Origin of the sequence: Chromohalobacter sarecensis, from assembly GCF_023061135.1 — a bacterium.
GTDB classification, from domain to species: Bacteria; Pseudomonadota; Gammaproteobacteria; order Pseudomonadales; family Halomonadaceae; genus Chromohalobacter; species Chromohalobacter sarecensis.
In genome coordinates, this window is record NZ_JAKGAN010000009.1 from 55336 (window position 1) to 111560 (window position 56225).

The window sequence follows — 56225 nt, forward strand, 5'->3', positions numbered from 1 at the left end:
CATTGGGGTTATTGAAGCGAAAGTAGCGATTGAGCCCTTCGCTGACGTAGTCCACCTCGGTGCCGTCGAGCATGGTCAAGGCCTCCTTGTCGACGAGCACCTTGACGCCATGATCCTCGAAGGGCACGTCGTTGGCGCCCACCTCGTCGGCGATGTCGAGCACGTAACTGTAGCCGGAGCAGCCGCTGGGCTTGACCGCGACGCGCAGGCCGAGGCCATTGCCGCGCTCGGCGAGCACATGCTGGATCTGTTCGGCGGCAGCGGAACTGATACTGATGTTAGCCATATTGACCTCCTTGCTTGGGTCGCGACGCGCGGTACGGCGACCTCGAATCATTTGCGTAGGGCACCGAGTGCGTGGCGCAGCTCGGCGCTTGCGGTGTCGATGTCCGCCTCGGTAGTGAAGCGGCCGAAGCTGAAGCGAATGGATGCCAAGGCGCGGATGCGATCGGTGCCGATGGCCTTCAATACATAGGATGGCTCGACACTGGCCGAGTTGCACGCCGAGCCGGTCGACACCGCCAGCGCACGCAGCGCCATCAGTAGCGATTCGCCGTCGACGTCGTCGAAAGCCAGGTTGACGATCATGGGCACCGAGACGTCGAGCGCCGTGTTGCAGTGCACGCCTTCGCATGCCTCGAGGCCGTTGAGAAAGCGCTTGCGCATGGCTAGGCCATGAGCGTGATCGGCCTCCCGCGCATCGGCGGCCAGGGAGAACGCTTCCCCCATGCCCGCGATCTGATGCGTGGGCAGGGTGCCCGAGCGCATGCCGCGTTCGTGACCGCCGCCATGGATCAGCGCGTCGAGGCGAATATCGGGGCTGCGGCGCACATAGAGCGCGCCGACGCCTTTGGGGCCGTAGGTCTTGTGCGCCGACATCGACATCAGGTCGATGCCCATGGCGTTGACATCCAGCGCGATCTTGCCGGTGGCCTGAGCGGCATCGACATGGAAGACCGCGCCGGCGGCGTGGACGACCTCGGCCAGCGCCGCCAGCTCGTGGATGCTGCCCAGTTCGTTGTTGACGGCCATCAACGACACCAGAACGGTGTCCTCGCGCATGGCATCGTTGAGCTGCGTGGGCGTCACGCGGCCATCTGCGCCGGGCGTCAGCCAGGTCACGTCGAAACCTTCGGCCTCGAGCGCGAGGGCGGTATCGACGACGGCCTTGTGTTCGATACGCGAGGTAACCAAATGCCGACCGCGCGCGCGGTTGGCGCGCATGAAGCCGATCAACGCGAGGTTGTCGGCCTCGGTGGCGCCACTGGTCCAGACGATTTCTCGTGGGTCGGCGGCGATCAGATCGGCAACCTGGCGGCGTGCGCTTTCCACCGCCTGCTCGGCCAGCCATCCCGGCATGTGGCTACGCGAAGCGGGGTTGGCGTAGACGCCATCAAGTGTCAGGTGACGCGCCATTACCTCCGCGACGCGCGGGTCGACGGGGGTAGTGGCGGCATAGTCAAGATACACGGGTGAGGTCATGACGGCTCGTATCGATGATGGCGCTGGCGCCTACTGCCCTGCACGATCATTGCGGGGCAATGCTGATGGTATCGGTGCTGATCGTCTCCGACGTGACGCGCTGCTGACGGGCGGCGATATCGCGAACTTCCTGGCGTTCCACCAGCTCGGCGAGCGTGATGGCATCGAGGAAGCCATGAATCTTGTCCGAGAGATCGCACCACAAATGGTGCGTCAGGCAGGTATCGCCCTGCTGGCAATCCGAGAGCCCTTGACAGCGCGTCGCGTCCACGGACTCGTCCACCGCGCCGATGACCGAAGCTACCGAAATGGCACTAGACGCATGGGCGAGCACGTAACCGCCGCCCGGGCCACGTACGCTATTGACCAGTTCGGCACGCTTGAGCCGCGCGAACAGCTGTTCCAGGTAAGACAGCGAGATCGCCTGGCGTTTGGATATGTCGGCGAGGCTGATGGGGCCGGCATCGGCATGTAGCGCCAGGTCCAGCATCGCGGTGACGGCGTAGCGTCCCTTGGTCGTCAAGCGCATAAGTCGAGGTGATCGGGCGTCGGTGATGAAGCGATTGACCAGGCAAGACATCCAATCCGTATGGAATGTGTGCCTGAAACGTGCCTGTATTATGGGAAAACCCAGTAACGCGGTCAACCATTCCCGTCGTGGCTCTCCTGGCGGGTCAATGCCCGGCTTTGCTTGTTCACGGCCCCGAGGATGCCGCGCAGGATGTTCATCTCCATGCTGTCGATGTGACTACGCATGAAGAGGCGGCGCAGACGCGCCATCAGCTGGCGCGGGTTGTCAGGGTCGTGGAAGTCGATGTCGATCAGCGTTCGCTCGAGATGCTCGAAGAAGCGCTCCAGGTCGTCATGACTGGCCGGCGGGTTGTCCCATTCGACCCCGAACGGCGTATCCGGGGCGTCGTCCGCGCCCAGCGCCGCCAGTCGACATTCATAGGCCAGGACCTGGACCGCGGCGGCCAGGTTGAGCGAGCTGAAGTCGGGATTGGTGGGAATGTGCACATGGGCATGGCAGCGCTGCAGCTCGCCGTTGGTCATGCCGCTGTCCTCGCGCCCGAAGACCAGCGCGGCTTGGGCACCCTCGGGCGCGCACTCTCCGGGGAGACGTTCGCCCAATGCCCGCGGGGTGAGCATTGGCCAGGGCAGATGGCGTACTCGGGCGCTGGCACCGACCACGAAGGTGCAGTCGCCGACGGCCTCCTCGAGCGTGGCATACACCTTGGCATTACTTACCAAGGCATCGGCGCCGGACGCGCGGGCATGGGATTCGGCGCCGTACACCTCGCAGCGTGGCGCGACGAGAGCAAGGTCGGCGAGGCCCATGTTGTGCATGGCGCGGGCGGCGCCGCCAATGTTGCCGGGATGGCTGGTGCCGATGAGAACGATACGTAGTTTGTCGAGCATGATGATAGGGCGCGCGGCTGAGAAACGAACGGCGAGTCTAGCATGGCTTGAGGCCGCGAAACTTCCCGTCGTGGGCGCCTTCTGCTAGGATACGCGGCGTTCTTTAACAGTTTCCGAGATTCAGGCCCGTATCATGCATCCCATGGTTCAATTCGCACTGCGCGCCGCGCGTAGTGCCGCCGAGCAGTTCGTGCGTGCTCGCGACCGTATCGAAGTTGCGCGTGGCGACAAACAGCTCGATAAGCTGCTGGAAGATACTGCGCGTAACGCTGAAACCCTCATCGACGCGCAGTTTCGTCGCAGTTATCCCCAGCATGGCCTTTCCGGGCGCTATACGGCGCACCGTGACGGCGAAGGCGAGGGCGCCGATTTCCACTGGCGCATCGAGCCGTTCCATGGTTATTCCAACCTGGCCGTGGCATCACCCAACTTTGCTATCTCGATCGTCTGCCTGGTCAAGGGCAAGCCTGAGCATGCAGTGATCGTCTGCCCCTTCAACGATGATGAGTATCTCGTCAGCCGTGGGCGTGGCGCGCAGCTCAATGGACGCCGCATTCGCGTGCCCGACCATATTACGGTCGAGGACGCGCGCATCGCCGTTGGCTTGCCGGAGCCATGGCTACGTTCGCGTCATCTGCAGACGTATCTGACCCTGACCCAGGCGCTTGGGTCACAGGTCGAGAACTTCCTCAGCAGTGGTAGCGGCCTCCTGGATCTCGCGCAACTCGCCGCCGGCCGTGCCGATGCCGCCTTCGTGCTGGGCCTCGAGGAGCAGGATCAACTGGTTGGCAGCCTTCTCCTCAAAGAAGCCGGTGCACTGCTGGGCGGGCCGGATGGTAGCCCCTCGGTCAGCACCGAGCAGGATCTCATGGCCGCCACGCCGCGCCTTTACAAGACACTGGTACAGCAGCTCAAGCCACGAATGTAAGTCTTTTTGGCTCGAGCACACGAAATACCCCGCCGATATCGCGCTCGGCGGGGTATTTTTCGTTGTGCGCCCTGTGTTGGTCAGTCCGCCGGGCCGATCAGATGCTTGACCTCGAGATAGGCAGCCAGTCCCCAAGGGCCGAGCTCGCGGCCGATGCCGCTATGCCCGAAACCGCCCCAACTGGCTTCCGGCATGACGATTTGCTCGCTGTTGTACCAAATGTTGCCGGCACGCAGGGCTCTGCCGACGTGCTTGGCGCGTTGAGGGTCGCCACTGATTACCGTGGCGGCCAGGCCGAAGTCGCTGGCATTGGCCAGCGCGATGGCCTCGGCGTCGGAAGCGACACTGCGTGCGCACAGCACCGGGCCGAAGATCTCCTCGCGCCACAAGCGGCTCTCGGTGGGCACATCACGATATAAAGTGGGGGCGATGAAGTAGCCCTGTTCCGGCAGCTGCCGATGGCGGGCATCGCGTACTGCCTGGAGGTCTTCGCGTTCGGCGATGGCCAGGTAATCGCGCACGCGGTCGCGCTGACGCTGGCTGGTCATCGGCCCCATGTCGGTTTCCGTGCCCAGCGGGTTGCCCAGGCGGATCGCGTCGATGCGTGTCGCCAGCGCTTCATAAAGTGCCTCGGTCAGCGATTCATGCACGATCAAGCGCGAAGTCGCCGAGCAAATCTGTCCGCTATTGAAGTAGATGCCGGCCATGACCCAGTCGGCGGCCTGATCGATCTCGGCATCGTCGAGCACCAGGATCGGCGATTTGCCGCCGAGCTCCAGTGACACCCCGCGACTGCCTTCGGCGGCGGCTTGCATCACGCGTTCGCCCACGGCGTTGCTGCCCGTGAAGGAGAGCTTGTCGATACCCGCATGGCGCGTCAGTGGCGCGCCGATGCCGTCGCCATCGCCGTGCAGCAGATTGAGAACGCCGGGCGGTAGCGCGATTTCCAGAGCGATCTCGGCGAGCGCCTGCTCCGGCAGCGGCACCACTTCCGAGGGTTTGAAAACCACTGTGCAGCCCGCGGCCAGGGCCGGGGCGATCTTCCAGGCGCTGGTTACCAGCGGGAAGTTCCACGGCGTGATCAAGCCGATCACCCCAGCAGGATCTTCGTAGCAGTAGGCATCGACGCCTTCAATATCATGCGTGATACGCCGCCCCTGTCGGGCTTCCAGCTCGCGTGCCTGGCGTGCGTAGTAACGATAGCAGGCGATGGCGTCGTCGAGGTCGATGCCGGCCTCGGCGAGCGCCTTGCCGTTGTTGGTCGCGGAAAGCTCCATCAGCGCTTCGCGGCGCGCCGTGAGGGCATCGGCCAGCGCCTCCAGATACGCCCCGCGCACTTCGCCGCCCAGCGCTTGCCAAGCGGGCAGGGCGCGACGTGCGGCGTCAACTGCCGCGTCGACGTCTGCGGTATCGCCGCCCGTGACCTCGGCGATCTGGCGCTCATGGTACGGGTCCATCACCGCCAGGCGCCGCGTGCCTTGGCTAACCACCCAGCGATTGTCGATAAACTGCTGGTCGAGCTGTTGCATGAAGACTCCTTCAAAGGGCGTGACTACGGCGCCACTCATCGATCATGGCGTGCAAGCGTGCCCCGGAAAAGCTAGGAAAATGGCCGCCATGGACGATACGCGCCGGGAGTTCGCGTAGTCGGCGCATACTGGCGGCGTAATCGTCGAGGTTGCTGTGATAGACATCCTCGATCAGCGGCCCGTCATAGATCAGATCGCCCGAGATCAAGGTACCGCTGGCGGCTTCCCATAGCGCGATACCGCCAGGGGAATGCCCCGGCGTGTGGATGACCTCGAAACGGCGGTCGCCGAGATCGATGATTTCGCCATCCTCGAGTGTGACGATGCACGCCGGTGGGGCGATACGGTAGCTATGGTATTCGAAGGGCGCCGGTGGCAGGGCATCGAACATGGCGTCATCGAGAAAGTCGGCGGCCAGGGTGCGCGCGTTGTCCGGGCTGGCCAGGATGTCGGCCTCGGCGGCATGCACATGGCAACACTCGAACTCATGCGCGGCACCAATATGATCGAAGTGCGTGTGGCTCGCCACTGCGATCAGGTCGCGTTCGCTGAGTAGCGGTACCTGCCTGCGCAGCGGCACGGCGCCGAGCCCGAAGTCCACCAGCAAGTCTCGATCCCGACCCCGTACATGCCAGATGTTGCAGCGGTAGAACGGCTTGATGGCGGGCTCGTCGATCCGCGTGATGCCGTCAGCGAGTGCCGTGGTGCGATACCAGGTTGCGGTTTTTCCTCGAGGGAGTAAGAAGCCGCTCATAAGGTGGCCTCCGGTATGGGTCTGAGATCTTTGAGATAGTCCTGATGGGCACGACTCTCGTTGATACGTTCCAGGTCGATGTCCACCACCAGGCTTCCTGCGTCGGCACCGAGACGGCCCAGAACCTCGCCATCCGGCCCTGCTATCAAGCTGTTGCCGCAATAGTGAAGTTCGGCCTCCATCCCTGCCCGGTTGATGCAAGCGACGAAGCATTGATTGTCGAGGGCTCGGGCACGAATCTGCAGCGCTTGACGTTCGGCGTTGGGCACCATGTTGGCGGTGGGTGAAAGAATGATCTGCGCGCCGCTTGTGGCAAGTGCTCTGGCCATCTCGGGAAACTCATTGTCATAGCAGATCATCAGCCCGAGACGGCCGAGACGCGTATCCACCACGCAGCATTCCTCGCCGGCGGTGAAGAAGGCATGTTCGCGATCCCACAGCTGGCGCTTGTGATAGGTGGCGATATGCTCGCCCCGGTCGTCGATCAGCACGGCGGAATTGGTCAGGCGTCCGTCGGCTTGCCGTTCGGCAAGGCCGAAGAGCAAGAACATCTCGTGCTCGGCGGCGAGTTCGGCGGCTCGCTGGGTGATTGGGCCGCCTACCGGCTCGGCGAGTTCCTCCAGTCGCTCGAAGATGTTGTAGCCGCTCAGGGCAAGCTCGGGGAGGACCAGTAGGTCCGCACCGGCTGCTGCTGCCTGCTGGCACTGGCGCGGGAGAGACGCCAGGTTGGCGGCCACGTCGCCACATACGGGGGCGGTTTGCGCCAGCATTAGTCTCATCGGTGTCACTCTCCTGTCGTCTGTGAAGCGTTCGCACGGGACTTGGTCAACAGCATGGCGCCGAGCCAGTAGAGGCCGCCGGTGATGATGAAGACCGGCAGCGAGGCGCCGAAGGCCAGCGGGGCGACCAGCGACCAATAGGCGGCCAGCCCGGCGCCGATCACGTAGGCACCGATGGCCACCGGCGCAGTGGGACGTCCCAGCTGGTGACGCGCCTTGAGTAGCTCGGGACTGTAGCCGTCGCGACCGACCAGGTAGTAATCGACGATGATCACCGAGAAGGCCGGAATGAACAAAGCGCCTATTAATAGCAGGAAGTTTTGGAACTGATCGAGTATGCCGGGAATCAGGGCGCCGAAGACGGTCACGACCCCGATGATCAGCGCCGGTTTCCAGAAGGCCATGCCGGGCGACACGTTCATGCAGGACAGGGTGGCGCTGTAGACGGCCATGACATTGGTAGTCATCACGGAGAAGAAGATGACCAGGGCTGCGGGCAGGCCGAAGCCGAAACCGGAGAGCAGCCGGGTCGGGTCGTAGGTCTGCTCCATGCCATTCAGGACCGAGAGCCCGGAGACTGCGGCGCCCAGGCCCATGGCGATCATGGCGGCCATCACATAGCCAATGTAGGTGCCCCAGACGGCGATGGCGCCGCTCTTGCAGTTGCGGTTGTAATCCGCCGAGGACGAGATCCACGAGAAGGCGGTGGCGATGACGATGTCGAAGGCGATGCCCAGCGTGATGCCGTTACGCGCTTCGACAGGCATGTCCAAGAGCGTCGAGACATCATAGTGAAGATTCAACTGATAGAGGACTAGGGCGGCGAGGCCGACCATGGCCATTGCTGCCCAGCGCTCGACCCGTTCGATGCCCAGGTGGCCACGCAGCACGATGAGCACCACCACGCTTTCGCAGAGGATGGTCATCAAGGGTAGGTTGGAGTAACCGGTGGTGGCCTGGATAGCGTAGTTGAGGCTCATGCCGGCAAGCAGGGCCTGGATCCAGCTCCAGGCGATCAATACCCCCATGTTGACCAGTGAAATCAGCCGACTGCCAAGTGGCCCATAGGCCCTTCGGGTTAGCGCCATGGAGGGCAGACCGGTGCGCTGCCCCATCAGGCCGACTAGCAAGAGAGGAATAGCACCGATCAGCGAGCCGATCAGTACGCTGCCCATGGCGGTCGTGAAGGGCAGGTCGGGCACCAGGAGCATGCCGGTGAGGATGGTGGTGACCACGACGTTGGCGCCGAGCCATAGGGCGACAGTGCCGAATGCCCCGAGGCTCTTGTGCTGGTGGTCGTCGAGGGTGTCCTGACCGAGCAGACGGTGGAAGAAAGCCATGGTGTTGTCCTTGTAATGTTTTGGGAAGCCGTTGTTCTTGAGAAGCCTTTTCGGGACGCGAATGGCGCCTCAGCCGAGTGCCGCTTGCCAGCGTTCGGCATCGATCTCGATCAGCGTGGGTGCGTTACGCGAGACGTTGCTGAGTGCGAGATCGAGAGCGGCGGGAGATTCGATGCGCTGCGAGGTGAGGCCGAAGCCTTCGGCTAAGCGCTGGAAATCGGGTGGTGTGGGGTCGACACCGATGCGCGCGACACCATGCGCGTCCATATAACGGCGGATTTCCTCGTAACCACTGTTGTTCCAGGCCACGATGACCACTGGCAGCTCTTCGTCGACGGCGGTGGCCAGCTCGCTGAGGGTGAACATCAAGCCGCCATCGCCGACCAGGGCCACGACCGGCGTGCCGGGCTTGGCCAGTTGGGCGCCAAGCGCCGCCGGTAGGCCGTAGCCCAAGGTGCCGTAGCCGGTCGAGGCATTGAAGTAACGACGTGGCGCCGCACGTTTGACGAGATGATTGCCGGCGTAGACCGGCGCGGTGGAGTCGCCGACGATGATGGCCTCGGGCAAGGCGTGATCGAGCGCGGCATAAAGCGGCACGAACGTCGCCATGTCCGGACGCGTCGGCAGCGCCAGCGCTTCATGGATAGCGCGGGTGCGCTTCGCACCCTGACGCGCGAGTGGGGCGGGGAAATGCGCCAGCAGAGCCGACAGCGCGATACCGGCGTCGCTGACAAGGCCCAGCGCCGTGGCCTGATTGCGCACCAGTTGCTCCGCTTCCAGGTCGATGCGAATCAAGCGTCCGGTCAGGGTGAAGCCCTCATCGAATACCACATCGTAATCGGTTTCGCCGAGTTCGGTACCCACGGCGAGGATAACGTCGGCGTCGCGAGCCAGCGCACGGACCTCGGGCCAGGTAGCGTTGGCACCCAGGTCGAGTGGGTGCCCGCGTCCAAGTACCCCCTTGGCGTTGGTGGTGGTCACGGTCGGTGCGTCGAGATGTTCGACCAGCGCCCGAGCCGATTTTGATGCGTCCGCACAGCCGCCCCCCAATAACACCAGCGGAGCATGCGCCTCGCGCAGCCACTCGGCGGCAAGTGCTACGCCGTCGGGGTGCGGCGCGGGACGATAGAGCCTTGCCGGTGCGTACTCGGTGGGTAGGGAGATCGGCGCATCGAAAAGATCGATGGGAATTTCGATATGCACCGGCCCTGGCCGCTGGGAACGAAAGACCGCAAAAGCGCGCGCCAGGACTTCGGGCAAAGCGCTCGGGTCAAGCAGGGTATGGCTGAAACGACTCACGCCCGCCAGCACGTTCTGCTGGCTGGGCAACTCGTGGAGTTGCCCCTGGCCGCGTCCCAAGGTGTCGCGGCGGTTGACGCTGGAGATCACCAGCATGGGCACGGAATCGGCCAGTGCCTGGCCCATGGCGGTGGCGATATTGGTCATCCCCGGTCCGGTGATGATGAAGCAGACCCCGGGGTTACCGCTGGCACGGGCGTAGCCGTCCGCCATGAACCCTGCGCCCTGTTCGTGGCGCGGCGTGACATGGCGCAGGCCGCCTGATTCCAGTCCACGATACAGCGGCACGGTATGCACACCGGGAATGCCGAAGACGGTATCCACGGCGTAACTGTCACGCAGCAGGCGAACCAGCGCCTCGGCGCAGCTAATCGAGCGAAGAGAAGGCGAATTCGTTTCGTTGGTCATGGGAAGCACCTTAAGCCACCAGCCAGTGGCCCATCACGACGATGATCGGCAACGTGATGGCGGTACGCAGCAGGAAGATGATGACCAGTTCCCAGAGCTTGAGCGGAATCTTGGACTTGAGCAGCAAGGCGCCGATTTCCGACATGTAGATCAACTGCGTCAACGACAGGCAGGCGATCACGAAGCGGGTAAGTTCGCTCTCGATGTCGCTGGCCAGCACGGCGGGCAGGAACATGTCCGCGAAGCCCACCAGCGTGGCCGGCGCGGCGGCCGCCGCTTCGGGCACGCGCATCCATTCGAGGACTGGCACCATCGGGTACGAAAGCCAGGTGAATAGCGGCGTGAACTCGGCGAAGATCAATGCCACGGTGCCGATGGCGATGACCAGCGGCAGCAGCCCGAAGAAGATGTCGGCGACGTTCAACAGCGCGTGGCGTGCTAGCTGGCGTGGTCCTGGGGCCTTGTCGGCACGTGCCACGGCCATGCCGAGGCTGTAGCGGAACAGGCCTTGGGTGCCGGTGCGTTCCTCGGCGAGGCGGCAACCCACTGGTTCGTAGTAGGTATTCGGCTTGCGCGAGAGCGGCGGCAGGCGCGGCACGATTACCGCAGCCACCAATCCCGCCACAACCACGGTGAGATAGAAGGGCACGAAGAGGTGATTGATGCCGATGAAGCTTGTCACTAGCAGGGCAAAGGCGATCGAGACAATTGAAAAATTAGTGGCGATGGCCGAGGCTTCACGTCGGTTGTAATAGCCCTGCTCGTATTGCTGCGTGGTGATCAGCACGCCCACGGTACCCGAGCCCATCCACGAAGCGGTGGCGTCGATGGCGCTGCGCCCCGGCAGACCGAAAATCTTGCGAAATGGCGTACGCACCAGGCTGCCGATGAATTCCATGAAGCCGAAGTCGACCAGGAATGGCAGCAGAATGGCGGCGAAGAAGAAAAAGGTCAGCAGTACTGGTGCCAGATCGTTGAGCATCACTCCGCCGGTGAACGAAGCGGTCACGAACTCGGGGCCGATCTGGAAGTAGGTCATGAGCGCGAAGGCGGCACCCAGCAGGCGCATCGCCATCCACAGCGGCTCGACGTCGAACAGTTCACCTAAGGCATTCTCGCGGGCCCAGTGGGGTTTGGCGAACTTGACGAGCAGGGTCAGCAGTGCCGAAGCGCATAGCACGGCCATGGCGATGGCTGGCAATGCGTCGCCTAGAAGCGCCTTGAGGCCATCGGCGAGCAGTCCCATGCCGATATTGATGGTATCGCCTGTCGAGAAGGGCACCAGAAACATGCCGATACCGATCAGCGAGGGGATGAGAAACTTGAGTAGTCCGCGCGACGTCAGCCGCGCGTTATCGAGATTGCTACCGCCAGAGGCGGTGGAATCGAGGGGTGCGGACATGATGTCACCACTTGTTGTTGTAGAGCCCCAATGCCGAGGCAGACTTAACGGCGCTTGACGCCGGGTAGCACGCAGAGCATTTCATAGAGTGCCGTGGCGCCCATCAGCGCGGTGTTGCCGCTGGGGTCGTAGGGCGGCGCGACTTCGACCAGGTCGCCGCCGACGATATTCAAGCCCCAGGCGCCACGCACGATCTCGAGGCCTTGCGACATGGTCAGGCCGGCGGCTTCGACGGTGCCGGTGCCGGGCGCTACCGAGGGGTCGAGGGCATCGATGTCGAAGGTGATGTAGACGGGGCGATCGCCCATCTGCTCGCGCACTTCAGCCATCAACGGTTCCAACGACTTGTACCAGCACTGCTCGGCGGTCACGACGCGGAAACCCTGGTCGCGACACCAGTCGAAATCGTCGGCGGCATAGCCGGTACCGCGCAGACCGATCTGGATCACGCGTTGGCTATCCAGCAGGCCTTCTTCCTGAGCGCGGCGAATCGGGCAGCCGTGGGCGACCTCCTCACCGAACATGTGCGGATTGATATCGGCGTGGGCGTCGATGTGAATCAGCCCCACCGGGCCGTGCTTCTCTGCAATCGCTTGCAGTATTGGCCATGTCAGGGTGTGGTCGCCGCCGAGTGTCAGCGGTACGGCGTCGTGGCTGAGCAGCTCACGATAGTGCTGGCGAATGATCTCGACGCTTTTCTTTAGATCGAAGGTGTTGATCGCCACATCGCCGGTGTCCGCTACTTGCAGGCTGTCGAACGGCGCCGCGCGGGTGGCCATGTTGTAGGGGCGCAGCATACGCGACTCGTCGCGGATTTGGCGCGGTCCCAGGCGAGTGCCGGGGCGATTCGAGGTGCCGATGTCCATGGGAATGCCGACGAAGGCAGCGTCGAGACCCTTGGCGCTCGCCTGGGTGGGCAGGCGCATCATGCTCGCGATGCCGCCGAAGCGGGGCATTTCGTTACCGCCCAATGGTTGATTGAAATGCGGGGCGTCGTGATCGCTCATGCTTGGCTCCTGGTGGGAAGCAGTGGATTGTTGTTGGTACTGCTTTATTGCAGGCACGAACCATGCCAAGTTTAGGAATGCCTATAATCAATAACTTAGCGCCATGACTGATGCAAAGATGCATTGCTCGGCGGCGATTGGTGATCCACTATTGTATCTTGATGCAAAAATGAATCGAGAGCGCTATGCAAGAACACGATATTGAAGCGCTAACGCTCGAGGCACTGATTCATACCGGCCACGATCATGTCTTCATCGTCGATGTCGATGGTCAGGTGCTGGATGTCAGCCCGGGCAGTGCCGCCGTCTATGGCATGAGCCGTCAGTCGTTGTGCGCGACCACGGTCTATGAACTGGAGGCACGTGGCGTGCTATCGCCCTCGGTCTCGCTCGAGGTCATCCGCACCGGTCAACCGGCGCAGGTCATGCAGCGCACCGGCACGGGGCGACAGGTGATCGCCGAGGCCTACCCGGTGTACGCCTCCGGGCGCTTGGTACGCGTCATCAGTCGTTCCATGGATATGACCGATCTGCGCTTGCTGCAAGACGAATACGCGCTTCTCCAGCGCCGCTTCAACGAGCACCTCAAGCGTGGCGGTAGTCCGGCCCCGGGGGATGCGTTGGAGTTAGAATCGCTGGAGGTGCGCAGTCAGGTCATGCACGAGGTGGCGCAGCTCATCAAGCGGGTGGCACCGACCGATGCCACGGTGCTGATGCTCGGCGAGTCGGGGGTAGGCAAGACGGCCTTCGCGCGCCAGTTGCACCGCTGGAGCCAGCGTTGCGACGGCGCCTTCGTAGACGTCAATTGCGCGGCGATCCCCGAGTCGCTGTTCGAATCCGAAATGTTCGGCTATCAGCCTGGTGCGTTCAGCGGTGCCGCGCGGATGGGCAAGGCCGGGCTCCTGGAGCAGGCCCACAAGGGCACGCTGTTTCTCGATGAGATCGGCGAGTTGCCCCTGGCGATGCAGAGCAAGCTTTTGAAGGTGATTCAGGACGGTTATCTGACGCGACTGGGCGATACGCGCTCACGGCGAGTCGATTTTCGCCTGGTGGTTGCCACCAATCAGGACCTGGCGCAGCGCGTGGAGGAAGGGCGTTTTCGTCTCGATCTTTACTATCGGCTCAACGTGATTCCCGTCACGCTGCCGCCCTTGCGCGAACGCCGCGAAGATATCCCCGGCCTTGCGGAACGTCAGCTCGCCAGGCTCAACGATCGTTATGGCATGGACAAGGTGTTGCATCCTCGTGTGTGGCCGGAGTTGATGGGCGGCGACTGGCAGGGGAACGTCCGCGAGCTGGAAAACTGGCTCGAACGCGCTTGGCTGTCCGCCGAGGGCGGTGTCATCGGTGCGCCGATGGAGGAGCGTGATGTGGCGTCGGCGCGCGTGAGCACGGCGACCAGTGGAAGCAGTCCGCTGGCGACGCTGGAAGAAGGGCGCTCCTTGCGTGACACGCTGGAGGCTGTCGAGGCCGAAATCCTCGGCGAGTTGGCGGCGCGCTTGTCGAGCACCTACGCCATGGCCGAGCGCCTGGGTATCAGTCAGCCCAGTGTGGTGCGCAAGCTACGCCGTCATGGGTTGAAGATCGTGTCGCGTGATTAAGCGCTCAACGCAATCCACGCTCCAACGCAATACGCCTCCCGAGGGGGAGGCGTATTGGATACTGAACAGCTGCTAAACCGATGATGGCTCAGGGCAGTTCTTCTTCCTCGTCGTTTTCCTTCTTGGGCCGGATCAGGTCCTTGCGCTGCAGCTTGATGGCCAGCAGCAACGCTGCGGCGACGTAGACCGATGAGAAGGTCCCCGCGACGACGCCCAGTATCAAGGCGATCGAGAAGTTGTGGATCATGTCTCCGCCGAGGAAGAACAGTGCCAGGAGTACCAGCAATGTGGTCCCCGAGGTGGCCATGGTGCGCGCCAGGGTCTGGTTGATCGACTCGTTGAATATCTGCGCCATGTCGTCGATTTGCGACTTGCGGATATTCTCGCGTATTCGGTCGTAGACGATGATGGTGTCGTTGAGCGAGTAACCGATCACCGCCAGTATGGCGGCCAACACCGTCAAATCGAAGTCCAGTCCGAACAGCGCGAAGATGCCGAGTATTATCAACACGTCATGGCCGAGGGAAATCAGGGCACCGAGCGCGAACTTGTACTGGAAGCGGAAAGCCACGTACACCATGACCACCGCCAGAGCCAGCAGCATGCCCATACCGCTCTGATCGCGCAGCTGATCGCCGACCTGTGCGCCGACAAACTCGGCGCGGACCAGATCCACCGGATTTGCGTCGCTGTCCAGAATGCCCACGACGCGTTGCCCGACATCATTGTCGAAGGTCTGCTGCAGCCGCACGAGGATATCGTTGGAGGTGCCGAAGGTTTGCACCTGGGCATCCTCGAAGCCCTCGTCGCCTAACTGGCTGCGTAGTTCGTCAAGCGCCGGGGCTTGTTCGTAGCGGACTTCCACCAGCGTGCCGCCGGTGAAGTCCAGGCCCAGGTTGAGGCCTTTGAACGCCAGGGCACCGATCGCAATGACCGCGAGCAGCACGGAAACGGCGAAGGCTATGCGGCGTTTGCCCATGAAGTCTAACTGTCGCATCGCTCGCTCTCCTCAGATCCAGATTTTCTTCAGCGGGCGTCCGCCGATGGTGAGGTTGATCAGGGCACGTGAGACCAGGATGGCGGTAAACATCGAGGTCAGAATGCCCAGCGACAGTGTGACGGCGAAGCCTTTGACCGGTCCGGTGCCGATCGAGAACAGGATGACTGCCACCAGCAGGGTGGTGATGTTGGCGTCGACGATCGAGGTGAAGGCGCGCTCGAAGCCGGCATGTATCGCTTGCTGGGCAGGCATTTTGGCTTTGATCTCTTCACGTATTCGCTCGAATATCAAGACGTTGGCATCCACTGCCATGCCTAGTGTCAGCACGATACCGGCGATCCCGGGAAGCGTCAGGGTGGCGCCGAGCATCGACATTGCGGCGACCAGCAGCACCAGGTTTAGCCCCAGCGAGATGTTGGCGACGATGCCGAAGGCCTTGTAGCGCGCCAGCATGAACAGCACCACGAGCAACAGGCCGAGTTCTACCGAGAGAATGCCCTGATTGATGTTCTGCGCGCCCAGGCTGGGCCCGATGGTGCGCTCCTGAGCGAAATAAATGGGCGCCGCCAGCGAGCCGGAGCGCAGCAGCAAGGCCAGGTCTGCCGCCTCGCTCGAGGAATCGAGACCGGTGATGCGGAAGCGGTTGCTCAAGGCGCTTTGAATGGTCGCCAGGCTGATGATGCCGCGCTCGGTATAGGCCTCGCGCTTTTCGACCTCTTCGCCGTCTTCCATAACCGTGCGTGTGCGGGTCTTGTGCTCGATGAAGACGACCGCCATGTTGCGCCCGATATTGGAGCGTGTGGCGCGGCTCATCATCGAGCCGCCGGTGCCATCGAGGTTGATGTTGACCTGCGGACGGTTGTTTTGATCGAAGCTCCGGCTGGCGCTGGAGACATGATCGCCGGTGACGATGACGTCACGCATCAACTCTGCGCTGCGGTCTTCGTCATTGCGGAAGCTGAGTGTTTCGATCTCGCGGTCGGGCGTGTCCGAGCGGGCTTCCAGACGGAACTCCAGATTCGCGGTGGCCCCCACGATACGCTTGGCGGCGGCGGTGTCCTGCACGCCGGGCAGTTCGACGACGATGCGGCTGGGGCCCTGGCGCTGCACCAGTGGCTCCGAAACGCCCAATTCGTTGACGCGGTTGCGGATCGTCGTCAGGTTCTGATTGATGGCGTAGTCCTGAAGCGCCTGCACGGCTTGTTCGGTGAAGGTCATCGTCAGGGCCGCGCCACTATCGCCTTCTTCGTTCGCGTAGTCGAAGTCAGGGAACTGGTCGGCGATCAAGCCGCGTGCCTCGTTGCGATCGTCTTCGTTGGCGAACTGGAACGTGATCGTGCGGTCGCCGATTTCGGTGTCACGATAACGGATTCGCTCGTCGCGCAGGATGTCGCGGACGGCGCTGGCATTCGCTTCCAGGCGTTGCTGGACGGCGGCGTCCATGTCGACCTGCAGCAGGAAGTGCACCCCGCCCTGGAGGTCGAGGCCGAGCTTCATGGGCGCGGCTGAAAGGCCGGCCAACCAGTCGGGTGTCGCATCGGCGAGATTGAGCGCCACGGTATAAGCGTCGCCCAGCCGCTCGTCGAGGGTATCGCGGGCAGCGATTTGCTGATCGGCTTCTTCGAGGCGAATCAGCGCACTGTTGCCATCCAGCTCGCTTTTCTTGACATCGATGCCTTCGTCCGCGAGCGCTTGGGTCAAGCGGTCGAGGCGCTCTTGATCGAGTGCGGAGCCGTTGGCGGTACTGCTGATTTGAACGGCGGGGTCGGCGGGGTAAAGATTGGGTAACGCGTAGATGATGCCGACGAGAAGTACTATGAGTATCAGCAGATACTTCCACAGGGGGTAACGGTTGAGCATGGAAGCCCTGTCCTTGTTGCTGACGCAGAAGACAGCCACCGACCATAGAATATGGCCGGTGGCGTTGAGGAGGGGCGGTTTCGCGCCTCCTTATAGGGGATCAGATGGACTTCAGGGTGCCCTTGGGCAATACCGCGGCGACGGAGTTCTTCTGAACGTTCACCTCGGTGCCTTCGGCGATTTCCAGGCTGATGAAATCGTCGCCGACATTGGTGACACGCCCCATCAAGCCGCCACCGATGACGATCTCATCGCCTTTGGAAAGGTTGCTGATCAGTTGTTTGTGCTGCTTGGCACGCTTGGACTGCGGACGCCAGAGCAGAAAGTAGAAGATCAGTACGAAACCGACCAGCATGACGATCTGGGCAATGCCGCCGCCCGCGGATGAAGCATCCTGCGCGTGAGCTGCGGGAATGAGAAACTCCAGCATGGATTGTTATCTCCGGATGGTAGTGGGGTTGAATCTGTGCCCGAGAGCGTATCCCGGATGGCATTCGATCACGCTGACAGCGGCGGCACCGGCATGCCACGCCGTGCGTAGAAGTCTTCGACAAAGGCAGTCAATGTACCCGCTTCAATGGCAGTGCGCAAACCAGCCATGACACGTTGGTAATAACGTAGATTGTGGATGGTATTGAGCATGGCACCGAGCATTTCGCCGCAACGATCCAGATGATGCAGATAGCTGCGCGTGAAGTGCCGACACGTATGACAATCGCACTCCGCTTCGAGTGCCTGTGTGGAGTGGCGATGCTGGGCGTTACGGATCTTGACGGTGCCGTCGGCCGTGAAGAGATGGCCATTGCGCGCGTTGCGCGTGGGCATCACGCAGTCGAACATATCCACCCCGCGACGCACGCCTTCGACCAGATCCTCGGGTTTGCCGACGCCCATCAGGTAGCGCGGCTTGTCGTCCGGCATCCACCCCGGCAAATAGTCGAGTACCTTGAGCATCTCTTCCTTGGGTTCGCCCACTGATAAACCGCCGATGGCGAGCCCGTCGAAGCCGATGTCCAGAAGCCCCTTCAGGGAGCGCTCGCGAAGCTCGGGGTACATGCCACCCTGAATGATGCCGAACAGCGCCGCAGGCGAATCACCATGCGCGATGCGCGAACGCTGCGCCCAGCGCAGCGACATCTCCATCGAGCGCTTGGCTTCTTCCTGGGTGGCCGGGTAGGGCGTGCATTCATCGAAGATCATCACGATGTCCGAGCCCAGCGAACGCTGCACGGCCATCGATTCCTCGGGGCCCATGAAGACCTTGGCGCCATCCACGGGCGAGCGGAAGTGCACGCCTTCCTCGGTGATCTTGCGCATGTCGCCCAGCGAGAAGACCTGAAAGCCGCCAGAGTCGGTGAGGATCGGCTTGTGCCACTGGGCGAAGTCGTGGAGGTCACCGTGGGTCTCGATGACCTCGGTACCCGGCCGCAACCAGAGGTGGAAGGTGTTGCCGAGGATGATCTCGGCACCGATCTGTTCGACCGATTCGGGCGTCATGCCCTTGACCGTGCCGTAGGTGCCGACGGGCATGAAAGCGGGCGTTTCCACCGTGCCGCGGGGGAGGCTCAAACGGCCGCGGCGTGCCATGCCATCCTCGGCGAGGCGCTCGAAACGCATGAAGCTCTCGTTACGCATGGGGAACCTCGTTAGGCATGGGAAGTCTCGTTAAACATGAGAAGCCTCGGGGAAAGGATGTGACGTTGCCGACCGGCTGAGGAGCATGGCATCGCCATAGCTGAAGAAGGCGTAACGCTCGGCGACGGCTTCGCGGTAGGCATGCATCACCTGGCGATAGCCGGCGAACGCTGAGACCAGCATCAACAGTGTTGACTCGGGCAAATGGAAATTGGTGATCAGTGCATCGACACAGCGCCACGCGTAACCGGGATAGATGAAGATATCGGTGTCGCCACGATAAGGCGCGATGCGACCGTCGTCCCGGCCTTGGCTGGCAGTTTCCAGGCAACGCACGCTGGTCGTGCCCACGGCGATGACACGCTGGCCGCGCGCTCGGGTGGCCTCGACTTGGCGGCATAGCGTCTCATCGACTTCCAGCCATTCGCTGTGCATGTGATGCTCGCGAATATCGTCCACGCGGACTGGCTGAAAGGTGCCTGCCCCCACGTGCAGGGTGACATAGCCCATCTCCACGCCACGCTCACGCAGCGCCGCCATCAATGCCTCGTCGAAATGCAGGCCGGCGGTGGGCGCCGCTACCGCGCCCTCGCGACGGGCATAAACAGTCTGATAACGCTCGCGGTCGTCGAGCTCGTCTTCGCGGTCGATATACGGCGGCAAGGGCATGTGCCCGTGGCGTTCAAGCAGCGCGATCAGTGGTGTCTCGCCTAAAAAGCGCAGCTCGAACAAGGCCTCGTGACGCTCTTCGACCACCGCGCGGATATCGCCCTCGAAAATCAGCTCGGTGCCGGGCTTGGGAGCCTTGCTGGCGCGTAGGTGCGCCAGACCACGATGCGCATCCAGCGGGCGTTCGAGAAGCATCTCGACGCGCCCACCGCTGGCCTTTTGCCCGAACAGCCGCGCGGGAATCACACGGGTGTCGTTGAACACCAGCAGGTCGCCGGGCTCGAGCTGCGTCAGCAAGTCGGTGAAGCGGCGATGCTGAATTTCGCCGCTCGCGTCGTCCAGGCACAGCAGGCGACAGTCACTGCGTTTCTCAGACGGGTAACGAGCGATCAGCTCATCGGGGAGATCGAAATGGAAATCGGCGCGCTGCATGGCGTTGGAGAGAACGACCTGTAATCGAAAAACGGTAATCGGAGATGAGGCACGCCCGGCGTGCGCTCGACGAAGGCGGCCTATGATAATCGAGACAGGCGACGAAGTCAGGCCCGGATGATTGACGTCGCCAATCTGCTCCGTATAATACGTCTCCGCTGCCCGGGTGGCGAAATTGGTAGACGCAGCGGATTCAAAATCCGCCGGTGGAAACACTGTGTCGGTTCGAGTCCGACCCCGGGCACCAACCTTTCTTAATGACTTCGGTCATCCCAGCAAGACAATCTTCTAGCGTTCTCCTTTTCCTGATGATGTCGATGAGACATGCGTCCGTTTTTCGTGTGCGCGTGGCCAGCGTTCTGTCTGCTTGTCGATCTGTATATCTTTTATTAATCAATTAGGTATAAAAGCTTGGGTTGCTCTATCCTGAGGGCGAGCCATCAAGACGGCAGGGCGCGGTGAAAACGCGTCTCAAGCTGCATGGCGTGTCGCTTTCATCGGCGATGCTAGGGATCACGATCATTCAAGGAGAAGCGTTTTGGCTACTAAGACATCTTCCCACAGGGTTGGCGGTCCGTTCGCCAAACTCGTGGGTATCATCGTTGCGCTCGTCGGCCTCGCGTTAGGCGGCGGCGGGCTTTATCTAGCGTCATTGGGTGGTTCCTGGTATTACGCGATTGCGGGCATTCTGATGCTCGTCTCCGGCGTACAATTGGTGCGTGGCCGTGTTTCCGGTGCCTGGCTTTATGGCGTGGTGTTCATCGGCACGCTGATCTGGGCCGCCTGGGAATCGGGGCTGAATTACTGGCGCTGGATTCCGCGTCTCGATGTCGCGTTGATCCTGGCCATTCTGGTTGCACCGGTTATGCCGAGCCTCAGGGGCGGGCCATCCCGCAAGGCGGGGTTCTCGGTGGCGGGCGTGTTGTGCCTGGGCCTGATCGTCGCCGGTGCGTTGGCGTTCGTGCCGCGTGGTTATCAACAGTTCGAGGGCGTGCCCGAGGTCGCCGAGAATTCATTGGCGACCGATGTCGGCGATGCTCAGCCGGCGGATACTCCCGCCGATGGAGACTGGGTTGCCTATGGGCGTGACAGCGCCGCGACGCGCTACTCTCCGCTCGATCAGCTTACCCCGGATAACGTCGGCGATCTCGAAGTCGCGTGGCAATATAGAACCGGAGACCTGCTCGATCATCGCTGGGGCGCCGAAACCACGCCGCTCAAGGTCGGCGACGATGTGTTCTTGTGTACGTCGCGCAACATCCTGATCTCGCTCGATGCCGATAGTGGCGAAGAGAACTGGCGCTACGACCCGCAGGTATCCGAAGACGCCATTCCTTATACTGCTGCCTGCCGTGGCGTTACGTATTACGAAGTGCCGGACGACCGGCTCGACGATCTGGCCAGCGGCGATGAGGGCGATTCGCAGAACTGCCGCGCCCGCATCATTTCCGGCACGCTCGATGGCCGCATGCTCGAGGTCGACGCCGCCACCGGCGAGCCGTGTGCCGATTTCGGGGATAACGGCCAGGTCGACATCAAAAAGAACATGGGCGAAACGCCGGATGGCTACGTGTCGATCAACTCGGCGCCCGTGGTAGTGCGCGATGTCGTCGTTACCGGCCATCAGGTGCTCGATGGGCAGCGCCGTTATCCGCCCTCCGGTGTCATCAAGGGGTTCGACGCCGTCACCGGTGAGCTCGAGTGGGCCTGGGACGCCGGGCGCCCCGAGCAGAGCGAACCGCTCAGCGGTGACGACACCTACGTGCGTGGCTCTCCCAATATGTGGACGACCGCCGCTGGCGACAGCCAGCTCGGTCTGGTGTATCTGCCGATGGCCAATAGCGCTGCCGACTACTGGAGCGGCTCGCGCACGCCGGAAGAAAACGAGTGGGCAAGTTCGATGGTGGCGCTCAACGTCGAGACCGGTCTGCCCGAGTGGCACTTCCAGACTGCGCACAAGGATGTCTGGGACTACGACCCCGGTTCGCAGCCGACATTGATCGACTTCCCCACCGATGACGGAGAAGTGCCGGCCTTGGTGATGCCCACCAAGCAGGGCGAAATCTACGTCTTCAATCGTGAAACCGGCGAGTTGCTGGGCGGTGGCGCCGAAGAACGCCCCGTGCCGCAAGGCGGTGCCGAGCCGGAAGAACGCAGCGAGACACAGCCGTTCTCGCGTTACGCGACCCTGCGTCAGCCCGACATCAACGAGAAGGACATGTGGGGCATGTCTCCTTTCGATCAGCTTTTCTGCCGTATCCAGTACCAGCAAGCCAGTTGGAAGGGCATGTACACGCCGCCCACCGCCGATCAGCCGTGGATTCAGTACACCGGTTATAACGGAGGTTCCGACTGGGGCAGTGTCTCCATCGACCCTCGGCGCGGCGTGATGATTGCCAACTACAACGACATGCCCAATTACAACGAGCTGGTGCCTCGCGAGGAGGCCGATGCCAAGGGCTGGAAGCCACGCGAGGAACTGGATAGCGATGGCGGTGGCGCCGAAGGTGCGGGCGATCCGCAGGCCAACACGCCTTACGCGATCAACGTCAACGCCGGCTGGCGTGTGCCTTATACCGGCATGCTGTGCAAGCAGCCACCGTACGGGCATATTCGCGCCATCGAGCTGGCCAGCGGCGATACGCTGTGGGATCGCCCGTTGGGCACGGCGCGCGCCAACGGCCCGTGGGGGATTCGCTCCGGCTTGCCCATCGATATCGGCACGCCCAATAACGGCGGCTCGGTGGTCACGGCGGGTGGTCTGATCTTCATCGCCGCAGCGACCGATGACTTGATCCGCGCGATCGATATCGAGAGTGGCGATACCGTGTGGCAAGCGCCGTTACCGGCGGGCGGTCAGGCCAATCCGATGGTCTACGAGGCGAATGGTCGTCAGTATCTGGTGATCGTCGCTACGGGACACCACTTCATGGAAACCCCCAGTGGTGACTACGTGATCGCCTATGCGCTGCCCGACGATGCCTGACGGCTCGCTAAGGTAGGAGAAATACCGCGACCCCGGCATGCAGTCGGGGCCGCGATGTTTAGGAAGCCGCGAAGCCGGTCACCGTGGGCAGCGCTTCGAACGCGGGACGTGCGTAATAAAAGCCTTGATGCTGCACGATGCCGGCTTCCTCATGCAGCCAGCGCGCTTCGTCCCGGCACTCGATGCCTTCGGCGACCGTTTCGATGTCGAGCTGGGCGGCGATGTCGGCCACCGCCTTGAGCAAGATCTGGCGACGCGGGTCGCGATGGCAGTCCATCACCAGGTCACGATCGATCTTGAGCTTGTCGGGGCGCAACTCGACCAACAGGTCCAGATTGGCGTGGCCCTTGCCGAAGTCATCCAGAGCGGTGGTAAAGCCCATCCGGCGATAGGTGTCGATGATGCTGCGCAAATGGGCGCGATCGGTGACGCTTTCGGTTTCGGTAATTTCGAATACCAGTCGCTCGGTGGGCCACCCGACTTTTTCTGAAATTGCTAGCGTCGCCTGTATGCAGGCCTGGGGTTCATAGACGGCGTTGGGCAGGAAGTTGATCGAGAGCGCGCTTGCCATCTCGAGTCGGGCGGCGAGTTCGATGGCCTTGACGCGACAGGCCTGATCGAATCGGTAGAGCAAGCCGTCCGATACTTGGGAAAGTATCTGGTAGGCCGATTCGCCATTGACGCCGCGTACCAGGGCCTCATGAGTGACGATACGTTGCGTCGCGACATCGACGATGGGCTGGAACGCCATGCTGAAGGCGAACGGCAATGGGCCTTCGCAACGCTGGCAATGATGGTCGGTTCGCGCGCAATTCGTCATGCTGACCTCCGTGTGATGGGTTGAGAGCGCCGTAATGATGCCCACTAAATATCCCGGTGCGTGTTGGGTGTGTCACGCGTCGTTTAAGATAGAATGTCTGCAACACATTGTACGGTCATAAATTAGCTGCGGTACGCTTTTGAAAACATGGCGTCGTATCGCGCTTCCATCATGATGTTCCTGGAAAGGAGTTCCGATGAAACCTGTCAGTCTTACCCTGTTGGCGCTAGCGACCTTGATGACGGGGTGCGCCATGCAAGGTGGCGATGATGATCGCGCCGATCAGCATACCCAGATTTACCAGTGTGAGGGAGACACATCGCTGTCGGTGACCTATTTCCAATATGGCGCTGACACCGATAGTGCCATGTTGAGCTACGGTCACGATTCCATCCCCATGCACCAAATTGCCTCGGGCGCCGACGCACGCTATGCCAGCGACGACGAACAGCTCGCCTACATCTGGCACACCAAGGATGACGAAGGTGAGCTTTACCGCGAGAACGATGAGGGCGAACGCAACGTCATCGAGCGCGATTGCCAGGGCCGCATGAAGGACGCCGACCGCTAAGTTGCGCGCTTATTTCATGACGGAACCTGTGCGATGTCACTGAGTTTGTGGCTGTCGCTGGCGGCGGTGTGTGCCATGGGAGCGATGTCGCCAGGGCCGAGTCTGGCGATGGTGCTGCGCCATACGCTAGGCGGTGGGCGCGTGCCGGGCGTGGTCGCCGGTGTTTGCCATGCGGCGGGTGTGGGCTTCTACGCGGCGTTGACCGTGTGGGGCCTGGGCGCGGTCATCGTTCATCAGCCGCTGTTGTTCAAGGCGATCACCTGGGGCGGGGCGGCGTACCTGGCCTGGCTGGGCGTGAAGGCGTTGCGCGCTGGCCGCGGCGGGGCCCTGGAGACAGGCGGCATGGCCAGTCGCCCTGGTATGGCCGCGCGAGACGGCGTGCTGGTGGCGCTGGCCAATCCCAAGCTGATTCTCTTCTTCGTGGCCTTGCTGAGCCAGTTCGTGAGCGCCGACATGGGCGCGGGGGCCAAGACGGTGATCGTGGCGACCGCGTCACTGATCGACGCTGGCTGGTACGTGCTGGTGGCGCTGGCGCTCTCGCATTCGGCGGTTTTACCCTGGCTTCAGGCACGCGCGCACTGGATCAACCGGGCGACCGGTGTCTTGCTGCTGGGCCTGGCGCTGCGCATCGTCATTGGTTGATGGAGCGTAGCAACCACCCTCAAGGCGCGATTCGCTCAAGGATGGTGTCCAGCGGCGCGTGAGACGGCAAGACGCCGAACAACGGTGAGGCCTCCTCGCCGAGGCGGACCGCACAAAAAGTCTCGCCGATAGCATTGGGTGCGTAGCGCAACAGCAGCGCGGCCTGCAGACATTGCGCGAGGCGCTGGGTCAGCCAGCGGGCCTGGGCTTCCAGCACGTCCGGCGTGGCCTTGAGACGTCGTTCGAGGGCTTCAAATGCCCGGTCGAAATCGGGGTGAGCGCCGCGTGCCAGGGCGAGTTCCTGGCGCAGGGCGGCGATACTTTCCGGATGGCGGGCCATCACGCGCATCACGTCCAGACACATGACATTGCCTGAACCTTCCCAGATCGAATTCACCGGCGCTTCACGGTAAAGCCGCGCTAGCGGTGCCTCCTCGACGTAGCCGATGCCGCCGAGGCATTCCATGGCCTCGGCCATGAATGCCGGACCACGCTTGTTGTGCCAGAACTTGGCCAGCGCAGGGAGCAAGCGCGCCAGGGCACGCTCATGTGGATCGCGGGCGGCGCCGTCGAAGGCGCGGGCGGTGCGCAGGCAGAGTGCCAGGCTGGCCTCGGTTTCCAGGGCCAGGTCAGCGATCACGCGGCGCATCAAGGGCTGCTCGGCGAGGCGTTTGCCGAACGCTTCGCGGCCTTGCACGTGGCGCCAGGCCTCGAGCGTCGCCTGGCGCATCATGCCAGCGGGGGCGGTGGCGGCATCGAGCCGGGTCTGCTGAACCATCTCGAGAATGGTGGCGACGCCGCGTCCCGGCTCGCCGATGGGGTGCGCCCAGGCATCGACATACTCGATTTCCGCCGAGGCATTGGCGCGGTTGCCGCACTTGTCCTTGAGGCGCTGCAGTTGCATGCCATTGCGCTCGCCATCGGGGCGAAAGCGCGGTACCAGGAAGCAGCCAATGCCGGCGTCGTCCTGGGCCAGGGTCAGAAAAGCATCCGACATCGGCGCGCTGCAGAACCACTTGTGGCCGGTGAGACGCGCGCTGCCATCCGGCTGGCGCGTCGCCTGAGTGGTATTGCGGCGCACGTCGCTGCCGCCTTGTTTCTCGGTCATCGCCATGCCGAAGGTTGCCGCACGCTTGTCGCTGGCGGGCAGGGCGCGAGGATCGTAGTCGTGTGCCAGCAGGCGCGGTCCCCATGTCTCGAGCACGGCGCTGTCGTGGCGTAGCACGGGGTAGGCGGCGTGGGTCATGGTGATCGGGCAGCAGAACCCCGGCTCGACCTGGGTCAAGAGATAAAGCGCGGCGACATGCGCTTGGTGGCCGCCTTCGCCTTCCTGTTCCCAGGCCACGGCCTGCCAGCCGCCGTCGCAGGCCAAGTGCATCAAGCGATGATAGGCCTCGGTGTAGCGCACTTCGTCGAGCCGGCGCCCGTGGCGATCGAACAAGTGTAGCTCGGGAGGGTACCGGTTGGCCTCATCGGCGATGGTTTGCCAGGTGTCACGCCCGGCCTCGCGGGCAAGCGGGGCGAGACGCGTCGCGACCCACTCCGGGGCCTCGCGCGCCAGGGCCTCACGCAGGGCCGTGTCCTCTTCCAAGAGGTCATGGTCGCCGCCGAGCGGGGGCTGGTTGGTGACGTCGTGCGTGGCGAGATGAGTGCGAGCGGCGTGGTCGGACATGGAAGCGACTCCTGAAGGCGGCAGCGGGCTGCGCTGTGCTTCGAGCATGGCCAGACGTCGAGCCGGGGTCAATGCGACCCTGGTGGGATTAGCCGGGCGTGTCGGTACTCGACAGCGTCTGCGCGATCCAGCGACTGAGGCGCGCGGACGTCGCCGTGTCGAGGTCATAAAGCAGTCGGTAGGTCATCGGCGCGATCACGCCATCCATCAAGTCTTCGACCGATGGCGTGGCTTCGCCGCGCATCACGGCGCGTTCACGCAGGCACGCCATGATCGTTTCATTGTAACGGTAGCAGCGTTGGCGCCGTTCGCGTTCGGCGCTGGCCATGATATCGCTGAGCATGCACTGGCCGGTTGGCGAGGTCATCTCGTCGAGATAGTGCTCGCCCCAGGCCTGTAGATCACTTGCCAAGGAACCGGTATGCGGTGGCTCTTCGTCGGGATGAAGGCGCTCGAGCGACACGTCCGCCAGCAACTCGGCAAGATTCCCCCAGCGGCGATAGATCGTCGACGGCGTCACGCCGGCCTTGTGCGCGATCTGCGGAACGCTGAGTTCCTCGCGGGATTTGGCGGTCTGCAACTCGCGCACCGCTTGATGCACGGCTTCTTGCACCCGTGCGCTGCGTCCCCCGGGACGAACGGCTTCTTTGATGGCCATAGTTACCTAACGCAAAATATTTGCTTTATGAGCTTGCTAAGTTCAGACTGCTTCTAACGCACAATCTTAGCATTAATGGACTTCACCATGTCACCGCCTTCATTCTCGGGTAAGACGGACGCCTACCCGACGCCACGCCTCGGGCAACTGGCTTACTATGCCATCTTGATGATCACCTTCCTGGCGGCGTCCAGTGCCCCGACGCCGTTGTACCGGCTCTATCAGCAGACGTGGGGATTCTCTGCCACGATGCTGACGCTGGTATTTGCCAGTTATGTGTTCGCCTTGCTGGTGGCACTGCTGGTGTCAGGATCGCTGTCGGATCATATCGGTCGGCGGCCGGTGGTGGCGGGCGCCATCGTGGGCGAAATCCTGTCGCTGGGGGTATTCTTCTGGGCTGATAGCCTGGCGTGGCTCATGGTGGCACGTATCCTCCAGGGTATCGCCACCGGTGTGGTGACCAGCGCGCTGGCGGCGGCCATGCTCGATAGCGATCACCAACGTGGGCCCGTCATGGCGAGTATCGCACCGCTTTTCGGCATGGGCATCGGCGCTCTGATCGCGGGCATCTTGGTGACGTACGCCCCGGCGCCGCTGCATCTGGTGTACGCGCTCTTGGCTGTGGCCCTGGTAGTTCAAGGCTTGCTGCTGGGGCGCATACGCGAGAGCGTGACGCCGCGCCCGGGTGTCTGGGCCTCGCTACGGCCACGCGCCTATATACCACCGCCGGTCCGAGGGCCGCTGCTGCGCGTGGTGGCAGCGGTGATTTCGTCCTGGGCGCTGGGCGGTTTCTCGCTGTCCTTGGGTCCTACACTGGTGGAGACCGTCAGCGGTATCCATAACCCGCTGGTGGGTTGCCTGATTACGTTCCTGCTGCCCTGCGTGGGTGCCATCAGTGTGTTGACGCTGCGCGGCAAGCCGCCCCGTGTGGCCGTGCTCATCGGCACGGGCTGCTTGATCGTCGGCATGAGCGTGCTGTTGTTGGGGGTGTATTGGCGCAGCGTGGCGGTGCTGTTGAGCGGTACCGCCTTTGCCGGGATCGGTTTCGGCGCGGCTTTCATGGGCGCCATGCGTACGGTGATGCCATTGGCGCCGCCCACTGAGCGTTCGGCGTTGATGGCGGCGTTCTATGTCATCTGCTACTTGTCCGCCAGCCTTTTGGCCATGGTCGGCGGCGTGGCGACACAGCATGTGGGGCTGCTGCCGACGACGTATGTATATGGCGGTGTCGTGGCGGCGTTGTCGCTCACCGCTTTTATCGGTGCGTTGACGCAGCGCTCGACCCCGGCCCGCCGCCGTGCCTGCGATAACCCAGCCTGAAGTGCGCCCCAGGCTTCTGGGGTAGGCCTTCTGCATGTCCATTAGTGGATTCGACATGACGCGATGCCCGGGCTCTGGCATGCTGAAGCCTTTTCGCATCGATACGTCACAGGTCACGCCATGCTCACGCCGTCGTCTTCCGCAACGCCTGGGGCGCTGCCCGAGCCGGTCATCAAGGATGAGCGCATCCAACTGGTGGATGCTCGCAATCGTCCTTGCGGCAGTGCCTCGCGTCGGCTGATGCGGCGCTTTCGCTTCTGGCACCGCGCGACGTACGTATTCGTGCGCAATGGGCGAGGCGAGCTATGCGTGCAGCGCCGCACGCTGACCAAGGAAGTCTTTCCCGGCTATCATGATTTGGCGACCGGCGGCGTGGTCGGCGCGGGGGAAGCGGAGCATATCGCTGCGCGTCGCGAGCTGGCGGAAGAGCTCGGCATCGAGGGCGTGTCGTTGACGCCGTGTTTCACGTTCCGTTATACCGATGGTAGCAACTTCATTCATGGCAGTGCCTTCGTGGTCGATTACGATGGGCCGCTGGTCCTGCAAGCGGACGAAGTCGCCGATGCCACCTGGTTGACGGTGGAGGCTGCGTTGGCCTTGGAAGACGCCACGCCAGATAGCCGCGTCGCGCTGGAGCGCATGCTTGACCAGGGCTGGTTGACGGCACGGGATGATTGAAGCCCTGCCGCAGGCGGACGACAATGAAGAGGTGTTCCCGACGATGAACGTGATGCGCGATCGCCATGACGCTATATAGCCAGGATTGCCATACCAACCGGATGGAGCCCTTCAATCTGCGCGCGTTGCGCGGGCAGGTGCTGTTGATCGTCAATGTCGCCAGCCGCTGCGGTTATACGCCGCAGCTCAAGGAGCTCGAGTGGCTGTATCGCCGTTATCACGATCAGGGCTTCACCGTGCTGGCGTTTCCCTGCAATCAGTTCGCTCGCCAGACGCCGGAGTCGGCCGAAGGGTTCGGCGCCTTCTGCATGCGTGAATATCGGGTCAGCTTTCCAGTGATGGAAAAGGTGCACGTCAACGGACGCGATGCCCATCCGCTGTTCGTATTGCTGCGCCGCCAGGCGCCGGGCGTGCTGGGCAGCACCCCCATCAAGTGGAATTTCACCAAGTTCCTGGTGGGGCGTGATGGCCATGTGATTCAGCGTTTTGCGCCGCGCGTCTCGCCGCGCCGCATGGCGGCGGATATCGAGCGAGCACTGGATATTCCGTTCTCGGCATGATGCTCGTACGGCTCATGATGCGGTCGCATGCAGACGTTCGATCAGGATGTCGAAGCGCGGCCGACTCATCATCGTGGTCAACCCGGAAAACAGCAGCCAGAAGCCCTTGCGCCAGCCATGCAAGCGCCGCGTGTGGCGTGCCAGGTCGAGCAGCAGGCGGTCCTCGTCGAAGGCGCGCCATTCGCCGGCCACCGACATCTGGCGACGCGACATGACCGGCGCCATCTCCAGCCGATAGATCATCTCCAGCTCCTGAGGCGTATGCCCTTGTGCCTCGATCACCTCAAGCATATGGATGTATTCGCGCTCGCGGGGCTCGCGCTCGAGCCACAGGGGCGAGAGTGCCAACCACAGGGCGCCACGGCGTTCGAGTAGGGTTTCAAGCTCGTTGGGGTCGTGCATGTTTTGGGCCTTCGCTGTGAACGGGCATCTTCGGCCACTCGGCCATGGCGAGCAAGGGGGTGCGGACATGGACGCCATCACCCGCTAGAATGCCCCACAATAGAGAAACCGTGCATTGGCGCGCGTTTCCCCGTGCGGTTTCGACCGCGATCAACGAATGACGTCAGCAAAGAGGTTCCCTCTGTGATCATAAAACCCAAGGTTCGTGGCTTCATCTGCACGACGACGCATCCCAAAGGCTGCGAGCGCAATGTGGCCGAGCAGATCGCCACCACGCGTGCGAATATTCCGCAAAGCGAACAGCAAAATGGCCCCAAGAAGGTGTTGGTGATCGGCGCCTCCAGCGGCTATGGCTTGGCCGCGCGTGTCACTGCGGCCTTCGGTTACGGGGCGTCGACGCTAGGGGTTTTCTTCGAGAAGCCGGGCACCGAGAAGAAGCCGGGCACGGCGGGATGGTACAACTCGGCGGCGTTCGACAAGTTCGCCAAGGAAGAAGGCCTTTACAGCAAGGCGATCAATGGCGATGCCTTCTCGCATGAAGCGCGCACCAGGGCCATCGAGTTGATCAAGCAGGACCTGGGCCAGATCGATCTGGTGGTGTACTCGCTGGCCTCGCCAGTACGCAAGATGCCCGATAGCGGTGAACTCAAGCGCTCCGCCCTCAAGCCCATCGGCGAGACCTATACCGCCACGGCCATCGACACCAACAAGGATGCCATCACCGAGGCCTCCGTGGAGCCGGCCACCGAGGAAGAGATCGCCGATACCATCACCGTCATGGGCGGCGAGGATTGGGAGCTGTGGATCGACGCGCTGGACGAGGCGGGTGTGTTGGCGCCGGGCGCACGTAGCGTGGCGTTCAGTTACATCGGCACCGAGATTACCTGGCCGATCTACTGGCATGGTGCGCTGGGCAAGGCCAAGGAGGACTTGGACCGCGCCGCCGGCGAGATCGACGCGCGTCTTTCGAAAGAGGGCGGCAGTGCCAACGTGGCGGTGCTCAAGTCGGTAGTGACCCAGGCCAGCGCGGCGATTCCGGTAATGCCGCTTTATATCTCGATGGTCTACAAGGTCATGAAGGAGAAGGGCCTGCACGAAGGCACCATCGATCAGCTTAACCGCCTGTATACCCAGCGTCTGTATTCATCTCAAGAGCAGGAGACCGACGAAGCAGGGCGCCTGCGTCTCGACGATTGGGAACTGCGCGATGACGTGCAGCAACCGTGTAAAGAGCTATGGTCGCAGGTGACCACCGACAATCTCTTCACGCTGACCGATTACGCCGGTTACAAGCACGACTTCCTCAAGCTATTTGGCTTCGAGCGCGAGGATGTCGATTACGAGGCGGACGTCGACCCCGTGGTGGAGTTCGACGTCGTGCAGCTGTGACTGCCGTGACCGAGCGTCTGCCCCGCGTGTTGCGCTGGGGGCTGTGTCTCGTATTGCTGAGCCTGCTCGTCGGCTGTCAGAGTTCGCCGTATTACGCCTCGATGGAGCGCCTTGGTGTGTCGCGGGGCGAGGTGCTGGCGGAGCGCGTCGACGCCGCCCGGCAGGCCCAGCAACGCGCCCGGGAGGCGCTGGACAGCGCCTTGTCGCGCCTGGACCTGGCGCTTTCCGCCTCGTCGAGCACCTTCTCGCGTGAGCGCGAGGCACTGACGCAGGCGCTGGAGGAAAGCGACGACGCGCAGCGCGATCTGGCCTGGCGTCTCGATGACGCCGACGAGGCGGCCGAGGCAGTCTTCAGCGAATGGCGTGACGAACTCGACGACTACCACGATGCGCGTTATCGCGAACTCAGCGAGCGGCAATTGGCCGAGTCCCGAGAGCGCTATGAAGACATTCGCCAGGCGCTTGCCACCTCGCGCGAGCAGATGCGGCCGTTGACGGAGACGCTCAACGATACCGCGCTGTTGCTCGAACACGAGGAAAAGGCCCGCGATCTGGCCTCGCTGGGCGACCGGATGCCCAATATGCGCGAGGCGCTGGATGAACTCGCCACGCGCGCCGCGCATATCGACCGCGAGACGGACGCGTTGGTGGAGGCGCTGCTCGATGCCAGGCAGTGAAGCGCGCCACGATGCACCACGCCAGGTGGGGTTTTTGCTGCTGCCGGGATTTTCGCTGCTGGCCCAAGCCTGCGCCATGGAGCCGTTGCACGTCGCCAACTTGCTGGCCGAGCGTCGACTCTATGTGCCGCGTACCTTCGGGCTCGATGGGCGCGCGGTCAAAAGCGCTGCGGAGCTGGCGTTGACCCCGGAAAGCGTGGCGGGCAGCGATGTCCAGCATCTGGACATGCTCATGGTGTGCGGCGTGAGTCCGTCGCCAGCAAGCGAATCCCCGACCTTGCATGGCTGGTTGCAACGGCTGGCGTCACGCGGGGTCATGCTGGGCGGCATCGCCGGTGGCACCCAGGTGCTGGCACGCGCCGGTGTGCTGGAGGGCTATCGGGTCACGCTGCACGTCGCCGGGGCCGATGCGTTCACGCGGGATTTTCCCGGTGTGCATGTCTCGCATCAGTTGTTCGAGATCGACCGTGACCGCTTGACCTGCGGGGGCGGCACGGCGGCGATGGACATGATGATGACGTTGATCGCCCAGCAGCATGGCGCGCGGTTGGCCGAACGTGTCTCCGAGCATTTCGTCTGCGAGCGCATCCGCATGGCGGACGAGCCTCAGCATGTACCGCTGCGCGCGCGTCTCTCGCACGCACCACAGAGCCTGGTCGACGCGGTGACGTTGATGGAGTCGAATATCGAGGAGCCGCTGACCACCCACGAGCTGGCGGAACACCTGGGGATTTCCCGGCGGCAGCTCGAGCGGCTTTACAAGAAGTATCTGCAGGCGGTGCCCAGCCGTTACTACCTGGAACTGCGTCTTCAGAAGGCCCGCCAATTGCTGCGTGACAGCGAGCAGGCGGTCGGCGACATCGCCTTGTCCACGGGCTTTTCCTCCGGGGCGCATTTCTCCACGGCGTACCGTAACCATTTCGGCATCAGTCCGCGCGACGAACGCATCCCGCGTCATTGACGGCAGTTTTCAGAGCTTAGGCTTTGTACGAAAAGTCGGCGAGCGATGGCCAGACAAGGCAAAAATCAGCGAAAAGGCGGAGTTTACGGGGTGTAAATGAGTACTTTGATCGGACTCGCGCACGAGCTGATTTTTAACGCCGTATGGCCGAGCACAGGCAGTTTTCGTACAAAGCCTAGAAGTCCTGGAGCGTCTGCCGATACCCCAAATACGCCTTGCGGCGTTCAACCAAGCGGCTGGCCATGGCGAAGTCGCCTTGATTGCGTGCCGTCTCTTCGGCGATATCGAGCTGTTTGATGGCGCGGTCGATATGACCGGTCAGCTGCAATTGCTCGGCGCGGGCGAGCATGCCCCACAGATGGCGGTCGCTGCGTCCGGCGGCTTCCGCGAGTAAGGAGAAAACCTGCGGATCCTCGGGATACTGATCGCTCATGCGGCGCAAGATGCCGTATGCCTGGCGTGGGGCTTGCTGCAGCAGCACCTCCGCCTCGATGAGCTGCGCCGGGCGGTAGTCCGGCTGCAAACGCAGGATCCGCTGGGCACGGGTCAATGCCGCATCGCGCTGGCCGGCATCGAGCGCCACCTGGGCTGCGCTGGCCGGCAGCATCGAGAGATCCGGCTGCGCCGCGCTCAATTGGTCGATCGCGTCGAGTGCCTGTGCGGTATGACCGTTGTGGGCATCGATCAACGCTTGCAGGTAGCGTATCGCGGCGTCAGGAGTGTCGTCCTGACGTAGCTGGGTCATGGCCTGGTCGGGATTGTCGCGATTCAGCGCGAGCAGGGCGCGAGCGCGAATAAGGCTGAAGGCCGTGCTATCGTGCGGTGCGGGCGAGGGCATCTGGTCGGCGCGGGCCTGGGTGTCGGCGATGCGCGCTTCGGTGACTGGGTGTGTGAGCAAGAATTCCGGCGGGTTGCCGCCCTGGAGACTGGCTAAGCGTTGCATGGCGCGGAAGAGCTCGGGCATGGCCTGCGGGTCGAAACCGGCATCGGCCAGGGCCTCCAGCCCGACGCGGTCGGCTTCCTGCTCGAAACGCCGCGAATAGGCGAGCTGATCCTGGATGAATGCCGCTTGCGAGCCGACCATGGCAGCCAGCCCGGCATCGCCTGCGCCACCCGCCGCAAGCACCATGCCGGCCAGCATGGCGCCCATGGTGGGTAACTGCGTCTCTTCCACGCGCTGCATGCGGCGCGCAAAATGATGCTGTGATAGATGGCCGAGCTCGTGGGCGATCACCGAGGCCAGGGCATCCTCGGTCTCGGTGAAGGTGAACAGGCCGTTGTGGACGCCGACCACGCCGCCCGGCACGGCGAAGGCATTGAGAAGGCGGCTATCGACCAAGGTGATGACGGTCTCGTCGTGAACCCCGGTATGCGGTAACAGGCGCGCCACCAGGCCGTGAATGTAATCCTGCGCGATAGGATCTTGCCACTCGTCGGTCTGGGCGCGGAACTGGCGCAGCCAGGCGCGGCCCAGGCGGTGTTCCTCTGCGCTTGAAACCGTGGCACTCGAGCCACCCAGCTCGGGAAGGCCGTAATCGTTTTGTGCCAGGGCATTCGACGCAAAGGCGCCAAATGTTAGAGCTAGGCATAGGGCAGGAAGCAGCGTCCAGCGACGTGGCATGGGCATCCTCTTGAATGACGCGACGGGGCGGGTAGGCCGACGGCATGGTGCACGCCATGCTACCGTTGTCTTCGACATTGAACTGACTGGCAAAGTGCCTTTAAATCGTTGCATTTTCAACTACCCAACCGCTGGGGGACGCAGATGGCGTTGCAACCCGATCATATGCTCGATGCACGCGGCCTGCATTGTCCGTTGCCGCTGCTCAAGGCCAAGCAGGCCCTATCGACGCTCGAGGTGGGCGCGTTGCTCGAGGTTCAGGCGACCGATGTGGGTTCGTGGCAGGATTTTGAGACCTTTGCCGCGCAGGGCACGCACTGCCTGGAGGCGCGCGAAGAAAGGGACGGCGTCTACTATTACTGGCTGCGCAAGGGCGAACGAGGAAGCACCGCATGACGATGAAAGGCCTCTTCAAGGGGTGGATGGAGCGCTATTTCTCGGATGAGGAAGCGGTCGTCTTGCTCATCGTGCTGGTGCTGGGCTTTGCCGCTGTCATTTGCCTGGGTCGGATGCTGGCGCCGTTCTTCACTGCCCTGGTGCTGGCCTTCCTCCTGGAAGGCGTGGTCGCGTGGCTGGAACGGCGAGGCTTGCCACGCCTGCTGTCGGTACTGGTCGTGTTCCTGATTTTCATGGGGGCATTATTGGCGCTGGCCCTGGTGATCATGCCGCTGGTCTGGAACCAGATGGTGGAACTGGTGCAGGAAGCGCCACGTATGTTCGCCAGTGGTCAGGCATTGCTGGATGCCTTGCAGTCGCGCTACCCGACCTTGATCACTCCCGATCAAATCGAACAGTGGATCGCCACCGCCGGGCGCGAAGCGACCCAGCTCGGTCAGCGGGCGCTGACGCTGTCGCTGGCGTCGTTGGGCAATTTATTGGGCGTGATCGTCTATCTGGTATTGGTGCCGATTCTGGTGTTTTTCCTGCTCAAGGACCGCGAGCGCCTGACGCTGTTCCTGCTGTCCCTGCTACCCAAGAAGCGTACCTTGATGACGCGCATCTGGCATGAGATGGACGATCAGATCGCCAACTACATTCGTGGCAAGGCGATCGAGATCCTGATCGTGGGTGTGGTGGCCTTCATCACCTTCTGGATGTTCGGATTGCCCTATTCCACCTTGCTGGCATTGATCGTCGGCTTGTCGGTGCTGGTGCCATATATCGGCGCGGCAGTGGCGACCCTGCCGGTGGCGGCCGTCGCGGGTTTCCACTTCGGTATCGGCGATCAACTCGCCTACGTCCTGCTGGCCTATGCCGTTATTCAGGCGCTGGATGGCAATGTGCTGGTGCCGATCCTGTTTTCCGAGGCGGTCAACCTGCACCCGGTGTCGATCATTCTCGCGGTGTTGTTCTTCGGCGGTATCTGGGGCTTCTGGGGGGTGTTCTTTGCGATTCCGCTGGCGACCCTGCTCAAGGCGTTGGTGTATGCCTGGCCGCGCGGTGTGCGCGACCCAGGTGTGCGATCTCCCCCTGCGGAGCAGTGATCAGGACGTCGCGTTGAGTTCACGGGCGGCGTCGAGCACCTCCTCGACGTGGCCCTTGACCTTCACCTTGCGCCATTCGCGCGCCAGTTTGCCGTCAGTGTCGATCAAGAAAGTACTGCGCTCTATTCCCAGGTGCTCCTTGCCGTAGAGCTTCTTGAGCTTGATGACATCGAAGAGCTGGCATAGCGCTTCATCCTTGTCGGAAATCAGCTCGAAATTGAACCCTTGCTTGGCCTTGAAGTTCTCATGGGCACGCAACCCGTCTCGCGAGACACCGAGAACGACGGTGTTGGCGGCCTCGAAGTCGGCCTTGCGGTCGCGAAAATCGCCCCCTTCGGTGGTGCAGCCCGGGGTACTATCCTTGGGATAGAAATAGATCACGACCTGCCGGCCACGGTAGTCGGAAAGGGTGATCTGCGTATCGCCCGTCGCCGAGGCGGTGAAATCGGGAACGGGCTGGCCGCTGCTGACGCTCATGAAGGTTCCTCGCGTGCTGATGTGAAAGATAGCGTTGCCTTAACGTGAGCGGTCAAGATTACATAACCGTCAGGCGCGCGTGTCAAAGTACACCGCTTCTGTACAGGATGAAGCTGGCTGAGTACCATTTGACGTTGATCGACCTCATGACAGAAAAGGCCGGTCCGGCGCTTGAAACGCCCGGTTGGCGATACGTGCATTTTTATCGCCCGCGTATGCCGGTGGCACGCTGGCCCGATTCACAGGAGAGCACTGCAGCATGATCACAGGCAGCATCGTCGCCTTGGCGACACCGATGAAGGTCAGTGGCGAGATCGACTGGGAGGCGCTGCGTCGCCTAGTGGGATTCCATCTCGACAACGGCACCGATGCTATTGTCGCGGCGGGTACCACCGGTGAGCCGACCACCATGTCGTTCGCCGAACATTTCGACGTCATTCGCTGCGTCGTCGAGGAAGTCGACGGCCGCGTTCCAGTGATTGCCGGCACCGGCGCCAACGCGACCTCGGAAGCGGTCGAACTGGCGCGTTACGCACGCGAAGTCGGCGCGGACCTTTGCTTGTCGGTAGCCCCCTATTACAACAAGCCCACTCAAGAAGGGCTTTACCAGCATTTCAAAGCGGTCGCCGAGGGTGGCGGATTGCCGGTCATTCTCTACAACGTGCCCGGTCGCACCTGCTCGGATATCTACAACGAGACCGTGTTCCGTCTCGCTGAACTCGAGAACATCGTCGGACTCAAGGACGCCACCGGCAATCTCGAGCGCGCCGAGGAGCTGGTCGAGCGTCTCAAGGATACCGAGTTCGCGCTTTACTCCGGCGACGACCCTACGGCGTGCGATTTCATGTTGATGGGAGGCCACGGCGATATCTCCGTGACCGCCAATGTCGCGCCGCATGCCATGCACGATCTCTGCGAGGCCGCCGTCGCCGGCGATACCGAACGTGCGCATCAGATCAACTCACGCCTCATGTCACTGCATACTGCACTGGGCGTCGAGGCCAATCCGATCCCGGTGAAGTGGGCGCTCAATCGCATGGGGTTGGCGGAGCAGGGCATTCGTCTACCGATGACGTGGCTATCCGAGAAGTACCACTCCACGGTGAGCGAGGCGCTACAGCTCGCCGACGTGGCCGAAGACTGACATACCGTCGTGAACGGGAGGTCAGACGTTTACCTGCGTTAGCGATGCTCCTCGACGCCGATCAACGCATAAAGAAGGTGGATGCATGAAACCCGTCCTTAAATGGATGCCGCTGATCATCGGCGCCACTCTGATCGTAAGTGGCTGTAGCCGTTCCGGTTTTTATTACGACCGCAACGCCGAATACGCCGATGCCGAGATGGTTGAGCCTGTGACGCTGCCGGACTCGCGCGATTCGTCACGTTACCAGAACGCCATGCCGGTACCCGACGCCGAGAGTGACTTCGCGGCCACGGACGAAGACTTCGACGTGCCGCGTCCACGTCCGCTCGCCTCCAGCCAGGAAGCCGAGGCGACATTCGTCGAATCTCGCGAGGCCGGCGACGAGCGCTGGTTGGTCGTCAATGCCGCGCCGGGCGGTGTCTGGCCGATGCTGCAGGGATTCGCGTCCGCGCAAGGCGCCAATGTCGACAGCGCCAATGCCGATAGCGGGCGTCTCGAGACCGGCCTGGGGACGTTGAGTGTCCGTCAGGGGTTGCGTGACGGCTCCAGCGAGGTGCGTTGTGAAGGCAGCGCCAACGAAACTCGGTGCCTCGACGCGCTGCAGCGCTACCTGAACGACAATGTCGGTGACCAGGAAGGCGTGTCTCTGGCGGCACAACCGCTGGCGAGCGATGAGCGCGTACGCTTATCGAACCATGGTGGTGAGTGGCAGCTCGAGCTGGCGCTGAATCTTGAGCGTGCCTGGCCGGAACTGCGTTATCAGTTGGAGAACAACTTCGAGGACCAACGCGGCGCCCTGGTCGACCAGAATCGTAGCGCCGGTCAGTTCGTGATCGACTACACCGCCCGCGATGACGATTCCGGCTGGTTCGATTGGTTCGGCGGTGACGATGCGACCCAGCGCTACCGTCTCGATGTCAGTGCCAGTGGCGGCACCGCCACGCAGGTGCAGGTCAGCAGCGAAGACGGCGGTCCAGTGGATTCGGGCGATGCCCGTGAAGTGCTCGACGCCGTGGCGGCGACCTTGCGCTGAGATGCCGGACGGCATGATGGATCAGCCTCAGGCGGCCCTGCGTTTCGCATCGCTGGGTAGCGGCAGCAAGGGCAACGCCACGCTGGTCAGTGACGGTGAAACGCATGTGCTGGTGGATTGCGGCTTTGGTATGCGCGAGGCGGAACGCCGTCTCGCGCAGTTCGGCCTGCATCCCCGCCAGCTCGATGCCGTTCTTCTTACCCATGAGCATGGCGATCACATTCGTGGCGTGGGCCCCTTGGCGCGGCGCTACGCGCTGCCGGTCTACCTGACCGCAGGTACCTGGCTCTCGGGACGCCTGGGCGAGGTACCGCGCCATGAGTGGGTGGTGCCCCAGTCACGCTTCGCGATCAAGGGACTGGAGATCGAGGCGGTCACGGTGCCCCATGATGCCCGCGAGCCGGTGCAGTTTCGGTTTCGCGCGCATGGGCGCCACTTGGGCGTACTCACTGACCTCGGTCATCCCAGCGAACACGTCATCGACGCGTTCCGGGGTTGTGATGCGTTGATTCTCGAGTGCAACCACGATCGCCGTATGCTCGATGTCGGCCCCTATCCACGCAACCTCAAGCGGCGGGTCGGGGGGCACTGGGGGCATCTGGCCAATGTTCAGGCCGCCGAGCTCCTGACGCGGCTGGGGTTGGATCGCCTGCAGCGTATCGTGTGTTCGCATATCTCGGCGGAGAACAATCGCCCCGAGCTGGCGCTGGAAGCGCTGACGCCGTTGTTGTCCGGCGATGAGTCGCGGCTGTTGGTATCGGCGCAGGAACACGGCTTCGCCTGGCAGAGCATCGCGTGAGTCGCGGTCGTTCACCGTTGGCAGCGTAGAACGCTTTGAATAGCCTTTTAATACGTCGCGGGTCGTGCGATCCGCGCCCAGACAAGAGCCAGCCGGCCCCGCGAGGGCCATTGTGGAGACCCCATGGAAAAACGTGACGAACTGTACGCGGGCAAGGCCAAGTCGGTCTACCGCACCGATGACCCGCAGCGTTTGATCCTGCGCTTCCGCGACGACACCAGCGCCTTCGACGGCAAGAAGAAGGAATCGTTGGCGCGCAAGGGCACGGTCAACAACAAGTTCAATGCTTTCATCATGGAAAAGCTTCAGGCGGCGGGCATTCCGACGCATTTCGAGACGCTGCTCTCCGACGACGAATGCGTGGTCAAGAACCTCGAGATGATTCCCGTCGAGTGCGTGGTGCGCAATGTCGCTGCGGGCGGGCTGGTGCGCCGTCTCGGCGTCGAGGAAGGCCAGACGCTGACACCGCCGACCTTCGAGTTGTTCCTCAAGGACGACGCCAACGGCGACCCGATGATCAACGAGTCGCTGGCCGAGACGTTCGGCTGGGCGACGCCCGAGCAGTTAGCGACCATGAAAGCCCTGACCTTCCAGGTCAACGACGTTCTCAAGCAGCTGTTTCTCGACGGCGACATGCTGCTGGTCGATTACAAGCTCGAGTTCGGCATGTTCGACGGTAAGGTGACGCTGGGCGATGAGTTTTCGCCGGACGGCTGCCGCCTGTGGGACGCCAATACACGCGAGAAGATGGACAAAGACCGCTTCCGCCAGGGCCTGGGCGGCGTCATCGAAGCCTATGAAGAAGTCGGACGACGGATCGGCATCACATTCTGATTGCCGCCGCGTTTCCGGCCTATCCCCAGCGGGGCGCCTACGGGCGCCCCGCTGTCGTTTACGCGGGACTGTCGTTTACGCGGGAGAAGACGCCACGACGATGTCTTCCACATGCATCGAGTCGATGCCGTTGGTCGTGATCGGGTAGAAGCGCACGTCCACATCGCGCAGGCGCACGCCGTAGCGCCGCTCGGAGCTGTTCTGCGCGTTCTTGTGGTACGCGGGGCGCGGGTCCTGGGCCAATACCTGGCGAATCAATTCACGCAATGAGTCACCGTCGCGACGCGCCAGCAGGCGTGTCTCGGCGGCGGCCGAGAACGTCACTGGCAGCGACGGCGGCGGCGCCGGGGCGAAGCCGCTGCGTGCCTCGGGAAGCGCTTCGGCCCAGGCCAGATACGGTTTGATGTCGAGCACGGGCGTGCCGTCGACGAGGTCGTGCCCGCGCAGGTGCAGTGTCACGCCGTCGCGCGTGTCGACCTTCACCAGCTCGACCAGCGACAGCCCCAGACGATTGGGGCGATGCGTGCTGCGCGTGGCGAAGACGCCGTGCTTGGCATTGCCACCCAGGCGCGGCGGGCGCACCAGCGGCGTCCAGCGTGTGGGGCTTTGATGGAAGACGAAGGTCAGCCAGAGATGGCTGAACGCCTCCAGCCCGCGCACAGCGAGCGGATCGTCGAACGGCGGCGTAAGCGTCAGCGTCGCCCGCGCGGCACTGGCCAGCCCCGGTTGGCGCGGAATGCCGAACTTGTCCGGGTAGTCGCTGGCGATACGTCCAATGGGCGTGAGCGTGAACGCGTTGGATGCTTCGTCAGAGGAGAAATCGCAATCGGTCATCGTGGCATTATGCCCAATGCCGGCCCATGCGGCGAGACATGCTAGTGTGGCGTATAGGCCTTGTGTAGCCTGCGCGGTGCCCCTCACCATGGCGGTTTGGGCGCCTGCGGCGTGATCCGCCAGGCATGCCATTTCCAGGAGGCAACGGTGATCGAACGAGTCGTTTATCGCGCGGCGATGCCGCGCGATGCTGCCGACCAGGCGGAAGTGTTTCACCATGCCGTGATGCAGGGTGCCGCCGGCTATTACACGCTGGCGCAACGCGAGGCGTGGACCATGGCTCTGCCGCGCGATGCCGAAGCCTGGGCGGCGCGTCAGGTGCTTTATCCCACCCTAGTGGCGGTCTGCGACGGGCGCTGCGTGGGGTTCTGCGAGCTCGACCCCGGCGAAGGGCGTATCGAAACGCTTTACGTGTGGCCCTCGCTGGCCGGTCGAGGCGTGGGCAGCCGCTTGTTGGAGCACGCCGAGGGCGAGATGCGCCAGCGCGGCGTGGCGCACATGCAAATCGAGGCGAGCCTGGTACTGGCGGATGCCTTGATGCGTCGCGATTGGGCGCATCAGGGCGAAGATTGGGTGGCGCGAGGCGGTGAGCGCCTGCCACGCGTCAGGCTCAGCAAGGCGTTGTGATGCGTTCGTGCGCCGGTGCGCGGTCATGCCTTGCGCGCCAGCAACGCCCGAAACAGCGAGCCCATCATCACCGGCGTGTCGTGTTCGACGACGAAGCCAGCGCCTTCCAGAAGTGGCCGCGCCTGACGCGTGATATCGGTGGCTAGGAAGGAGGTCATTACGTTGACCAGGCGCCTGCCCCAGCCGGCGGGGCGGGCATCGCTCTGGAACTTGTCCATCACGCACAGTTGGCCGTCTTCTATCAGCACGCGGTGCGCCTCGCGCAGTCCGGCCTCGGGGTCGGGCATGACGGCGACGATCAAGTGCATTACCACCACGTCGAAATGCGCATCGGGATAGTTCAACCGTGCGGCATCCATTGTCGCGGCGATGACGTCCAGCCCGTGGCGATCAGCACGGGCCCTGAGGCGCGCGATCATCACCGGCGAGATATCGATGGCATGCACTTCAATGTCGCGGGGCAGGCAAGGCAAATCGAGCCCCGTGCCGGCACCGATCAGCAGCACGCGCTGGCCTTGGCGCCAATGCACACCGTCCAACGCCAGGCGTCGTGCGCGGCGAAACGCCCGCGCCGCCACCAGGTCATAGACCGGCGCATAAAGCGAATAGCGCAGACGGTTCCAGGCGGTCGTGTTGAGCATGACGCGGTGCTCCGGCAAAGACATACCGCTGTCTTAGCACGTTGCCGGTGGGGCGTCCATGCGAGGATAGGCGCACGACACGATGCCGACACGGCCCGGGGGTATCGGGCCGTGCGCGTGCGATTACGCCATGCTGTCGACGATGCCGCCTTCCACCCGCAGTGGTGCGCCGGTGGTGGCGCTGGCCTGCGGCGAGGCCGCATAGACGCACATGTGGGCGACTTCCTCGGGAGTGGCGAGACGGCCGATGATCGAGCTGGGGCGGTTTTCCTTGACGAAACGCGCTTCCATTTCCTCCTGGGACACGCCTTCCTGCTCGGCCATCTGGGCGATCATGTTGACCACGCCTTCGGAGCGCGTCGGGCCGGGCAGTACCGCGTTGACGGTGACGCCGGTACCGGCCAGCACTTTGGCCAGTCCGCGAGAGATCGACTGCACGGCGGACTTGGTCATGCCGTAGTGGACCATTTCGGCGGGAATGTTCAGTCCCGACTCGCTGGACAGGAACTGGATACGTCCCCAGCCGCGCGCCTTCATGCCCTGAGCGTAATGGCGCGATAGTCGCACGCCGCTCATCACGTTGACCTGGAAGAACTGCTCCCAGGTGTCATCGTCGATCTCGAAGAAATCCTGTGGCCCGAAAATCCCCACGTTGTTGATCAGAATATCGGTGTCCGCGCGGGCGGCGATCAGTGCCTGGCAACCTTCGGTACTGCCCAGATCGGCGGCGACGCCGGACACCTTTGCCCCCGTGACATCGGCTTTCAACGTTTGCACTGCGCTGTCGACCCGCTCTTGGGTACGGCCGGTGAGGGTGACCTCGGCGCCGGCCTCGGCCAACCCCTGGGCGATGGCGAAGCCGATGCCGGCGGTGGAGCCGGTGACGATGGCGGATTTGCCGCTGAGATCGATTTGCATGGTGCGTCTCCTTGTAGCGCCTCGTGTGTCCGATGTGGCTCCTCGCGTCGTGATGACACGACCCTAAGCCTGCAAATCAGTGAGTCGGGGCGTAGACGCCAAAACTCAACCTCTTTTCATAATTCGTCGTCACATCGCTGAAAGACCCGAGACCTCTCAGCCTCGTATACTCAATGCCAACCTACCGTATTCGTTGACCCACCCAGGAGGACCGACACGATGTCCCAGTCACCGACCCGTGACGATTTCGACCGCTACATGGTGCCCAACTATTCCCCGCAGCGGACGATTCCTGTGCGCGGCGAGGGCAGCCGTCTGTGGGACCAGGACGGGCGCGAATACATCGATTTCGCCGGCGGGATCGCGGTCAACGCGCTGGGCCATTGTCATCCCGCGCTGGTCTCGGCGCTCAAGGAACAGGCCGACAAGGTCTGGCATCTCTCCAATGTCTACACCAACGAGCCGGCGCTAGCCCTGGCCAAGTCGCTCGTCGAGCGCAGCTTCGCCGACAAGGCGTACTTCTGTTCCTCCGGGGGAGAAGCCAACGAGGCAGCCTTCAAACTGGCTCGGCGCTGGGCGTACGACAATTTCGGCGCGCACAAGGACAAGATCATCTCCTTCCGCCAGTCGTTCCACGGCCGCACCCTGTTTACGGTCAGCGTCGGTGGCCAGCCCAAGTATTCCGAAGGCTTCGGGCCGATTCCCGGGCGTATCGAACATGCCGTCTACAACGACCTCGACAGCGTGCGCGCGCTGATCGACGACGAGACGTGTGCCGTGGTGGTCGAGCCGATGCAGGGCGAGGGCGGCGTGGTACCGGCCGATCCCGATTTTCTGAACGGCTTGCGCACATTGTGCGACGCGCATCAGGCGCTGCTGGTATTCGACGAAGTGCAATCGGGCGTGGGCCGCAGCGGGCATCTCTATGCGTACATGCACTACGGCGTGACCCCGGACATCCTGACCAGTGCCAAGGCGTTGGGTGGCGGCTTCCCGGTCGGCGCCATGCTGACCACCGACCGCGTGGCCCCCTCCTTGGCGGTGGGTACCCACGGTTCCACCTACGGCGGCAATCCGCTGGCCTGCGCGGTGGCGCTGGCAGCGGTGGAAACCATCGACACCCCGGAGGTCCTGGAAGGCGTCATGCATCGCCATGCGCTGTTCAAGGAGCACCTCGAAGCGATCAATCGCGAGTACGGCATCTTCAAGGAAGTGCGTGGCCTGGGCCTGTTGCTCGGGGCCGAGATGGCGCCGGCCTATGAAGGGCGAGCCAAGGAAATCCTGCCGCTGGCCATGGAAGAAGGGCTGATGGCGTTGGTCGCCGGCCCCAATGTGCTGCGCATGGCGCCGTCGCTGGTGATCTCCGAGGCGGAGGTCCGTGAAGGGATGGCCCGCCTGGAACGCGCCGTGGCGCGCTTCGTGCAGGACGCATGAACCCGCAATCGAGAGACATTGCCATGCTTGTCGTTCGCCCCGTTCAACCCCGCGACTTGCCGGCACTGGAGCGCCTGGCGGGCAGTGCCACGCCGCGCCTGACCAATCTGCCGGCGCATCGTGATCGCCTCGAGGAGCGTATTGCGCGCTCGACGCGTGCCCTGGCCCGCGAGGTCGATTTTCCCGAAGACGAGGCCTATACCTTCGTGCTCGAGGATCTCGAGCTTGACGAAGTGGTGGGGACCGCCAGCATTCGCGCCCAGGCGGGCGCCATGGATGCCTACTACACCTATCGTCAGGAAACGCTGATCCACGCCTCGCAGCAGCTCAACGTGCGCCGCGAGGTGCAGACCCTGTCGTTGTCGCACGAGACCTCCGAGACCACGCTTTTGTGCGCGCTGTCACTGGACGCCCGTTACAAGGGCACCAGCGCCGAGAGCCTGTTGCGCCGCGCGCGGTTGATGTTCATCGCGCAGTACCCCGAGCGCTTCGCCTCGATTCTGGCCGTGGCTTTCCCGGGCTATCTCGATGCCGAGGGCGAGTCGCCGTTCTGGAACAGTGTCGGGCGGCACTTCTTCGCGCGTGGCTTTCAGGAGATCAACCTGCTGGCCGGGGTACGCTCGAAGAGCTTCATCGCCGAGGTGATGCCGCAGTTCCCGCTCTACCTGCCCTTGCTCACGCCCCAGGCGCGTGCCGCCATCGGCCGTGAGCATCCCGACCACGAGGGCGCGCTCGAGGAGATGCTCGGCGAAGGCTTCGTGCGCTCGCGGCACGTGGATATCTTCGATGGCGGGCCGGTGGTGCGCGGCGAGCGTGACCGTCTGCAGAGCGTGCGCCAGGCCAGCTGGCATCCGGTGCGCTTGCGCCCCGGCAACGTGCTACCGGATGCCGAGCCGGCGTTGATCGCCAATCAGCAACTGGGCGGCTTTCGCTGCCTGGTGGCGCGCTATGCGCTGTCGCCCACCGGGCAGTTGATGCTCACGCCCGAGCATGCCGAGTTGCTGGGCGTCGAGGAAGGCCGCGCGGTCCTGGCCGCGCCCTTGGCGTTGCCCAGCGTTCTGGATGAGTTCGACGAGGGAGAAACCTGATGCGCATTCGACCCATCGAACGCCGCGATATCGACGAGCTGCAAGCCCTGGCTTGGCAGACCGGCGTGGGGTTTACCTCGTTGCCCGACAATCGCGACTTCCTCGCCGCCAAGATCGAGCACGCGGTCAGCGCCTTCGAGGAGCGTAGCGCCATCGATGACCGGCTGTATTTCTTCGTGCTCGAAGACGATATCAACGGCGAGTTGGCCGGATGTTGCGCCATCGAGGCGCAGGTCGGCCGCGAAGTGCCGTTCTACAACTATCGCCTGGGCACCCTGGCGCATTCGTCGGTACAGCTCGATCTGCATCGCACCATCGATACGCTGTTTCTCAGCTCCGATCACACCGGTGACGCCGAAGTCTGCTCGTTGTATCTGCGTCCCGAATACCGGCGCGATCGCAACGGCGCCTTGCTATCCAAGGCGCGCTGGTTGTTCATCGCCGAGTTCCGCGACCGCTTCCCCGACAAGGTGCTCGCCGAGATGCGCGGGCGCTTCGACGAGAGCGGCACCAGCGCGTTCTGGGAATGCCTGGGTAGCCACTTCTTTCCCATGAATTTTAACGAGGCCGACCGCCTGACGGGCCTCGGGCAGAAGAGTTTCATCGGCGAACTGATGCCCAAGTTCCCGATCTACACGCCGTTTCTGTCCGAAGAAGCGCGGGCCTGCATCGGTGCGGTTCACGAACACACGCGCCCGGCGCTGGAAATGCTCAAGAAGGAAGGACTGCGTTGGGAAGGCTACATCGACATCTTCGACGGCGGCCCCACGGTAGAGGCCTATATCGACGATGTTCGCGCGGTGCGCGACTCGGCGTCCTATCCCGTGGAGATCGTGGACGAGGCCGCCAGTGTCGAACGCCCGACCTGGTTGGTAGCGACATCGAACATTAGCGAATTCCGGGCCGCCTGGGTCGGACGCGGGCCCAGCGCGGAGGGCGTGCTCACGTTGAGCGTGGATGAGGCTCGGCGTCTCGGCGTCGGTGCGGGCGACCGCTTGCGCCTGCTCGAGACCTGAGTCGGCGCCTTCATATGAGTTGCATCGCGGGCGTGGCGCGCGGTGCCAAGGAGAGCATTATGCAAGCCAAACAGCAGTTGCTGATCGACGGCGCCTGGGTCGAGGGTGATGCCGCGCGTTTCGACAAGACCGATCCCGTTTCCGGCGAGACGCTATGGAGTGCCAGCGCGGCCAGCGCGGCGCAGGTCGAGGCGGCGGTAGCCGGCGCCCGGAAGGCGTTTCCCGCCTGGGCGCGTCACAGCTTCGAAGAACGTCAGGCCGTGGTCGAGCGCTTCCGTGAGCGTCTGGAAGCCAATCGCGAGGCGCTGGCGACGAGCATCGCGCATGAAACCGGCAAGCCACTGTGGGAAGCGCGTACCGAGATCGGCGCGATGATCGGCAAGGTGGCAATTTCGATTACCGCCTATCACGAGCGCACCGGCGAACGCGCGCGGGATGTCGGCGGTAGCCGTGCGGTGCTGCGCCACCGCCCGCATGGCGTGCTGGCGGTGTACGGCCCGTACAACTTCCCTGGGCACCTGCCCAATGGGCATATCGTCCCGGCGCTTTTGGCCGGCAACGCAGTGGTCTTCAAGCCCAGCGAGCAGACGCCGATGACCGCCGATTTGACGCTGCAATGCTGGCTCGAGGCGGGCCTGCCCGCCGGCGTGATCAATCTGGTGCAGGGTGCGGCCGAGGTTGGCCAGGCATTGGCCGGCAGCGCCGATATCGACGGCTTGCTGTTCACCGGCAGCGCCAAGATCGGCGGGCTTCTGCATCGTCAGTTCGGCGGTCAGGTCGACAAGATCCTGGCGCTGGAACTGGGCGGCAACAATCCGCTAGTGGTCAAGGACGTGCCGGACCAAGACGCGGCAGTATTGTCGATCCTGCAGTCGGCGTTCGCCTCCGGCGGGCAGCGCTGCACCTGCGCGCGGCGCTTGATCGTGCCCCACGGCGCGGCGGGCGATGCGCTGCTCGAAGCGCTGGTGCGTGCCATTGGCGCGCTGCGCGTGGCGGGGCCATTCAGCGAACCGGCGCCGTTCTATGCGGGATTGGCCAGCGTCGAGGCCGCGGATGGCCTGCTGGCAGCCCAAGACGATTTCGTCGCACGCGGCGGCCGGATATTGAGCAGCATGCGCCGCCTGGAAGAGGGCACCAGCCTGTTGTCGCCGGGCTTGATCGATGTCACCGGTTGCGAGGTGCCTGACGAGGAGCATTTCGGACCGCTGCTCAAAGTGCATCGTTACCACGACTGGGACGAGGCCATCGCTCTGGCCAACGATACCCGTTATGGCCTGTCGGCGGGCCTGATCGGCGGTGAGCAAGCCGACTGGGACGACTTCCTGCTGCGCATCCGTGCCGGCATCGTCAATTGGAACCGCCAGACCACCGGCGCCTCCAGCGACGCGCCGTTCGGCGGCATCGGCGACAGCGGCAACCACCGCCCGAGTGCCTATTACGCCGCCGATTACTGCGCCTATCCGGTCGCCTCGATGGAAACCGAGACGCTTAGCCTGCCCGATACCCTGCCGCCGGGAGTGACGCTATGAGCGAAGGTGCTATGAGTGAAGGTTCTATGAGTGAAGAGGTACGCGAGGTCAATTTCGACGGCCTGGTAGGACCGACCCACAACTACGCCGGGCTGGCGCATGGCAACGTGGCGTCGATGCGCCACGAGGGGCTTACGGCCAACCCCCGCGAGGCGGCGTTGCAGGGGCTCGACAAGATGAAGTCGCTGATGGAGGCCGGCTACGCGCAAGGCGTGTTGCCGCCCCAGCAACGCCCCGACCTGGGGGCGCTGCGCGATCTCGGCTTCACCGGTGATGACGCGAGCGTGCTGGCGCGAGCGGCCCAGGAAGCCCCCCAGCTTTTGCGCGCGGTATGCTCGGCCTCGTCGATGTGGACGGCCAACGCGGCGACCGTCACACCCAGCGCGGATGCTTCGGATGGCCGCGTGCATTTCACCGCCGCGAACCTGCAATCGAGCTTTCATCGCTATCTTGAACCGCGCACCACCGCGCGCGTGCTGGCGGCGATGTTCCGCGACGAGACGCACTTCGCGCACCATCCGGTGCTGCCGGCGACGCCGGCCTTCTCCGACGAAGGCGCGGCTAATCACACCCGGTTGAGCGGCGCGCATGGCGAGCCCGGCGTGCATCTTTTCGTCTACGGCCGCCAGGCATTCGGCGGGCAACACGGCCCCACGCGCTATCCCACGCGCCAGACCCTGGAGGCGAGTCAGGCGATCGCCCGGCAGCATGGCTTGAGCGACGCGCAGACGGTGTTCGCCCAGCAAAACCCCGAGGCCATCGACGCCGGTGTCTTCCATAACGACGTCATCGCCGTCGGCAATGGCCCGGTGCTGCTCTATCACGACATGGCGTTTCGAGATGAAGACGCCACGCTGGACGCGCTGCGCGCGCGGATGGCGTCGCCGCTGATTCCGGTGCGAGTGCCGAGCGAGGCGGTCAGTCTCGAGGATGCGGTGTCGACGTACCTGTTCAACTCGCAGCTGCTCTCCAACCCCGACGGCAGCATGACGCTGGTCGTGCCCGGAGAGTGTCAGGAGAACGAGACCGTGTGGCGGACGATTCAGGACCTGCTGCTGGCGGGGTACAACCCCATCAGCGAGGTGCTGGTCAAGGACGTCAAGCAGAGCATGCGCAACGGTGGCGGCCCGGCGTGTCTGCGCCTGCGCGTCGCGCTCTCGTCGGCCGAGCGCCAAGCGCTCGGAGGCCGCGTGTTGCTCGACGAGGCCCTGCATGGCGACCTTACGGCCTGGGTCGAGCGGCATTATCGTGATCGCCTGACGCCCGCCGATCTCGCCGACCCGCAACTCGCCCAGGAATCGCTCACCGCCCTGGACGAACTGACGCAGCTACTCGGCATCGGTAACGTTTATCCGTTTCAGTTGGAATAGCCGCCCTCGTGGCCGCATATGAATCGATAGCGCGGCCACGGAAATCTACTGAATCGGCGATGCGGCCATTTGCATGGCTATCCAACCATACGTACCTCTAAGCAAATGGGAGCTGCGGTTCATTGTTGCTCTACCTCAAAGACCCAGCTGTCCGCAGACACGCGATTGTCGAGCAGGCCCGCAATCCTTGGCGCGACGTCTTCCGGGCACATTAGGCCACATTCCCTAAGCGCGCGGCGCGTGTCGACATTCTCGCCAAGATATTGCAGTACAACCCTGGATGCTGCCGGCATTCTGCCACGCTTGATCGGTCCGCCGGTCTGAAGCCCAAGCAGGTAGTCAATCCCGGCTTGATACGAAGGGTAGAGGATCATCTGAGTGATGGAACTGGCCAGCAGGGTTTCGTATTCCATGATATTGATCCGCTCGCCAAGAAATAGGGCGACTCCCTCGTATTTTGCTATCTCAGCCGTACCGGTATCAGGATTGATCTCCCGTTCGATATTTTTCCACAGATAGACCTCATCTTTACGCTCAAGGCGTGCAAAAGAGCGCATGACGTAACCTGGATTGCTGAACGAATAGAAATAGCGGAAATAGCTACCGCAGTAGCGATCAAGCGATGCGGACAGTCGAGATAGGCGCTGGTAACTCGGTACGACGATATCGTCTTGGTGGGCAGGTTTCGGCATGCGACGTAGAGAGAACAGTTCGGTGAAGCCTTTGGGTTCGCTCAATAGTTCGGCTTCGGTGACGCCGAAAAAGTCACTGATGCGTCGCATGTTGTAGCGCGACGGGCGAACCGTGCCGGCCAGATATTTGTTGAATTGCTGCCTATTGATGCCAATTCTGCGGCAAACGTAAGCGATCGATGGGTAGAAACCGCAAGCGTAACCAAGATTAGCTGAAAAAGTATTATTAGTCATGGTTATAAGCTAAACGAAGCGGGAAGAGTGTCAAGTAGCGAAGGGGGCGAAATTGAAGCGCAAGTCCTGACAGTGACACTCTGGATTCGAACCCGTAGTCAGGACTGGCAAGTCATGGATCCAAGTTCTTCATCCCTCTTCGAGGTCGCAGAAACCCTCCATCTGGAAATTCCTATGCCGGATGGTTGTAGGCTTGCCGCACGCGTTTGGCGACCGCTGCATGGAAAGTCCGTTCCTGCAATTCTGGAATACCTTCCTTACCGCAAGGGCGACAACACGCTTTCCCGGGACGCAGTCCGGGCACCCTTCATCGCTGCTCGCGGTTATGCCTACGTACGTGTGGACATCCGCGGTTCCGGCGAATCCGAAGGTGTGATGGAAGACGAGTACACCGCACAGGAGATTCAGGATGGCTGTGATGTCATCGCCTGGCTGGCCGAGCAGCAATGGTGCGACGGTAACGTCGGCATGGTGGGCATTTCCTGGGGCGGGTTCAATGGCCTGCAGATTGCCGCCGAGCGCCCGCCTGCGCTGAAGGCGGTAGTGTCACTCTCGTCCACGGACGATCGTTACGCCGACGACGTCCATTATATGGGCGGGACCCTGCTGATCGATCAGATCTCGTGGGCGTCTCATATGTTCGCGATAAACACGCTGCCCCCCGATCCCGAACTCGTCGGCGACAAGTGGCGTCGGCTATGGATGGATCGACTCACGGGCTCCGGAATGTGGCTGCAGAACTGGACTGAGCACCAACGGCGCGATGCTTTCTGGAAACATGGTTCGGTCTGTGAGGATATCAGTCGTATCGATGTGCCGGTCTACGCCGTCAGCGGCTGGGCTGACGGCTATTGTCGGACAGTCTTCCGGCTCATGGAAACACTGCAAGGACCTAAGAAGGGGCTCATTGGCCCCTGGGCACACAAATATCCTCACCTGGGGAGCCCCGGGCCTGCGATCGACTGGAACAATGAAGAGCTGCGTTGGTGGGATCATTGGCTCAAGGGGCGTGAGACCGGCATCATGGAGGAGCCCGCCCTGCGATTCTATCTGCAGGACCATGCGGAGCCCGCCAGCTACTATGAGACGCGTGCCGGACGCTGGATAGAAGAGCCTGCTTGGCCGTCGCCTAACATCGTGTCGAAAGTTTTCGCGCTAAGCGCCAATGGCGATTTGGTGGCCGACGGTGAGCCATGTCAGTCGGAAACGGTCACCCATTCCTCGCCGCCTTGGGTTGGGCTTATGGGGGGGAAGTGGTGTTCCTACGCCCATCCCGGTGATCAGCCGGTCGATCAGCGTCGTGATGATGCAGGCAGCCTCACGTTCGAGACCGCGCCGCTCGAGACGCCACTCGACATTGTTGGCGATGCCGCGCTGGAACTTACGTTCTCGGTGGACAAGCCCGTGGCGCAGGTGGCTGTCAGGCTGAGTGATGTAGCACCCTCTGGTAGTGCTACTCGAGTCAGCTACGGACTGCTCAACCTGACGCATCGTAATAGCCACGAGTCTCCCGAAGCGTTGGTACCGGGAGAAAGCTACCGCGTCAGCGTGCCTTTCAAACACGTCGCTCAATCGCTTCGCACTGGACATCGACTGCGCCTGGCGATCTCCACTAGCTATTTCCCCATGGCGTGGCCGTCTCCAGAACCGGTCGCATTGACGCTGAATCTGCAGACAACAAGATTGGTATTGCCGGTTCGCCTCGATAATCCCTCAGAGCCAATCCCCCGTGATCTGGGTGACCCTCTAGGCGCGCCGCCGATGGCGGCGGAAACGTTGTCGGCGCCACACTGCGATTGGCAGATTATCAATGATCTTGCCAACGGTAGCGTGCACGTGAAAATTACCGATGACGCTGGCGTCATAAGAATCGAGGGCAATGATTTGACGATCGCGTCGAGTACGCAGGAAACCTACGCCTTCGAAGAAAACGATTGGTCGTCCTTTCGCGCCTGCATCGTCTCCGATCAGCTAATGGCGCGTGACGCTTGGTGCGTCGAAAGCCGAACCGAAACCGAATTTACTGCAACGCCGAGTCATTTCTACATCTGCGCCAGATTGGTCGCTCGCGAGCGTGGCGAGATAGCTCACGAACAGACTTGGGACTGTGAAATCCCGCGAGACCTTGCATGATTTCGGCCGCTTGAAGTGAAACCTCGCCCAGCCACGAGTCGTGCGGAAAATCGCCGTCTCTCATTGGGCGCAGATGATAAAGCCACTCACCGTTCGTGTGGCATGGTGGGACAGGGAGAATCGATTATGACAAAGACAAATACCGTATCAATGGCTTCAGCCCCTTTTGGGAGACGCGCTTTTCTGAAGGGCGCCGCGTCGACTTGCCTGTTTGCAGCGACGATGCCGTTGGGCTCCCGAATCTGGGCACAGAGCGGGCAGACGCTACGGCTCAGCGCCTACGCCGATATCGATGCGCTGGACCCGGCTTTCTATCAGAATGGCTACAACGTGGATGTCATGAACTGCATCTACACCAAACTCATCCGCTACAAAGCGGGACGGGAATGGGACTGGGAGCTGGAATCAGCGGAGGAAATCGAGCAGGTTGACGATACCCATATCCGCTTCAAGTTAAAGCAGGGGCTGCAGTTCTCGGGGGATTACGGCGAGATCACTGCCGAGGACGTGAAATTCTCTTTCGAGCGCGCGATATTGCATGACAGCCCGGTCAAGAGCGATTGGGGCCCACTCGATCATGTCGAAGTAACCGGGCGCTATGAGGGGGTGATCGTGCTCAAGGAACCTTTCCAGCCCCTCTGGACCATCGCGCTACCCTATGGAACCGGGCATATCGTCTCCAAGAAAGCGGTGCTGGATGCTACCGACGATGGGGGCAATTTTGGTATGACGCCGCCGGTATTCTCCGGCGCCTACGTGCTGGCTGAGTGGAAGTCCAATCAGTACGTCCGTTTGACGCGAAATCCGGCATGGACCGGCCCTGCTCCTGGGTTCGACGAGATTCGTATCTTGCCGATGGATGATACCAAGACCGCCGAACGCGCCTACGAAGCGGGCGATCTGGATTTCACCCAGATTACGCTTTCTTCTCTGGCGCAGTACCGGCAGGATCCGCCCGCGAATACCACGATCGAAGAGTATCCGTCGCTTTACTACGTGTGGCTGGGGATGAACCTCGATAATCCCGCTCTCGGGGACAAGAACCTGCGCCAAGCGATCCAGTATGCGATCAACGTCAAGCAGGTAGTTGATGCTGCCTACTTCGGCGAAGCGGAACCTGCCACCGGATTGATTGCCCCGGGACTGCCTGGCCATCGTGACCATTCGGCAATTCCGGTCGAGGGGGATCTGGATAAGGCCAGAGAATTTCTGCAAGCGGCGGGCGGCCCACCAAGTCAGCCATTGACCATCGATACGCTCAACGCTAGCGAATGGACAACCATGGCCCAGATCATTCAGGCGCAATTGGCTAAGGTCGGGATTCCCACGCAGATCAACGTGCAGGATTCGGGATCGTTCTGGACACTGGGCATGGAAAGCGAAGGTGATCGCTGGAAAAACATGCAGCTGGTGCTTAACCGCTTCTCGATGCTACCCGACCCTTACTACGCCACCAGTTGGTTCGTCTCGGAGCAGGTCGGCATCTGGAACTGGGAGCGCTTCTCGAGCCCGGAGTTCGACAAACTTCACCAGAAGGCGCTCAGCGAGATCGATCCCGACGAGCGGGCGGCCATCTACCGTCAGATGCAGGACATCATGGAACAATCCGGTGCTTATCGTTTCCTCACCCACGAGGGCAGTCCGGTCATGTATCGCGACTCCCTTGAGCCAGCGCTTCGACCGGACGGTCGTCCTTTGCTGCCGCGTTTTTCCGGATCGGTCTAAGCGATTGCCATGATCTATTACGCGACGCAGCGATTTCTGCTTTCTGTATTGATCGTCATCGTGGCAATTTCATTGCTGACCCTAATGCTACACGTGGTGCCGGGCGACCCTGCGACGATGATCCTGGGACCGCGTGCCACTCCCGAATTGATCGAGCAGACACGGGTAGCGATGGGGCTAGATCAGCCGTTGCCGGTGCAAATCGTGAAGTTCTTTGGGCGCATACTGCATGGGGATTTAGGCACCGATGTCTTCACCGGACGCGCCGTCAGCGATATCGTTTTCGAGCAACTGCCCTACACACTGGTGCTGATCGCAGTATCGATCTTGTGGTCTTCGGTCTTGGGTATCGTGCTCGGGTGTTATTCGGCATTGCGAGCGGGCACCTGGCTGGACACGCTTTCAGGCATCCTGTCGGTGGGAACGATCTCGATCCCCGCCTTCGTCATGGCGCTCTATGCCGTGCTCATCTTCGCCGTATCGCTGGGCTGGCTGCCAGCGATTGGCGCGGGTGAGGGCTTTTTCGACTCAGCCATGCACCTGATATTGCCGGCATTCGCCATCGGTATCTCGTGGGTGGGCTATATCGCGCGGATGGTGCGCGCCTCGATGCTCGAGGTCATGGGGGCACCGCACGTGCGTATGGCTCGCTCTTTCGGTTTGACCGAAGCGCGCATTGTACGGGCCTATATACTTCGAATTGCGGTGCAGCCGGCGGTAACGTTGCTGGGCACTGGGGTTGCCCATCTTTTTTCCGCTGCCGTGTTCGTCGAAGTGATCTTCGCCCGTCCTGGGATCGGAGCACTGATAGTTTCCTCGGTCAACGAGCGCAACTATCCGATCATACTCGGGGCCGTACTGGTCACCACGGCGATCATCGTACTGGCCACGCTACTGTCAGACCTGACTGTAGCGCTTCTCGACCCCCGCCAGCGTGAGGCCTTATAAGATGAGGATCTCGATCATGAGTCAGGCTCAGGCCACCGTGTCGCTACCGGAACCGACCGTGATTTCACGCATTTTGCGGGGACTGGCGGGGAATCGCACGGGTACTATCGGATTCGTGTTGGTCGTGCTGATTCTGGCCGCCGCGATCTTCGCGCCTTGGATTTCACAATACGACCCTGCGGCCATCATGACCGGGCCTCGAATGGCGCCACCGTCGTCGGATCACTGGCTGGGGACCGATAATCTCGGTCGAGATCTCTTCAGTCGTGTGCTAGCCGGAGGCCGAGTCGCAATGTTGGTGGCCGGAGCCTCGCTCGGTGCTGCGTTAAGCCTGGGGTTGGTCTTGGGACTGGTCGCCGGCCTTGGTCCCCGGTGGCTCGACAATCTGCTGCTGCTTCTCTTCGATGCCCTGCGCTCGTTCCCCACCATCGTGTTCGGCCTAGCGGTGGTAACGCTCGTGGGCCCCAGTTTGTTCACCGTGATTCTGGTAGTCGCCATCACTTCGGTACCTATTTACGCCAGGATCATTCGGACTCAGGCGCAGTCGCTTCGAAACGCCGAGTTCGTCATGGCTGAGAGAGCAATGGGCGCTGGGCTTCCGCGAATCCTGTTCGTCCATGTTCTGCCCAACGTGTTGGGTCCATTGTTGATCCTGGCCAGTATGGACGTACCGCTGGTGATCGCCACCGAAGCGGGACTGAGCTTTCTCGGGATGGGCGTACGCCCGCCCACATCATCCTGGGGAGTAATCCTCAACGACG

At 62.6% G+C, this 56225-nt stretch carries 53 protein-coding genes and 1 tRNA gene (2 of these 54 only partly in view); 28 read left to right on the forward strand and 26 right to left on the reverse strand.

All coding sequences use genetic code 11. From position 1 onward, the window contains the following. The 4 genes from L1071_RS13605 to L1071_RS13620 all read right to left on the reverse strand — a co-directional run. Positions 1–286, reverse strand: the 5' portion of a protein-coding gene (locus L1071_RS13605) for a HesB/IscA family protein (RefSeq protein WP_246975779.1). 41 nt of this gene lie to the left of the window's left edge; only the first 286 of its 327 coding nucleotides appear in the window; its start codon is at positions 284–286; its stop codon lies beyond the left edge, outside the window. A gap of 47 nt (positions 287–333) precedes the next feature. After that, positions 334–1482, reverse strand: a complete 1149-nt coding sequence (locus tag L1071_RS13610; protein ID WP_246975781.1) for an aminotransferase class V-fold PLP-dependent enzyme — start codon at positions 1480–1482, stop codon at positions 334–336. Positions 1483–1528: 46 nt separating this feature from the next. Beyond that, the gene (gene iscR / locus L1071_RS13615) at positions 1529–2011 is read right to left on the reverse strand and encodes a Fe-S cluster assembly transcriptional regulator IscR (protein WP_246975783.1); all 483 of its coding nucleotides are present in this window, start codon (positions 2009–2011) and stop codon (positions 1529–1531) included. Between the two features lie 113 nt (positions 2012–2124). Then, positions 2125–2901 (reverse strand): RNA methyltransferase, encoded by a 777-nt coding sequence (locus tag L1071_RS13620; RefSeq protein ID WP_246975785.1) that lies wholly within the window; start codon positions 2899–2901, stop codon positions 2125–2127. Between the two features lie 133 nt (positions 2902–3034). Between L1071_RS13620 and L1071_RS13625 the strand changes: the two genes are divergently transcribed. Continuing rightward, entirely contained in the window at positions 3035–3829 is a 795-nt protein-coding gene (locus L1071_RS13625; RefSeq protein ID WP_246975787.1) for an inositol monophosphatase family protein, read from the forward strand. An 80-nt stretch (positions 3830–3909) separates the two neighbouring features. Here the strand turns inward: L1071_RS13625 and L1071_RS13630 are convergent, their stop codons facing one another. The 7 genes from L1071_RS13630 to speB form a co-directional block, all read right to left on the reverse strand. Next, positions 3910–5358: an aldehyde dehydrogenase family protein gene (locus L1071_RS13630; protein ID WP_246975789.1), complete on the reverse strand. Its 1449-nt coding sequence runs from the start codon at positions 5356–5358 to the stop codon at positions 3910–3912. A 10-nt stretch (positions 5359–5368) separates the two neighbouring features. Then, a complete protein-coding gene (locus tag L1071_RS13635) occupies positions 5369–6112 on the reverse strand; it encodes an MBL fold metallo-hydrolase (protein WP_246975792.1) in 744 nt (247 codons plus the stop codon). Next, complete coding sequence (locus L1071_RS13640; protein ID WP_246975795.1) at positions 6109–6891, reverse strand: carbon-nitrogen hydrolase family protein; 783 nt, start codon at positions 6889–6891, stop codon at positions 6109–6111. The genes L1071_RS13635 and L1071_RS13640 overlap by 4 nt, the downstream gene beginning before the upstream one ends. Before the next feature lie 5 nt (positions 6892–6896). Further along, a complete protein-coding gene (locus tag L1071_RS13645) occupies positions 6897–8231 on the reverse strand; it encodes a purine-cytosine permease family protein (protein WP_246975798.1) in 1335 nt (444 codons plus the stop codon). A gap of 69 nt (positions 8232–8300) precedes the next feature. Next, positions 8301–9938, reverse strand: coding sequence for a 5-guanidino-2-oxopentanoate decarboxylase (locus tag L1071_RS13650; protein ID WP_246975801.1), 1638 nt, complete (start codon positions 9936–9938; stop codon positions 8301–8303). Between the two features lie 10 nt (positions 9939–9948). Beyond that, a complete protein-coding gene (locus tag L1071_RS13655) occupies positions 9949–11340 on the reverse strand; it encodes a YjiH family protein (RefSeq protein ID WP_246975805.1) in 1392 nt (463 codons plus the stop codon). Positions 11341–11384: 44 nt separating this feature from the next. Next, a complete protein-coding gene (gene speB / locus L1071_RS13660) occupies positions 11385–12347 on the reverse strand; it encodes an agmatinase (RefSeq protein ID WP_246975808.1) in 963 nt (320 codons plus the stop codon). A 185-nt stretch (positions 12348–12532) separates the two neighbouring features. On the opposite strand from speB, the gene L1071_RS13665 reads away from it, so the two are divergent. Beyond that, positions 12533–13948: a sigma-54 interaction domain-containing protein gene (locus L1071_RS13665; protein ID WP_246975810.1), complete on the forward strand. Its 1416-nt coding sequence runs from the start codon at positions 12533–12535 to the stop codon at positions 13946–13948. Positions 13949–14036: 88 nt separating this feature from the next. Here L1071_RS13665 and secF read toward each other — a convergent pair whose 3' ends face one another. From secF to queA, 5 genes are all read right to left on the reverse strand, one after another. Next, the gene (gene secF / locus L1071_RS13670) at positions 14037–14945 is read right to left on the reverse strand and encodes a protein translocase subunit SecF (protein WP_246975813.1); all 909 of its coding nucleotides are present in this window, start codon (positions 14943–14945) and stop codon (positions 14037–14039) included. Between the two features lie 12 nt (positions 14946–14957). Further along, positions 14958–16808, reverse strand: coding sequence for a protein translocase subunit SecD (secD, locus tag L1071_RS13675; RefSeq protein WP_246975815.1), 1851 nt, complete (start codon positions 16806–16808; stop codon positions 14958–14960). Between the two features lie 100 nt (positions 16809–16908). Beyond that, positions 16909–17238 (reverse strand): preprotein translocase subunit YajC, encoded by a 330-nt coding sequence (yajC, locus tag L1071_RS13680; RefSeq protein WP_246975818.1) that lies wholly within the window; start codon positions 17236–17238, stop codon positions 16909–16911. A gap of 68 nt (positions 17239–17306) precedes the next feature. Next, positions 17307–18425: a tRNA guanosine(34) transglycosylase Tgt gene (gene tgt, locus L1071_RS13685; RefSeq protein WP_246975981.1), complete on the reverse strand. Its 1119-nt coding sequence runs from the start codon at positions 18423–18425 to the stop codon at positions 17307–17309. A 48-nt stretch (positions 18426–18473) separates the two neighbouring features. Next, positions 18474–19544, reverse strand: coding sequence for a tRNA preQ1(34) S-adenosylmethionine ribosyltransferase-isomerase QueA (gene queA, locus L1071_RS13690; RefSeq protein WP_246975821.1), 1071 nt, complete (start codon positions 19542–19544; stop codon positions 18474–18476). 160 nt (positions 19545–19704) lie between these two features. Between queA and L1071_RS13695 the strand changes: the two genes are divergently transcribed. Together L1071_RS13695 and L1071_RS13700 are read left to right on the forward strand one after the other, a co-directional pair. Further along, positions 19705–19791 (forward strand) — tRNA-Leu (locus tag L1071_RS13695). A gap of 291 nt (positions 19792–20082) precedes the next feature. After that, entirely contained in the window at positions 20083–22530 is a 2448-nt protein-coding gene (locus tag L1071_RS13700; protein ID WP_246975824.1) for a membrane-bound PQQ-dependent dehydrogenase, glucose/quinate/shikimate family, read from the forward strand. A 58-nt stretch (positions 22531–22588) separates the two neighbouring features. Here the strand turns inward: L1071_RS13700 and L1071_RS13705 are convergent, their stop codons facing one another. Beyond that, positions 22589–23350, reverse strand: a complete 762-nt coding sequence (locus L1071_RS13705) for an EAL domain-containing protein (protein ID WP_246975829.1) — start codon at positions 23348–23350, stop codon at positions 22589–22591. A gap of 196 nt (positions 23351–23546) precedes the next feature. On the opposite strand from L1071_RS13705, the gene L1071_RS13710 reads away from it, so the two are divergent. Then, entirely contained in the window at positions 23547–23921 is a 375-nt protein-coding gene (locus L1071_RS13710; protein WP_246975832.1) for an MliC family protein, read from the forward strand. 33 nt (positions 23922–23954) lie between these two features. Further along, positions 23955–24563 carry a LysE family translocator gene (locus L1071_RS13715; protein ID WP_246975835.1) on the forward strand — a complete coding sequence of 203 codons (609 nt, stop codon included), beginning with the start codon at positions 23955–23957 and terminating at the stop codon, positions 24561–24563. Between the two features lie 19 nt (positions 24564–24582). Here L1071_RS13715 and L1071_RS13720 read toward each other — a convergent pair whose 3' ends face one another. Both L1071_RS13720 and L1071_RS13725 read right to left on the reverse strand, forming a co-directional pair. Further along, entirely contained in the window at positions 24583–26235 is a 1653-nt protein-coding gene (locus L1071_RS13720) for an acyl-CoA dehydrogenase family protein (RefSeq protein ID WP_246975838.1), read from the reverse strand. An 88-nt stretch (positions 26236–26323) separates the two neighbouring features. Next, a complete protein-coding gene (locus L1071_RS13725; protein ID WP_246975841.1) occupies positions 26324–26893 on the reverse strand; it encodes a TetR/AcrR family transcriptional regulator in 570 nt (189 codons plus the stop codon). 87 nt (positions 26894–26980) lie between these two features. Here L1071_RS13725 and L1071_RS13730 point away from each other — a divergent pair, with 87 nt between their 5' ends. From L1071_RS13730 to L1071_RS13740, 3 genes are all read left to right on the forward strand, one after another. Then, positions 26981–28213: an MFS transporter gene (locus L1071_RS13730; protein WP_246975844.1), complete on the forward strand. Its 1233-nt coding sequence runs from the start codon at positions 26981–26983 to the stop codon at positions 28211–28213. A 120-nt stretch (positions 28214–28333) separates the two neighbouring features. Beyond that, on the forward strand, positions 28334–28891 hold the full coding sequence (locus L1071_RS13735) for an NUDIX hydrolase (RefSeq protein ID WP_246975847.1): 558 nt from the start codon (positions 28334–28336) through the stop codon (positions 28889–28891). Between the two features lie 65 nt (positions 28892–28956). Continuing rightward, the gene (locus L1071_RS13740) at positions 28957–29451 is read left to right on the forward strand and encodes a glutathione peroxidase (RefSeq protein ID WP_246975850.1); all 495 of its coding nucleotides are present in this window, start codon (positions 28957–28959) and stop codon (positions 29449–29451) included. 12 nt (positions 29452–29463) lie between these two features. Here L1071_RS13740 and L1071_RS13745 read toward each other — a convergent pair whose 3' ends face one another. Then, positions 29464–29853, reverse strand: a complete 390-nt coding sequence (locus L1071_RS13745) for a DUF7079 family protein (RefSeq protein ID WP_246975853.1) — start codon at positions 29851–29853, stop codon at positions 29464–29466. A gap of 183 nt (positions 29854–30036) precedes the next feature. On the opposite strand from L1071_RS13745, the gene fabV reads away from it, so the two are divergent. The 3 genes from fabV to L1071_RS13760 are packed head-to-tail and all read left to right on the forward strand — an operon-like array spanning position 30037 to position 32880. Beyond that, on the forward strand, positions 30037–31242 hold the full coding sequence (gene fabV, locus L1071_RS13750; RefSeq protein ID WP_246975856.1) for an enoyl-ACP reductase FabV: 1206 nt from the start codon (positions 30037–30039) through the stop codon (positions 31240–31242). Beyond that, on the forward strand, positions 31239–31919 hold the full coding sequence (locus L1071_RS13755; RefSeq protein WP_246975859.1) for a DUF2959 family protein: 681 nt from the start codon (positions 31239–31241) through the stop codon (positions 31917–31919). The genes fabV and L1071_RS13755 overlap by 4 nt, the downstream gene beginning before the upstream one ends. Then, the gene (locus L1071_RS13760) at positions 31906–32880 is read left to right on the forward strand and encodes a GlxA family transcriptional regulator (protein ID WP_246975862.1); all 975 of its coding nucleotides are present in this window, start codon (positions 31906–31908) and stop codon (positions 32878–32880) included. Before L1071_RS13755 ends, L1071_RS13760 begins: the two co-directional genes overlap by 14 nt. 175 nt (positions 32881–33055) lie before the next feature. On the opposite strand, the gene L1071_RS13765 is transcribed toward L1071_RS13760, so the two are convergent. After that, on the reverse strand, positions 33056–34501 hold the full coding sequence (locus tag L1071_RS13765; RefSeq protein WP_246975864.1) for a M48 family metalloprotease: 1446 nt from the start codon (positions 34499–34501) through the stop codon (positions 33056–33058). A 144-nt stretch (positions 34502–34645) separates the two neighbouring features. Here L1071_RS13765 and L1071_RS13770 point away from each other — a divergent pair, with 144 nt between their 5' ends. Both L1071_RS13770 and L1071_RS13775 read left to right on the forward strand, forming a co-directional pair. Beyond that, positions 34646–34897, forward strand: coding sequence for a sulfurtransferase TusA family protein (locus L1071_RS13770; protein WP_246900197.1), 252 nt, complete (start codon positions 34646–34648; stop codon positions 34895–34897). Next, complete coding sequence (locus L1071_RS13775; protein ID WP_246975866.1) at positions 34894–35985, forward strand: AI-2E family transporter; 1092 nt, start codon at positions 34894–34896, stop codon at positions 35983–35985. The genes L1071_RS13770 and L1071_RS13775 overlap by 4 nt, the downstream gene beginning before the upstream one ends. Here L1071_RS13775 and L1071_RS13780 read toward each other — a convergent pair whose 3' ends face one another. Continuing rightward, a complete protein-coding gene (locus L1071_RS13780; protein ID WP_246975869.1) occupies positions 35986–36462 on the reverse strand; it encodes a peroxiredoxin in 477 nt (158 codons plus the stop codon). It lies immediately after the preceding gene. Positions 36463–36721: 259 nt separating this feature from the next. Between L1071_RS13780 and dapA the strand changes: the two genes are divergently transcribed. From dapA to purC, 4 genes are all read left to right on the forward strand, one after another. After that, the gene (dapA, locus tag L1071_RS13785) at positions 36722–37606 is read left to right on the forward strand and encodes a 4-hydroxy-tetrahydrodipicolinate synthase (RefSeq protein WP_246975872.1); all 885 of its coding nucleotides are present in this window, start codon (positions 36722–36724) and stop codon (positions 37604–37606) included. Between the two features lie 85 nt (positions 37607–37691). Continuing rightward, a complete protein-coding gene (locus tag L1071_RS13790; protein ID WP_246975875.1) occupies positions 37692–38642 on the forward strand; it encodes an outer membrane protein assembly factor BamC in 951 nt (316 codons plus the stop codon). A 16-nt stretch (positions 38643–38658) separates the two neighbouring features. Beyond that, positions 38659–39441: an MBL fold metallo-hydrolase gene (locus L1071_RS13795; protein ID WP_246975878.1), complete on the forward strand. Its 783-nt coding sequence runs from the start codon at positions 38659–38661 to the stop codon at positions 39439–39441. Positions 39442–39564: 123 nt separating this feature from the next. Next, positions 39565–40275 (forward strand): phosphoribosylaminoimidazolesuccinocarboxamide synthase, encoded by a 711-nt coding sequence (purC, locus tag L1071_RS13800; RefSeq protein ID WP_246975881.1) that lies wholly within the window; start codon positions 39565–39567, stop codon positions 40273–40275. A 75-nt stretch (positions 40276–40350) separates the two neighbouring features. On the opposite strand, the gene tsaA is transcribed toward purC, so the two are convergent. Continuing rightward, entirely contained in the window at positions 40351–41109 is a 759-nt protein-coding gene (gene tsaA, locus L1071_RS13805; RefSeq protein WP_246975884.1) for a tRNA (N6-threonylcarbamoyladenosine(37)-N6)-methyltransferase TrmO, read from the reverse strand. Between the two features lie 177 nt (positions 41110–41286). On the opposite strand from tsaA, the gene L1071_RS13810 reads away from it, so the two are divergent. Further along, positions 41287–41736 (forward strand): GNAT family N-acetyltransferase, encoded by a 450-nt coding sequence (locus L1071_RS13810; RefSeq protein ID WP_281504618.1) that lies wholly within the window; start codon positions 41287–41289, stop codon positions 41734–41736. A gap of 23 nt (positions 41737–41759) precedes the next feature. On the opposite strand, the gene L1071_RS13815 is transcribed toward L1071_RS13810, so the two are convergent. Together L1071_RS13815 and L1071_RS13820 are read right to left on the reverse strand one after the other, a co-directional pair. Then, complete coding sequence (locus L1071_RS13815) at positions 41760–42377, reverse strand: class I SAM-dependent methyltransferase (protein WP_246975890.1); 618 nt, start codon at positions 42375–42377, stop codon at positions 41760–41762. 123 nt (positions 42378–42500) lie between these two features. Continuing rightward, positions 42501–43295, reverse strand: a complete 795-nt coding sequence (locus L1071_RS13820) for an SDR family NAD(P)-dependent oxidoreductase (protein WP_246975893.1) — start codon at positions 43293–43295, stop codon at positions 42501–42503. A gap of 219 nt (positions 43296–43514) precedes the next feature. On the opposite strand from L1071_RS13820, the gene L1071_RS13825 reads away from it, so the two are divergent. Genes L1071_RS13825 through astB form a run of 5 tightly spaced genes read left to right on the forward strand, consistent with a single transcriptional unit; the run spans position 43515 to position 49732 of the window. Continuing rightward, positions 43515–44729, forward strand: coding sequence for an aspartate aminotransferase family protein (locus L1071_RS13825; protein ID WP_246975896.1), 1215 nt, complete (start codon positions 43515–43517; stop codon positions 44727–44729). A 23-nt stretch (positions 44730–44752) separates the two neighbouring features. Next, positions 44753–45817, forward strand: coding sequence for an arginine N-succinyltransferase (locus L1071_RS13830; RefSeq protein WP_246975898.1), 1065 nt, complete (start codon positions 44753–44755; stop codon positions 45815–45817). Further along, complete coding sequence (gene astA, locus L1071_RS13835; RefSeq protein ID WP_246975901.1) at positions 45817–46833, forward strand: arginine N-succinyltransferase; 1017 nt, start codon at positions 45817–45819, stop codon at positions 46831–46833. Before L1071_RS13830 ends, astA begins: the two co-directional genes overlap by 1 nt. A 59-nt stretch (positions 46834–46892) precedes the next feature. After that, positions 46893–48362, forward strand: a complete 1470-nt coding sequence (gene astD / locus L1071_RS13840) for a succinylglutamate-semialdehyde dehydrogenase (RefSeq protein ID WP_246975904.1) — start codon at positions 46893–46895, stop codon at positions 48360–48362. A gap of 26 nt (positions 48363–48388) precedes the next feature. Next, the gene (gene astB, locus L1071_RS13845; protein WP_246975985.1) at positions 48389–49732 is read left to right on the forward strand and encodes an N-succinylarginine dihydrolase; all 1344 of its coding nucleotides are present in this window, start codon (positions 48389–48391) and stop codon (positions 49730–49732) included. Positions 49733–49851: 119 nt separating this feature from the next. Here astB and L1071_RS13850 read toward each other — a convergent pair whose 3' ends face one another. Then, on the reverse strand, positions 49852–50658 hold the full coding sequence (locus L1071_RS13850) for a helix-turn-helix domain-containing protein (RefSeq protein WP_246975907.1): 807 nt from the start codon (positions 50656–50658) through the stop codon (positions 49852–49854). A gap of 114 nt (positions 50659–50772) precedes the next feature. On the opposite strand from L1071_RS13850, the gene L1071_RS13855 reads away from it, so the two are divergent. The 4 genes from L1071_RS13855 to L1071_RS13870 all read left to right on the forward strand — a co-directional run. Then, complete coding sequence (locus tag L1071_RS13855) at positions 50773–52791, forward strand: CocE/NonD family hydrolase (protein WP_246975910.1); 2019 nt, start codon at positions 50773–50775, stop codon at positions 52789–52791. A 222-nt stretch (positions 52792–53013) separates the two neighbouring features. Then, a complete protein-coding gene (locus tag L1071_RS13860) occupies positions 53014–54516 on the forward strand; it encodes an ABC transporter substrate-binding protein (RefSeq protein WP_246975913.1) in 1503 nt (500 codons plus the stop codon). 9 nt (positions 54517–54525) lie between these two features. After that, the gene (locus L1071_RS13865) at positions 54526–55464 is read left to right on the forward strand and encodes an ABC transporter permease (protein WP_246975916.1); all 939 of its coding nucleotides are present in this window, start codon (positions 54526–54528) and stop codon (positions 55462–55464) included. Positions 55465–55480: 16 nt separating this feature from the next. Continuing rightward, positions 55481–56225, forward strand: the 5' portion of a protein-coding gene (locus L1071_RS13870; RefSeq protein WP_246975919.1) for an ABC transporter permease. 137 nt of this gene lie beyond the right edge of the window; the window shows 745 of its 882 coding nt (coding positions 1–745); its start codon is at positions 55481–55483; its stop codon lies off the right edge, out of view.

Excerpts from the sequence above, each read along its gene's own strand:
- astD (WP_246975904.1), top strand. The coding sequence starts at position 46,893 with ATGCAAGCCAAACAGCAGTTGCTGATCGACGGCGCCTGGGTCGAGGGT.
- L1071_RS13860 (WP_246975913.1), top strand. The coding sequence starts at position 53,014 with ATGCCGTTGGGCTCCCGAATCTGGGCACAGAGCGGGCAGACGCTACGG.
- astA (WP_246975901.1), top strand. The coding sequence starts at position 45,817 with ATGCGCATTCGACCCATCGAACGCCGCGATATCGACGAGCTGCAAGCC.
- L1071_RS13850 (WP_246975907.1), bottom strand. The coding sequence starts at position 50,658 with ATGACTAATAATACTTTTTCAGCTAATCTTGGTTACGCTTGCGGTTTC.
- tsaA (WP_246975884.1), bottom strand. The coding sequence starts at position 41,109 with ATGACCGATTGCGATTTCTCCTCTGACGAAGCATCCAACGCGTTCACG.
- speB (WP_246975808.1), bottom strand. The coding sequence starts at position 12,347 with ATGAGCGATCACGACGCCCCGCATTTCAATCAACCATTGGGCGGTAAC.
- yajC (WP_246975818.1), bottom strand. The coding sequence starts at position 17,238 with ATGCTGGAGTTTCTCATTCCCGCAGCTCACGCGCAGGATGCTTCATCC.
- purC (WP_246975881.1), top strand. The coding sequence starts at position 39,565 with ATGGAAAAACGTGACGAACTGTACGCGGGCAAGGCCAAGTCGGTCTAC.
- iscR (WP_246975783.1), bottom strand. The coding sequence starts at position 2,011 with ATGCGCTTGACGACCAAGGGACGCTACGCCGTCACCGCGATGCTGGAC.
- tgt (WP_246975981.1), bottom strand. The coding sequence starts at position 18,425 with ATGCGTTTCGAGCGCCTCGCCGAGGATGGCATGGCACGCCGCGGCCGT.
- L1071_RS13625 (WP_246975787.1), top strand. The coding sequence starts at position 3,035 with ATGCATCCCATGGTTCAATTCGCACTGCGCGCCGCGCGTAGTGCCGCC.
- L1071_RS13730 (WP_246975844.1), top strand. The coding sequence starts at position 26,981 with ATGTCACCGCCTTCATTCTCGGGTAAGACGGACGCCTACCCGACGCCA.
- secD (WP_246975815.1), bottom strand. The coding sequence starts at position 16,808 with ATGCTCAACCGTTACCCCCTGTGGAAGTATCTGCTGATACTCATAGTA.
- queA (WP_246975821.1), bottom strand. The coding sequence starts at position 19,544 with ATGCAGCGCGCCGATTTCCATTTCGATCTCCCCGATGAGCTGATCGCT.
- L1071_RS13810 (WP_281504618.1), top strand. The coding sequence starts at position 41,287 with ATGCCGCGCGATGCTGCCGACCAGGCGGAAGTGTTTCACCATGCCGTG.
- L1071_RS13830 (WP_246975898.1), top strand. The coding sequence starts at position 44,753 with ATGCTTGTCGTTCGCCCCGTTCAACCCCGCGACTTGCCGGCACTGGAG.
- L1071_RS13640 (WP_246975795.1), bottom strand. The coding sequence starts at position 6,891 with ATGAGACTAATGCTGGCGCAAACCGCCCCCGTATGTGGCGACGTGGCC.
- L1071_RS13790 (WP_246975875.1), top strand. The coding sequence starts at position 37,692 with ATGAAACCCGTCCTTAAATGGATGCCGCTGATCATCGGCGCCACTCTG.
- L1071_RS13780 (WP_246975869.1), bottom strand. The coding sequence starts at position 36,462 with ATGAGCGTCAGCAGCGGCCAGCCCGTTCCCGATTTCACCGCCTCGGCG.
- L1071_RS13720 (WP_246975838.1), bottom strand. The coding sequence starts at position 26,235 with ATGTCCGACCACGCCGCTCGCACTCATCTCGCCACGCACGACGTCACC.
- L1071_RS13795 (WP_246975878.1), top strand. The coding sequence starts at position 38,659 with ATGGATCAGCCTCAGGCGGCCCTGCGTTTCGCATCGCTGGGTAGCGGC.
- L1071_RS13815 (WP_246975890.1), bottom strand. The coding sequence starts at position 42,377 with ATGCTCAACACGACCGCCTGGAACCGTCTGCGCTATTCGCTTTATGCG.
- L1071_RS13705 (WP_246975829.1), bottom strand. The coding sequence starts at position 23,350 with ATGACGAATTGCGCGCGAACCGACCATCATTGCCAGCGTTGCGAAGGC.
- L1071_RS13710 (WP_246975832.1), top strand. The coding sequence starts at position 23,547 with ATGAAACCTGTCAGTCTTACCCTGTTGGCGCTAGCGACCTTGATGACG.
- L1071_RS13645 (WP_246975798.1), bottom strand. The coding sequence starts at position 8,231 with ATGGCTTTCTTCCACCGTCTGCTCGGTCAGGACACCCTCGACGACCAC.
- L1071_RS13655 (WP_246975805.1), bottom strand. The coding sequence starts at position 11,340 with ATGTCCGCACCCCTCGATTCCACCGCCTCTGGCGGTAGCAATCTCGAT.
- L1071_RS13650 (WP_246975801.1), bottom strand. The coding sequence starts at position 9,938 with ATGACCAACGAAACGAATTCGCCTTCTCTTCGCTCGATTAGCTGCGCC.
- L1071_RS13665 (WP_246975810.1), top strand. The coding sequence starts at position 12,533 with ATGCAAGAACACGATATTGAAGCGCTAACGCTCGAGGCACTGATTCAT.
- secF (WP_246975813.1), bottom strand. The coding sequence starts at position 14,945 with ATGCGACAGTTAGACTTCATGGGCAAACGCCGCATAGCCTTCGCCGTT.
- L1071_RS13775 (WP_246975866.1), top strand. The coding sequence starts at position 34,894 with ATGACGATGAAAGGCCTCTTCAAGGGGTGGATGGAGCGCTATTTCTCG.
- L1071_RS13865 (WP_246975916.1), top strand. The coding sequence starts at position 54,526 with ATGATCTATTACGCGACGCAGCGATTTCTGCTTTCTGTATTGATCGTC.
- L1071_RS13630 (WP_246975789.1), bottom strand. The coding sequence starts at position 5,358 with ATGCAACAGCTCGACCAGCAGTTTATCGACAATCGCTGGGTGGTTAGC.
- L1071_RS13735 (WP_246975847.1), top strand. The coding sequence starts at position 28,334 with ATGCTCACGCCGTCGTCTTCCGCAACGCCTGGGGCGCTGCCCGAGCCG.
- L1071_RS13770 (WP_246900197.1), top strand. The coding sequence starts at position 34,646 with ATGGCGTTGCAACCCGATCATATGCTCGATGCACGCGGCCTGCATTGT.
- L1071_RS13825 (WP_246975896.1), top strand. The coding sequence starts at position 43,515 with ATGTCCCAGTCACCGACCCGTGACGATTTCGACCGCTACATGGTGCCC.
- L1071_RS13620 (WP_246975785.1), bottom strand. The coding sequence starts at position 2,901 with ATGCTCGACAAACTACGTATCGTTCTCATCGGCACCAGCCATCCCGGC.
- L1071_RS13745 (WP_246975853.1), bottom strand. The coding sequence starts at position 29,853 with ATGCACGACCCCAACGAGCTTGAAACCCTACTCGAACGCCGTGGCGCC.
- L1071_RS13820 (WP_246975893.1), bottom strand. The coding sequence starts at position 43,295 with ATGCAAATCGATCTCAGCGGCAAATCCGCCATCGTCACCGGCTCCACC.
- astB (WP_246975985.1), top strand. The coding sequence starts at position 48,389 with ATGAGTGAAGAGGTACGCGAGGTCAATTTCGACGGCCTGGTAGGACCG.
- L1071_RS13855 (WP_246975910.1), top strand. The coding sequence starts at position 50,773 with ATGGATCCAAGTTCTTCATCCCTCTTCGAGGTCGCAGAAACCCTCCAT.
- L1071_RS13635 (WP_246975792.1), bottom strand. The coding sequence starts at position 6,112 with ATGAGCGGCTTCTTACTCCCTCGAGGAAAAACCGCAACCTGGTATCGC.
- L1071_RS13725 (WP_246975841.1), bottom strand. The coding sequence starts at position 26,893 with ATGGCCATCAAAGAAGCCGTTCGTCCCGGGGGACGCAGCGCACGGGTG.
- L1071_RS13765 (WP_246975864.1), bottom strand. The coding sequence starts at position 34,501 with ATGCCACGTCGCTGGACGCTGCTTCCTGCCCTATGCCTAGCTCTAACA.
- L1071_RS13760 (WP_246975862.1), top strand. The coding sequence starts at position 31,906 with ATGCCAGGCAGTGAAGCGCGCCACGATGCACCACGCCAGGTGGGGTTT.
- L1071_RS13715 (WP_246975835.1), top strand. The coding sequence starts at position 23,955 with ATGTCACTGAGTTTGTGGCTGTCGCTGGCGGCGGTGTGTGCCATGGGA.
- dapA (WP_246975872.1), top strand. The coding sequence starts at position 36,722 with ATGATCACAGGCAGCATCGTCGCCTTGGCGACACCGATGAAGGTCAGT.
- L1071_RS13740 (WP_246975850.1), top strand. The coding sequence starts at position 28,957 with ATGACGCTATATAGCCAGGATTGCCATACCAACCGGATGGAGCCCTTC.
- L1071_RS13610 (WP_246975781.1), bottom strand. The coding sequence starts at position 1,482 with ATGACCTCACCCGTGTATCTTGACTATGCCGCCACTACCCCCGTCGAC.